We start from the raw sequence: 57,671 nt of genomic DNA on the forward strand, positions 1-57,671 counted from the left end.
GACCGATGGCAAGATCCGCGATCATTCACTGGAGCGCGAAGTGGAAACCCTGGGCAACAGTGAGAAGTACCAAAGCCACGTCCAGGCGGTGGAAAACCATTCCACTGAGGAAGTGGGGGGCATCAAACGGATTAACGCCCTGGGCGCGCTCAAGCTCAACTCAGCCGGTACCGCCACGCTCGCCGCCGTCGACGACATGCACCAGGCGACCGGGCGCGACCTTAACCTGGTGGTGGGCAAGAAGCACAACGCTGCAGTGGGTAGCGACATGTTTGAGAAGATCGCTGGCCTACGCAAAAGCGTGGCTGGGGCCAGTCAGCGCTTGGTCGCACCGAAGAACCACGTCGGGTCTGAAAACGTGAACATCTTCAAGATCCTGTGTGACACGCTCGACCTGGTCCAGCAGATGGCCAGTGAGATCGCGGCTCACCAGCATGGGCCGACGCCAGTCCCGACCACAGCAGCGGCCTTCACTGCAGACGCCGCGAAAGCCGCTCTGTTATCGGCTGAGCTAGGATCAGTCACACTTTAATTCTTCGCATATTTAGATTAAGTTGTTTTCTCCATTTTACTGGGCAGGCTCATGGAGGGTTGCTTGTTGGTGTCTTCTGAGAATTATCTTGTATTTGCATGGTGGAACACTAGCTTAGCCCCTTCAGGTAAAAGTAGGTCAACATCAGCGCAAAGAGATCTGGCATGTCAAGTGATACTAAATTTAATTAATGTATTGCGAGCGGATTTTATCGCTTTAGGTGAAATGTCTGATGAAGATCTTGCCTATATGGCCGAGGCGTGCGGCCTGCTGGGCTATAGTTTTCACTCCGGAATAACTAAGGTTGGAAGGTCAAAATTCGATGTTTGCTATATCTGCAATGATCAGAAAATTGCTGTTCTTGTAGTTAAAGATATAATTTCACAGAAAGGAGATACGACCCTAAAAATTGCCAAGCGAATTGATGTGGGTGTCTTGCAAGATGGAACAGTATTTAACTTATTCATTTCCCATTGGCCTAGTAGGCTCTGGTGCGAGCGACATCACGCTAATAGACAAACATTTGGTGTGAGACTCCGAGATTCATTTGAGAGCGTGTTAGAAGACTCTGATTGCAGCCCTTATGTAATCATGCTGGGCGATTATAATGATGAGCCTTTTGATGAATCTCTTAGCGAGCAAGTGATGGCTAGCCGGGATGTCGACCTTGTACGTCGAAAGAAACATTTGTTATATAACCCTTTTTGGAGGCACTTGTGCAAGCAGACATTGGGTCACCATGGGGCGGGCAGCTATTATTACAAAAAAGGCCAGACAACTAAGTGGCACACGTTTGATCAGTTGATGTTTTCTCAAGCATTTCTTGCCTCGAGAGAGTGGCGATATAGTGACGGTAGTGATTTAATTGTGGAAATCCCGGAGTTGGTAGAGATGGTCAAAAATCCGGATTTCATATTCGATCATCTTCCTGTATATGGAATTGTCGAAAAGGTCGCGCAAAATGGTTAATTTTATAGATTCTTTCAATCAAGGTATGTCGGCAGCGCAAAAAGCAATTGCAAACAAAGACGAGATCGATAGTGTTATTGATGCGCTGAGTGAGCAATTACTTCAAGCTAGTGGAGGCAAGATTAAAATCAGCATTGCAGAGAAAGCTACTCCTCTGTTCGCGATGTTTGCCGCTTCTGCTGAAGATCTTCTCGCGAGAAGAAAGCGCTGGTCAGTTGTGGCATCCAACCCGCTAGCTTCTTATCAGCCTAAAGAACTCGCTGAGTGGAAATTCGACGAGAATGGTTATCCATGTCGTTTAATAACAACCGAAACGGAAATGTTCTGTGAGGACAGGGAAGCGTTGGAGGATGCTTTGAACAAACTGCTCTCGGCGCCCGGTACTGGCAAAAAATTGAAAGCTGTAATGGAGCAAAAACCTAAAGAGTAGATTTTGTTCTGCATGACTTACCACGGAGAATAGCTAACGTCGTGACTTAATACGGAGTTAGAAACCGCCTGTAGGGGCGGTTTTTTTACTTTCAGGGGCTGCGCTCACCGAGAGCGTCACTTTCGCAGCATTCTATAACGGAGAGTTAATCATCATCACTCGCTATGTGTTCCGCCATCAATTCTCGTATGGTTTCCTCTGATACGGCCGCAACTTGCCTTTTAGCTAGAAATGTTTGTTCGTCAATGGCTAGGTGACTTACTAGGAGCAGCGTGCCAAGAAATAAGGTCGTCTTAGGAGAATCATCAAGAGTTTCCGCTAGTGAGGTCTGTTGCGTGCCACCTTTGGCTGTCCACGCTATTGCGGTCCTCCAAGACTTTTTCTGTTCTCTATCAAGACCTGCAAAGTAGTCTTTGAGATTCACATCAAGGTTTTCGACTCTGTGGACCAAAGAATTACGTAACTCGGAAAACTTCCGAAGAAACGCAAACTGACTGCTTGTGATTAATCCAAGCGCTGTAGCGATACGTCCTTTCCCAGTCTGATTATCTGACAGAGGTAGCCGCTCGATCACCGATCTAAGGCTTTCCTGATTCGTGTGAGCCAGGATCACTTGCGTGATCATCGCCTCAATCGCTGCATGCAGTTTTATCACCATAGCCCAGTCAGTATCGTCAATGAACGGCATCAACTGTTCAGTGACTCTTTCCAGCGACTCATCCACCCCTTGTCCCATCTCCCGGACCAGACGTTCTACATCGCTCATGTAAACGTACATCCTTGCCCTCTCCTGTGCCTCGGTATGCAATCAGATCAGTATCTATCAGTCCACCAACGAAAAATCCCCGTCCGAATAAAAAAACGTCTGAAAAAGCACTTATCCCCCTCCCGCCGACGGGCTTTGTGTCCGTTTTTTGTGCAAACCCGGTGGGTAGTGCAATCAGTACGCTGGGCCAGGCTGGCAGCGGGTCTTAGCGGGGGTAGACTCATTGCACGGTGTGAAAGGTTTTGTAAGGTTGTGCAGTACCCCATGAGTTTACCGTCCAATCCCCGTCCAATTTGGTCGTAACTCTATTCGGCACATATGTACAAAAGCGTTATAAAACTACTGATTTTGCTGGTTTTCTGTAATGAACACGGTGTTTTAACTCGGGCTCATAATCCTTTGGTCCACGGTTCAAGTCCGTGTGGGCCCACCAAACAAGAAAGCCGCGCATTGCGCGGCTTTTGTGTGTCTGGAAGTCTGTAACATATAGCCCCATTGCCGCCTGCACTGGAGTGCCCACCTTGCCCGTCCTCGATGAAATCGACCGCCAACTGATTGCCGCCTTGCAGATCAACGCCCGCGAGAGCGTGGCCATGCTCGCCCGGCAGTTGGGCATCGCGCGCACTACCGTGACGTCGCGCCTGGCGCGCCTGGAGAAAACCCAGGTGATCACCGGTTATGGCGTGCGCCTCGGGCAGCGGGTGGTCGATGGTGGTTTGCAGGCTTATGTGGGCATCACCGTACAAGCGCGCTCGGGCAAAGAGGTGTTGCGCCGGTTGAGTGCCATGGCCCAGGTGCAGCAGTTGTGCGCGGTGAGTGGCGAGTTCGATTACGTCGCGTGGCTGCGCACCGATTCGCCGGAACAGTTGGACCAATTGCTCGATCAGATCGGCAGCGTCGACGGCGTGGAGAAAACCACCACTTCGATCATCCTCAGTAACAAATTGGATCGCGGACAACCAATCTGATCACTGATCTCGTCACTATGACTAAAAACAGATCAATTCGACGACACATTGCGTCTTAATAACGAGCGCAACGCTCCCTAAACTGACTGCCATCTTTTCCTATACTCAACGGGCCGCGTCCCGTCGAGTCGTCAGTAAGGTCAGCCATGAGCATTCCGTCCAGCACCATTAGCAAAACCAATCGCCACCCCGCCGACGGTAAAAAACCCATCACCATTTTCGGCCCGGACTTCCCGTTCGCCTTTGATGACTGGATTGAACACCCGGCCGGCCTCGGCAGCATTCCTGCTGCCAACCACGGCGCCGAAGTGGCGATCGTCGGCGCCGGGATCGCGGGCCTGGTGGCCGCTTACGAGCTGATGAAACTCGGCCTCAAGCCGGTGGTGTACGAAGCCTCGAAAATGGGCGGCCGCCTGCGCTCCCAGGCCTTTGAAGGCGCCGAAGGCATCATCGCTGAGCTTGGCGGCATGCGCTTCCCGGTGTCATCCACCGCCTTCTACCACTACGTGGACAAGCTCGGCCTGGAAACCAAACCTTTCCCCAACCCGTTGACGCCGGCCTCCGGCAGCACGGTCATCGACCTTGAGGGCCAGACCCACTACGCGCAAAAACTCTCCGACTTGCCGGTGCTGTTCCAGGAAGTGGCGGACGCCTGGGCTGATGCTCTGGAAGCCGGTTCGCAGTTCGGTGATATCCAGCAAGCCATCCGCGACCGTGACGTGCCGCGCCTCAAGGAGCTGTGGAACAAGCTCGTGCCGCTGTGGGATGACCGCACCTTCTACGACTTCGTCGCCACCTCCAAGGCATTTGCCAAATTATCCTTCCATCACCGCGAAGTGTTTGGCCAGGTCGGTTTCGGCACCGGCGGCTGGGACTCGGACTTCCCCAACTCAATGCTGGAAATCTTCCGCGTGGTGATGACCAACTGCGATGACCACCAGCATCTGGTGGTCGGCGGCGTGGCCCAGGTGCCGATGGGCATCTGGCGTCATGTGCCGGAGCGCTGCGCGCACTGGCCGGCGGGCACCAGCCTGAGTTCACTGCATCGCGGCGCGCCACGCGCGGGGGTAAAGCGCATTGCCCATGCCGCCGATGGCCGTTTCGCCGTCACCGACAACTATGGCGACACCCGCGAATACGCCGCGGTGCTGACCACCTGCCAAAGCTGGCTGCTGACCACCCAGATCGAATGCGACGAAACCCTGTTCTCGCAAAAGATGTGGATGGCCCTGGACCGCACGCGCTACATGCAATCGTCGAAAACCTTCGTGATGGTCGACCGTCCGTTCTGGAAGGATAAGGATCCGGAAACCGGCCGCGACCTGATGAGCATGACCCTCACCGATCGCCTGACCCGTGGCACCTACCTGTTCGATAACGGCGACGACAAGCCGGGAGTGATCTGCCTGTCGTACTCGTGGATGAGCGACGCGCTGAAAATGCTGCCGCAGCCCATCGACAAGCGTGTGAAGCTGGCCCTCGACGCCCTGAAGAAGATCTACCCGAAAGTCGATATCAAGGCGCGCATCATCGGCGACCCGATCACCGTGTCATGGGAAGCCGACCCGCATTTCCTCGGGGCCTTCAAAGGCGCGCTGCCCGGCCACTATCGCTACAACCAGCGCATGTATGCGCACTTTATGCAGAAGGACATGCCCGCCGAACAACGTGGGATTTTTATCGCCGGTGATGACGTGTCCTGGACGCCTGCTTGGGTCGAAGGCGCGGTGCAGACTTCGCTGAATGCGGTGTGGGGCATAATGACCCACTTCGGTGGCAGCACTCATCCGGAGAACCCAGGGCCAGGTGACGTATTCGATGAAATCGGGCCAATCGCCCTGGCCGATTAAGGAGTTGAACATGCGCGTCGCCCTGTACCAATGCCCACCGCTACCGTTGGATGTGGCCGGTAACCTCAAGCGCCTGCACGCTTTGGCGCATGAGGCCTCCAGTGCCGATGTGCTGGTGCTGCCGGAGATGTTCCTCACCGGCTACAACATCGGCGCCGAGGCCGTTGGCGCCTTGGCCGAGGCGCAGGATGGTCCGTCGGCACAAGCGATCGCCGAACTGGCCAAAAGCGCCGGGCTGGCGATTCTCTACGGTTACCCGGAACGGGCTGCGGATGGCCAGATCTACAACGCCGTGCAGCTGATCGACGCGCACGGCCAGCGCTTGTGCAACTACCGCAAGACGCACCTGTTTGGCGACCTGGACCACTCGATGTTCAGTGCCGGTGGCGATGACTTCCCGCTGGTGGAGCTGAACGGCTGGAAGCTGGGTTTCCTGATCTGTTACGACCTGGAGTTCCCGGAAAACACCCGACGCCTGGCCCTGACCGGTGCCGAACTGATCCTGGTGCCCACCGCCAACATGGTGCCATTTGACTTTGTCGCCGATGTCACCGTGAGGGCGCGGGCCTTCGAAAACCAGTGTTATGTGGTCTACGCCAACTACTGCGGGCACGAAGGCGAGATCCAGTACTGCGGGCAAAGCAGCATCGCCGCGCCGAATGGCCAGCGCATTGCCCAGGCGGGCCTGGATGAAGCCTTGATCGTCGGGGAGCTGGATCGTCAGTCGATCCTGGATGCCCGTGCCGCCAATCACTACCTGCAGGACCGTCGCCCCGAGCTGTATGGCGCGCTGCACAAGCCCTGATCCAGCCGGTTTGTTAGCATAGGCAGATTCTACGTTTCGGAACTGCCCATGCCTGCGCCGGCCTACCCTCAGCACCTTCACCTGACCCTTGCCAATGGCTTGCGGGTTTCTTTGCAGCATGCGCCACGTCTGAAACGTTGCGCCGCCGTTTTGCGCGTAGCCACAGGCAGCCATGACGTGCCGCTGGCTTGGCCGGGGTTGGCGCATTTCCTAGAGCATTTGCTGTTCCTGGGCACCGAGCGCTTTCCCACGAACGATGGGCTGATGGCCTACGTGCAACGTCATGGCGGCCAGGTCAATGCCAGCACCCGTGAGCGCACCACGGATTTTTTCTTTGAATTGCCGCATGCAACGTTTGCCGGTGGGTTGGAGCGCTTGGCTGACATGCTGACCCATCCACGCCTGGCGCTGGAGGACCAGATGCGTGAGCGCGAGGTGCTGCACGCCGAGTTCGTCGCCTGGTCCCAGGACGCCAAGGCGCAGCAGCAGGTCGCTTTGCTTGAAGGACTCGCGGCGGATCATCCGCTGCGGGGCTTCCACGCAGGCAACCCCGACAGCCTGCCGGTGGAGCGTGAGGCATTTCAGCAAGCGTTGCAGGAATTCCACACACAGTTCTATCAGAGCGGGCAGATGACCTTGAGCTTGGCGGGCCCGCAATCACTGGAAGTGCTGGAAGCCTTGGCACAGCAGTTCAGCGAGCAACTCACCTCAGGACCGTTACGCCCACAATCCGCTCCACCAGCATTGATGCAGGGCGATGCTTGGAGCTATCAGCACATCACCCACCATCACCTGCACCACGTCATCCCCTGCGATGCGCCACGGGAAGCACTGGCGTTTCTCTGCTCCTGGCTCAACGCCTCGGCACCCGGCGGATTGCTGGCTGAATTGAAGACGCAGCAACTGGCGAGTGCACTGCAGGCGTCAGTGATTTATCACTTCGCCGGGCAGGCTGTGTTGGATATCGACCTCGCCATCCAAGGTGAATCAGCCACGCAGATCGAGGCGTTGCTGCACGACTGGCTGAGCTTTTTCGCACACAGCGACTGGACTTCATTGCGTGAAGAGTTCGCGCTGCTGGCCGCTCGTCAACGGCAGGTCCAAGGCGCCCTTGCGTTGGCCCGGAACGACAGCCAAGACCTATCGGAACAGGACGTTGTCGCCCTCAAGTCCCTGCTTGATTCGTTGCACCTGCCACCCTCCACACACACTTGGCAGTTGCCGCCGAACAACCCATTCCTGCGCCCACCGGCGAAGGAAGAACGCGCCGGCCTGATTCGCGGCCAGACCAGCGCTCACCGTGGCTTGCGCACCTTTGCCCAGGATCGCTCCCGTGGACGTAGGGAAGTGTCGGCGTTGACATTCAGTCAGGCATTGGCAGGCGATGGCGATGGCGATGAAGGTGCGCTGTATCTGCAATGGCGATCAGCGCCTTCCGGCCTGGAAAACGCTTTGCAGCCGTTGCGCGAGCATGCCGGTCAGGCAGGCGTCGAATTGTCGTTCGAAAGCCTGGGCCAGGACTGGCAGGTGAAAATGATTGGGCTACTGGAGCCCATGCCAGCCGTGTTGGACGTGTTGGCGAAAGGCCTGAATGAACCGCAAGAGGCTCAACCCGACTCACCACAGATGATTGCCATCCGTGAATTGCTCAAGGCGCTCCCCGCTTGCTGCAACGGCCACAATCCCGAATCGGCATCCTGGTCCACTTCGCGCTGGCAAGGCCTGGGACTGGGTTTCTCCGCAGCGCATGAAGCCGCGATCAAGACCGCAACGGCTCGGCTGCCAGGGCAACCCGCGAATATTAATCACCGCGCGCCGTCCCCCAGCAATCAACGTATCTGGCACGCGATAAAAACCGACTCTGACGAAGCTGCACTGCTGCTGTTTTGCCCAACGCCAAGTCAGTCCCTGGCGGATGAAGCCGCCTGGCGACTGCTTGGCCATCTAATCCAAGGCCCGTTCTACCAGCGCCTGCGCGTCGAGCTGCAAATCGGCTACGCCGTGTTCAGCGGCATCCGACAGATCAATGGCCAGACCGGCCTGCTATTCGGCGTGCAATCCCCCAGCGTGTCGCGGGAAGTCATCGTTGATCACCTGCAAGTACTCCTGAAACAACTGCCGGCACTGATCGATAGCAGCGACGACATGGGCAACACGGCGTTGGCGCAGCAATTCTCAGCACAGACACTGCCCAACGCCCAAGCCGCCGAGCTGCTGTGGCATGCCCATTTGGCGGGCCACTCGTCGGAATACCTGACCGACCTTCAATCCCACATCCAAACCTGCACCCGCGAAGCAGTGCAGCTTGCCGCCCAGCAACTGAACGACGCTGCAGGCGGCTGGCGTTGCGTGGCCAACGGTCCGCACATCTCGGAAATCTGGCAAGCGGCAGACTGATCATTGCCGCCCCTGCAAAAGGCTTTTTCCACCAAGACAGCGCTAACTTGAAAAGAATTGCGTAACATTCATACGCACACATCTGAACATCTCCGATTGGAGGTGGACTATATGTATTCCTTGGTAGTAAACGTCCCATCCCTTCGTAGGAGTAAGAATATGACTTGGTCCAAACCTGCTTACACTGATCTGCGCATCGGCTTCGAAGTCACCATGTACTTCGCCAGCCGTTAATCCGCTGGGTAATACAACGCCTCGGTTCGCCCGGGGCGTTTTTGTTTTGAGCTTGATGGAGCTGCCATGTTTGTCCAGATTCTAGGTTCCGCCGCCGGCGGTGGATTCCCGCAGTGGAACTGCAATTGCGTGAACTGCGCGGGTTTTCGTGATGGCAGCCTGCGGGCCCAGGCGCGCACCCAGTCGTCCATCGCGATCTCCGACGATGGTGTGAACTGGGTGCTGTGCAATGCCTCGCCAGATATCCGCGCGCAGCTCCAGGGTTTCGCACCGATGCAGCCCGGCCGCGCCCTGCGGGACACCGGCATCAGCGCAATCATCCTGATGGACAGCCAGATCGACCACACCACCGGCCTGTTGAGCCTGCGCGAAGGCTGCCCACACCAAGTGTGGTGCACCGACATGGTCCATGAAGACCTGAGCACCGGCTTCCCGCTGTTCACCATGCTCACCCACTGGAACGGCGGCCTGGCCTGGAACCGCATCGAGCTGGACGCCAGCTTCAGCATCCCGGCCTGCCCCAACCTGCGCTTTACCCCACTGCCGCTGCGCAGTGCCGCGCCGCCCTACTCGCCGCACCGCTTCGACCCGCACCCCGGCGATAACATCGGTCTGATCGTCGAAGACCTGCGCACCGGCGGCAAACTCTTCTACGCGCCAGGCCTGGGCAAGGTCGACGCGCCGTTGCTGGAGATTATGGCCGGCAGCGACTGCCTGTTGGTGGATGGCACGATGTGGGACGACGACGAAATGCAGCGCCGTGGCGTCGGCACCCGCACTGGCCGCGAGATGGGCCACCTGGCGCAAAACGGCCCCGGCGGCATGCTGGAAGTGCTGGAGCAATTGCCCAAGCAGCGCAAAGTACTTATCCACATCAACAACACCAACCCGATCCTCGATGAAGACTCTGCCGAGCGAGCGGAACTGGTACGGCGCAATGTCGAAGTGGCTTACGACGGCATGAGCATTGAATTGTAGGAGCGATCGAAATGACTGACACGCCGTTGACCACCGTTGAATTCGAAGCCGCCCTGCGGGCCAAGGGCGCCTTCTACCATATCCATCACCCGTACCACGTGGCGATGTACGAAGGCAGTGCGACCCGCGAGCAGATCCAGGGCTGGGTCGCCAACCGTTTCTACTATCAGGTCAACATTCCCCTGAAAGACGCTGCGATCCTGGCCAACTGCCCGGACCGCGAGATCCGCCGCGAGTGGATCCAGCGCCTGCTCGACCACGACGGTGCACCGGGTGAAGACGGCGGCATCGAAGCCTGGCTGCGCCTGGGCCAGGCGGTTGGCCTCGACCCGGACCAACTGCGCTCGCAGGAATTGGTACTGCCCGGCGTACGATTTGCGGTAGACGCCTACGTCAACTTCGCCCGTCGCGCCAGTTGGCAGGAAGCCGCCAGCAGTTCGCTGACTGAGCTGTTCGCGCCGCAAATCCACCAGTCGCGCCTCGACAGCTGGCCGCAGCATTACCCGTGGATCGACCCTGCCGGTTATGAATATTTCCGCACCCGCCTCGGCCAGGCCCGTCGCGATGTGGAACATGGTTTGGCGATCACCCTGCAGCACTACACCACCCGTGAAGGCCAAGAGCGCATGCTGGAAATTCTCCAGTTCAAACTGGATATTTTGTGGAGCATGCTGGATGCCATGAGCATGGCCTACGAACTCAAGCGTCCGCCGTATCACAGCGTGACCGACCAACGGGTGTGGCATAAAGGGATCACCCTATGAGCTTTGATCGCAGCAAGAAACCCACCTGGCGCCAGGGCTATCGCTATCAGTACGAGCCTGCGCAAAAGGGCCATGTGTTGCTCTACCCCGAAGGCATGATCAAGCTCAACGACAGCGCCGCGCTGATCGGAGGCTTGATCGACGGTGAGCGCGACGTAGCGGCGATCATCGCCGAGCTGGATAAACAGTTCCCCGGCGTGCCAGAACTCGATAAAGACATCGAGGATTTCATGGAGGTCGCCCGTGCAGAGCACTGGATTACCCTTGCCTGAAAAACCGCCGGTTGGCTTGCCGCTGTGGTTACTGGCCGAGCTGACCTACCGCTGCCCGTTGCAGTGCCCGTACTGTTCCAACCCGCTGGACTTTGCCGAGCAGGGCAAGGAACTGAGTACCGAGCAATGGTTCAAGGTGTTTCGCGAAGCCCGCGAGATGGGCGCGGCACAACTGGGGTTTTCCGGTGGCGAGCCGTTGGTACGTCAAGACTTGGCCGAGCTGATCGCCGAAGCACGCAGACTGGGGTTCTACACCAACCTGATCACCTCCGGCATCGGCTTGACCGAACAGAAGATCAGCGACTTCAAGAAAGCCGGCCTGGACCATATCCAGATCAGCTTCCAGGCCAGCGACGAACAGGTGAACAACCTGCTGGCCGGCTCGAAAAAAGCCTTCGCGCAAAAACTGGAAATGGCCCGCGCGGTAAAAGCCCACGGCTACCCGATGGTGCTGAACTTCGTCACCCATCGGCACAATATCGACAAGATCGACCGCATCATCGAGCTGTGTATTGCGCTGGAAGCGGACTTCGTCGAGCTCGCCACCTGCCAGTTCTACGGCTGGGCCCAACTCAATCGTGTCGGGCTGTTGCCGACCCAGGCACAACTGGTGCGCGCCGAGCGCATCACCAACGAATACCGCGCCAAGCTGGAAGCCGAAGGTCACCCGTGCAAGCTGATCTTCGTCACACCGGATTACTACGAAGAACGCCCGAAAGCCTGCATGAACGGCTGGGGCAGTATCTTTCTGACCGTGACACCGGACGGCACCGCCCTGCCCTGTCACGGCGCCCGACAGATGCCAGTGCAATTTCCCAATGTGCGCGACCACAGCATGCAGCACATCTGGTACGACTCGTTCGGCTTCAACCGCTTTCGCGGCTACGACTGGATGCCCGAGCCATGCCGGTCATGCGATGAAAAGGAAAAAGATTTCGGCGGCTGCCGATGCCAGGCCTTCATGCTCACGGGGGACGCGAGCAATGCCGACCCGGTGTGCAGCAAGTCCGAGCAGCACGGCATCATCCTGCAAGCGCGCGAAGATGCCGAACACGCTACCCAGACCATCGAGCAGCTGGCCTTTCGCAACGAGCGCAACTCACGGCTCATCGCAAAAGGCTGACGGCCTCAGCGCTTGGCGATGATGTACACCGCATGCACGATGCCAGGGATGTAGCCGCACAGGGTCAGCAGGATATTCAGCCAGAACGCGCCAGCGAAACCCACTTGCAGGAACACACCCAGTGGCGGCAACAGAATGGCGATGATGATACGAATGAAATCCATGGGGTCAGCTCCAGAAAATCGGCTCGTGTGAGCCGTGTAGCTAATCGACCTTGGGCGTTCGTGAGGGTTCAGTGGGATCTGGCGTTGGGCCACTGTCAGGCAAGAATCTCCAAACCGTGCTTCTTCACAATGCTCAGCAGTTTGAGCGCCATGCCGCTGGGTTGCTTCTCGCCTGATTCCCACTTTTTCACGGTGGACGCGCTGGTGTTCAGGTAGCGGGCGAACACAGGCTGGCTCACATGGCTGCTTTCACGAAGCTGCTTGATTTGTTCGGCCGGAATTTGCTCAGGGACCGCAGATAAGCAGGCCTCGTCATATTCGCGAAGCGTGGTTTTGCTGATGGCGCCAATTGCGTACAGTGCTAGGGCTGACTGGTGAACAGACTCAAGTACTTCGCTTTCATATTTTTTGGTCATGATTTATCTCCACAAAATCCTTGGCATCCAGAAGGTATCGGAGCTGTGCTTCGCTTAAGTTTTCATAGACCTTAGCCAGCGCACGAAGCCGACCCAATTCCTTAGGGCTGATATTGCTCTGTCTCTGCTTATCAAAAAGAGATTGATAAACCCAGTAATGCCGGCCCTTTGCCAACACAATGGAGCGGTGCCGGTTTTCCTTGAGGCGCTTCTTCCAAACACCACCACCCAAATTATCCGCTTGGCCCTTGAGCAATTCGCCAAACGCTTCTCTTAGCTCAGAATCATAGATCCAGGCCCTGCTCGCTGCATCAGCAAAGTTACGGGTTTTGAACAACCTAAGCCTCATGGATATCCCTTCCCACAAACATACCACCCAGTGGTATAGATTGAAAACGAAGCACTCTAAAACGCTCCGCGCCCCATCGGCAGTCCTTGCCGACGCCCGCTAAAAAGCCATTGTTTTCACAAACGCTCAATCAACATTTTCAATCCAAAAATGACACACCCAAAAAAACGCCCCCAGCCAAAAGAATCAGGCCGGAGGCGCCGCGTAGACCGCGAGACGGTTCAGGAGTAGGGGGTTAAACGGCGATGCCCTTGCGGCATTGCAGTTGGGCGGTACGCACGCGGGAGAAGGCGCGGGCCAGGCGCAGGAGCATTTCGTCGATGTTGCTTTTGCTCACAGTCAGGGCCGGGGTGAAGCGCAGGCAGTTGGGTTGCGGAGCTTGGAGGATCAGACCTTCGTGCAGCGCCGCTTTTACAACAGCATCCGCAGAATCATCCGACAACGTCAGGCCCCACATCAGGCCATGGCCACGCAATTGACCATGGTCGTAGCGGTAGGCCAGGCGGGCAAGACCTTCGCCCAGGTAAAAGCCGGTCTCACGCACGTGATCCATAAAGCCGTGCTCCAGCACGGAGTCGAGTACAGCCAGTCCGGCCGACGCCATCAGCGCGTTGCCATGGTGGGTGCCTTCCAGCTCGCCCACTTCGAAGCAACAGGCTTTGCCCCGTGCCAGCAGCGCTGCGAGGGGCACCCCGCCGCCCAGGCCTTTGCCGAGGGTGGTGATGTCGGCACGTACGCCGTATTGCTGCTCGGCGAGCAAGCTGCCGCAGCGGCCCATGCCGGTTTGTACTTCGTCGAGGATCAGCAGGATCCCCAGTTCACGGCACAAACGCTCGACGCCTTTGAGGTAATGCTCGGTCGCAGGGATGACGCCCGCTTCGCCCTGGATCGGTTCGAGCAGGATGGCGACGGTTTGCGCATCGACTGCCGCATGCAGCGCCGGCAGGTCGTTGAAGGGCACATGGCTGAAGCCGGGCAATTGCGGTTCAAAACGATTTTCCGGGCCTCCCGCCGAAGCCGACATCGCGGCAAAACTGCGGCCATGGCAACCGGCGCTGGCACTGAGGATGCGATACGCTCCCCCGCGATGCAGCTGGCCCCATTTGCGCGCCAGCTTGATCGCCGCTTCAACGGCTTCCGCGCCGGTGTTGAGCAGGTAAGCCTGATCGCTGCCGGTGCGATGGCACAGACGCTCAGCGAGGTTGAGTTGAGCGCGGTTATGCAGGCCGCTGCCGGGGTTGATCAGCGCCTGGGTCTGGTCGGCCAGTGCCTTGATCAGCACCTGCGGGCTGTGGCCGAGGCTGTTGGCCGCGTTGCCCTGGCTGAAATCCAGGTAGGCATGGTCGTCGCTGTCCCACAGCCAGGAACCCTGGCCGCGTACGAAAACTTGCGGCGGGCGAGCGACGGAGGGCATCAGGGAGTCGCAAGAAGAAGTATCGCTGGGCGCTTCGAAAATCAAATCGTCCAGGCTCGGTGCGGGGCGACGGAACAGATTCATAGCTCACCCCCAATAGCAACCGGACCTTGGTCGGTGCGACACGCCAATACTGCCTTGAGGTTTTTTGCCTTTCCTATGCAAACGTCATCAACATAAACGCTGTTCATTGCCCGATCCGGCCCTGTAAGCCCTGCGAATAGGCGCTAGACTAGGCTCCTCGGGGGCCAACAGCCATTTCGTTTTTCCAGCTTTTTCGATAAGTAAGTCTTATGGATTTCAAGCAACTGCGTTATTTCGTCGCGGTGTATGAGGAAGGCCACGTAGGCCGTGCCGCCGAGCGCCTGTCGATCTCCCAGCCGGCGCTGTCCCAGCAGATTCGCCAGTTGGAGCAGAACCTGGATGTGAGTCTGTTCGAGCGCAGCAGCAAGCGGCTGCTGCCGACGCTGGCGGCGCACACGCTGTACAACCATGCCTTGCCGCTGATCGATGGCATGCAACAGGCGGTTGAAGCCCTGCGCAACTTCAAGGGCCAGGCGATGCGCACCCTGGCCATCGGCGTGCTGCAAACCGTGCACACCAGCCTGGTGCCGCAAATGCTCGAGCGCGTGCGCAAGGCCCAGCCACATCTGGTGGTGCAGATCTACGAATTGACCGGACTTGAGATCGAGCGACGACTGCTCAACGGCTCGCTGGATATCGGCATAAGCTACTTGCCGCCACGCCAGCCGGGGCTGCACGGCGTGTTGCTGTACGAAGATGAGCTGAAAGTCGTCATCCCCGAAGACCATCCCCTGCGGGAATTCAAGAAAGTCTCGCTGAAGCAGGCGGCGGAGCTGCCGATGTTGCTGCTGGGGGAAGAGTTCCAGGTCCGGCAGATCTGGCAAGGACAGCTGTCCAACCTCGGAAGACGCCCGCAAGTTCAGGCAGAGTTGAACACCATGGTGGGGATTCTCGACAGTCTGCCGCACACAAAACTGGCGACGGTGCTGCCGGGGCGCTCGCAGGACGAACACAACAGTCAGTCGCTGCTATGGAAACCCTTGAGTGAACCCAGGGTGCCGCTGAAAGTCGGCCTGGTGTGCCGCGATGTCCAACGCCAGCAGGCAACGGTGGCGTTACTGCGCACCCTGCTAGAAGACGTGATGAACGCGCCACAGGCGCCCGCCTGAGTTTTTCGCGGGCAAAAGAAAACCCCGCCGAAGCGGGGCTTTGCAGACTGTTTCCCTGACATCCATTTCACTCCGCCGTCCTGGCAGAATCCTACGTGTCCGTGTTGTTGCTTTGCGCTTCCTGCGCGACGTCCATGTGAAGTAGATTATCCGTGGATCCAATATGGCGATAGAGGACGATTAGCAGCACGTCATGTAAGAGAATGCTTACACGCCCTCCAAGCCCTTAGAACAGTGCCTCATCCAGCAAAAACAGCGATTCGCTACCGGATTTTACCGACGCACTCAGCGAGTGGATGCGTGGCAACAAGCGGGCGAAATAGAAACGTGCAGTGCCCAGCTTGCTGGCGTAAAAATCTTCTTCAGACTCCTTGCCCAACGCGGCCTTGGCCATGCGTGCCCACATATAGGCGTAGGCCATGTAGCCGAAGGCGTGCAGGTACTCCACCGACGCCGCGCCGATTTCATTCGGGTTGGTCTTGGCGCGGTCCAGCACCCAGGCGGTCAGCTCATCCAGGTTATCCACCGCTGCGCCCAGCGGTTTGGTGAACTCACTCAGCTCGGCACCCGCCGAGGTAATGAACGCGCGGATCTCATCGGCAAACAGGGTGTAGAACGCCCCGCCGCTGCCGACGATCTTGCGCCCCATCAAGTCCAGGGCCTGGATGCCGTTGGTGCCTTCGTAGATCTGGGTGATGCGCACGTCCCGCACCAATTGCTCCTGGCCCCACTCGCGAATGTAGCCATGGCCGCCGAACACTTGTTGGCCGAGCACGGTGGTTTCCAGGCCCAGGTCGCTCAAGAACGCCTTGGCTACCGGGGTCAGCAGCGCAACCAGGTTATCGGCGCGCTCACGCGCAACGGCATCGTCGCTGAACTTGGCGATGTCCAGTTGCGTCGCCACATAGGTGGAGAACGCCCGGCCGCCTTCGTTCGCGGCCTTCATGGTCAACAGCATGCGCCGTACGTCGGGGTGCACGATGATCGGGTCGGCCACTTTGTCTTTATGCTGTGCGCCGGTCGGTGCACGGCTTTGCACGCGGTCGCGCGCATAGTCGATGGCGTTCTGGTAGGAACGCTCGCCGGACGCCAGGCCCTGGATGCCCACACCCAGACGCTCGTAGTTCATCATGGTGAACATCGCCGCCAAGCCACGGTTCGGCTCACCCACCAGGTAGCCCACGGCCTCGTCGAAGTTCATCACGCAGGTCGCCGACGCCTGGATCCCCATCTTGTGCTCGATGGAACCACAACTCACGGTGTTACGTGCGCCCAGGCTGCCGTCGGCATTGACCATGAACTTCGGCACCAGGAACAGCGAGATGCCCTTGGGACCGGCCGGTGCGTCCGGCAGCTTGGCCAGCACCAGGTGGATGATGTTGTCGGTGAGGTCGTGTTCGCCACCGGTGATAAAGATCTTGGTGCCGCTGACTGTGTAGGAACCGTCCGCCTGTGGTTCGGCCTTGGTGCGGATAATCCCCAGGTCAGTACCGGCATGGGCTTCGGTCAGGCACATGGAGCCGGCCCATTCACCGGAATACATCTTCGGCAGATAAGCGGCTTTCAGTGCTTCGCTGGCGTGGGTGTTGATCGACACGCAGGCGCCGGAGGTCAGCATCGGGTACAAACCGAACGCCAGGCTCGACGAGTTGATCATCTCTTCAACCTGGGCCGACACCGCCTTGGGCATACCCATGCCGCCGAACATCGGGTCACCACCTACCCCAACCCAGCCGCCTTCGGCATAGGTTTTGTAGGCCTGTGGAAAACCGTCCGGCGTGAACACCGCGGTGTTGTCCCAGCGGCAACCCTGCTCATCGCCACCGCGGCTGAGCGGGGCGATGGATTTAGCGGTGACCTTGCCGGCTTCTTCGAGGATGGCCTCTACGGTTTCGGCGTCAACGGTGTCTGCCAATGCCGGCAATTGGGCCCAAGTGGTGGCGACCTCAAAGACTTCGTTGAGGACGAAGCGCATATCACGCAGCGGCGCTTTGTAATCAGCCATGGCAAACCTCGTGAGAACGTGAAAAGTAATTCGGTAAGAGTCGGTTTTACAGGCTCAGAGTGTACCCGAACAACTTTTCAGACACATAGGGTCCACTTGTGACTGATCGGTATTTTTAAGTCACTACGGCGCAAATGCCTCCGCAGGCAGACTCATCAGGCATTCGCTGCCCGCTTCCACCGCAGCACGGTGGGTGGCGGTACGCGGTAGCAGGCGCTTGAAATAGAAGTCGCAGGTCGCGAGCTTGGCCTTGGAGAAATCCGAGTCCGGTTGCTCAAGGGCAGCCATCGCCATACGCAGCCACAGGTAGGCAAGGATCACGTAGCCGCTGTACATCAAGTAATCCACGGCCGCCGCACCGACTTCATCGGGATTCTTCATCGCGGCCATGCCGACTTTAGTGGTCAGTTCGCCCCACTCTCCATTCAGCTGGCTAAGCTGCGCCACATAGGCCTTGAGCTGCGGGTGCTCGGCATTCGCCGCGCAGAACTTATGCACAATCTTGGTAAAGCCACGCAGCAACTTACCCTGGCTGCCCAGCACCTTGCGCCCCAACAGGTCGAGGGCCTAAATGCCGTTGGTGCCTTCATAGATCGGCGCAATCCGTGCGTCGCGGGCCAGTTGTTCCATGCCCCATTCGCGGATGTAGCCGTGGCCGCCGAAGATCTGCATGCCGTGGTTGGTCACCTCAAGGCCGGTGTCGGTCATGAAGGCTTTGCAGATCGGCGTGAGGAACGCCAGCAGGTCTTCGGCGTCCTGACGCTGGGTGGCGTCGCGGCTCAGGTGCGCGGTGTCGAGCAACTGTGCGGTGAAGTAGGTCAGAGCGCGGTTGCCTTCGTTGAAGGCCTTCATGGTCAGCAGCATGCGGCGCACATCGGGGTGCACGATGATCGGGTCGGCGGCTTTATCCGGAGCCTTGGCGCCGGTCAACGAGCGCATCTGCAGGCGGTCGTTGGCGTATTTGATCGCGCCCTGGAAGCTCGCCTCGCCATTGCACAAGCCCTGCATGCCGGTGCCCAGGCGCGCGTGATTCATCATGGTGAACATGCAGTTGAGGCCTTTGTTCGCCTCATCGATCAGAAAGCCCTTCGCGCCGTCGAAGTTCAACACGCAGGTGGCCGAACCCTTGATGCCCATCTTGTGTTCGATGGAGCCGCAGTGCACCGCGTTGCGCTCGCCCGAATCCGCATGGAACTTGGGCACGATAAACAGCGAGATGCCCTTGGTGCCCGCCGGCGCGTCCGGCAGTTTGGCCAGTACCAGGTGGATGATGTTGGCGCTCATGTCATGTTCGCCGGCCGAGATGAAGATCTTGCTGTCGGTGACCGCATAGCTGCCGTCCGCCTGGGGCACGGCGCGGGTCTTGATCAGGCCCAGGTCGGTGCCGCAATGGGCTTCGGTGAGGCACATGGTGCCGGTCCATTCGCCGGCGGTGAGTTTGGTGAGGAACGTGTCTTTCTGCTCGGCGGTGCCGTGGGCGTGGATCGCCGACATCGCGCCGTGGGTCAGACCTGGGTACATACCCCAAGAGGTATTGCTGGAGCCGATCATCTCGCTGAGTACTAGGCCCAGCGACGACGGCAAGCCCTGGCCGCCGTAGGCCGGGTCTGCCGCCAGGCCGTGCCAGCCGCCTTCCACATACTGGGCGAAGGCTTCCTTGAAACCCTTGGGCGTAGTGACCACGCCGTTGTCGAAATGACAGCCTTCTTCGTCGCCGCTGCGGTTGAGCGGTGCGAGCACGTTTTCGCAGAATTTGGCGCCTTCTTCGAGAATCGCGCTGATCATGTCCGGGCTGGCGTCGGTCGCGCCCAAGGCGGCGTAATGGCCGTGGAAATCAAACACGTTGTCGATCAGAAAACGCATGTCACGAAGGGGAGCTTTGTAGTCAGGCATGGCAATGTCTCCGTCAGCAGATGGTTTCAACCTACTGCCGGGCATTGCCTCGGACAATCACTGTAGCGCTGCTGAATACAGCGCCATCACTCAACCGGCAGCGCCCTCTGTGCGCACCGCGCCACGACGGGTTTGCCCGGCTGCAACCACGCAGTTACGTCCGGCCCCCTTGGCGGCGTACAGCGCCTGGTCGGCGGATTTGAGCACCTCTTCGGGCGTGCGCTGCTCGGCCTGGCGCTCGGCCACGCCGATGCTGATGGTCACCGAAACGCTCGATGCACCGCTGCCCGCACGGCGTTGACGGCCCTGGTGGTCGTCCTGAGGGCGGTCGGCATTGCGCAGCTTGATATCGTAATCCGCGATGATCTCGCGGATCTCCTCCAGGTGCGGCAAGCACTCCTCGACCGTCTTGCCGGCGAACACCACGGCGAACTCTTCACCACCGTAGCGATAAGCCCGCCCGCCGCCGTTGACCTTGGACAACTTGCTCGCCACCAGTCGCAGCACCTGGTCACCGACATCATGGCCGTGGGTGTCGTTGAAGCGCTTGAAGTGATCGACGTCGCTCATCGCCAACACATAGTTGCGCCCCAGCCTCTGCATGCGCTCGTTCAGCGCGCGGCGCCCCGGCAAGCCGGTGAGCTCATCGCGGAAGGCCATTTGATAAGCCTCGTGGGCCACGCCGGCAGCAATCATCAGCATCACCTGGCTGCACATGATGTTCAGGGTAAACGGCAAGATGAAAGTCTGCGGCAACATCCAGAATAGGCCCAGCAGGCCCACCAGTTGCGCCGCGTGCAGCGGGCGCGGCTGGTACCAGTACTGTGCCGCAAGGGTCAGGAAACCGATCAGAAACATCGGATACGACAGCTGGATCAGGCTCATCCAACTGCCATGCAGCGCCGGCCAGCGAATTTCCGCCAACCAGTTCAGCACGGCTTGGGGATAACTCTGCTCCAGCGCCAGCGCCACGCTACCCACCGCCAGCAGCACCGCGCCACGGGCGACGAAGTCGCGGAACAGGTGGGTCTTCTCCTGCCACAGGGCATAGATGCTGAACAACAACGGCAACAGCAAGCAGCACAGGTGAAACACCACGGCCGCGTCTTCGCGCACGCGACCGTTGTCGCGGTAGAAATCGGTCTGGGTATCCAGCAGGAAGTAGGCGATGTACACCGTGATCATCAGGAACAGTTCGCGCTGACGGCGATACACCGCGCAATACGAACCGCCGAGCAACAGCACCAGGGTCGGCAACACATTGAAGAGCGACGTGAAGAAGACGTTGAGGTCCTTGACGTACGCAGCCGAGAGCCCGGCCAGCAAGAGCAGCAACGAAGGTAAAAAATGACTGAAACGTACAGCGGACACGCGCGACAAGGGTAAAACTCCGACCCGCAAAAAGATGATGGCACTGTGCCTTTACGCCGACAGTTAAGCACAACCTGGCACGCATGTATCACATTGCCATCACTGTAACGGCAGCCACTGGCATTCCCTGAGTTTTTTGTTGCAACGCTTTCTGTAGGAGCGGGCTTGCCCGCGAAGGTCGTCAACGATGATGGGGGGCGTCTGAATAAACGCGGTGCTTGTGGTTTTTTCGCGAGCAAGCTCGCTCCTACAAAGAAACGAAAAAGCCGCCGCTCCCGTGAAGGAGCGGCGGCTCTTGAAGTGAACCCGGTAAGGCTTAGTAAGCCAGGCCGAAGTCTTCTTCTTTCATGTCCATCAGGTTGTTTGCGCCCGACAGCATGGTGGCTTTATGGGCCAGGGTACGCGGCAGAATGCGCTGGAAGTAGAAGCGCGCAGTCTGCAGCTTGGCGGTGTAGAACGCCTCTTCGGTGGTGCCGGCAGCCAGTTTTTCGGCAGCCAGGCGCGCCATGTCAGCCCAGAAGTAAGCCAGGCACGCGTAACCGGAGTACATCAGGTAGTCCACCGAGGCGGCACCCACTTCTTCGCGGTCTTTCATCGCGGCCATGCCGACCTTCATGGTCAACTCGCCCCACTCTTTGTTCAGTGCAGCCAGCGGAGCAACGAACTCTTTGACGGCTTCGTTACCTTCGTTGGCCTGGCAGAACTTGTGCACGATCTTGGTGAAGCCCTTGAGCGCTTCGCCTTGGGTCATCAGCACTTTACGGCCCAGCAGGTCGAGGGCCTGGATACCGGTGGTGCCTTCGTACAGCATCGAAATACGGCTGTCGCGAACGTTCTGCTCCATGCCCCACTCGGCGATGAAGCCGTGGCCACCGTAGATCTGTACGCCGTGGTTGGCAGACTCGAAGCCGACTTCGGTCATGAACGCCTTGGCGATCGGAGTCATGAAGGCCAGCAGGCCGTCGGCCTGTTTCTTGGCTTCGTCGTCGGTGCCGTATTTGACGATGTCCACTTGCTTGGCGGTGAAGTACACCATCGCACGGTTGCCTTCGGCGAAGGCTTTCATGGTCAGCAGCATGCGGCGCACGTCAGGGTGCACGATGATCGGGTCGGCGGCTTTGTCCGGCGCCTTCGGGCCAGTCAGGGAGCGCATTTGCAGGCGATCGCGAGCGTACTTCAGGCCGCCCTGGAAGCCGATCTCGGCGTGGGACAAGCCTTGCAGCGCGGTTCCCAGGCGAGCGGTGTTCATAAAGGTGAACATGCAGTTCAGGCCTTTGTTCGCCGGGCCGATCAGGAAACCGGTGGCCGCGTCGAAGTTCATCACGCAGGTGGCGTTGCCGTGGATGCCCATCTTGTGTTCCAGGGATCCACAGGTCACGGCGTTGCGCGCGCCGATCGAACCGTCGGCGTTCGGCAGGAACTTCGGCACGATGAACAGCGAGATACCTTTGGTGCCAGCCGGTGCGTCCGGCAGGCGGGCCAGTACGATGTGGACGATGTTGTCGGCCATGTCGTGTTCACCGGCCGAGATGAAGATCTTGGTACCGGAGACTTTGTAGGAACCGTCAGCCTGAGGCTCGGCCTTGGTGCGCAGCATGCCCAGGTCGGTGCCGCAGTGTGGCTCGGTCAGGCACATGGTGCCGGTCCACTCGCCCGACACCAGTTTGGTCAGGTAAGCCTCTTGCTGCTCGGGAGTACCGTGCTCGGAGATGGTGTTCATCGCACCGTGGGACAGGCCCGGGTACATGCCCCACGACCAGTTGGCGGCGCCGACCATTTCACTGACTGCCAGACCCAGGGATTCCGGCAGGCCTTGGCCGCCGTGCTCCACGTCGTGGGCCAAGCTTGGCCAGCCGCCTTCGACGAATTGTTTGTAGGCTTCTTTGAAACCGGTTGGGGTTTTAACGCCCGACTCACTCCAGGTGCAGCCTTCGATGTCGCCCACGCGGTTCAGCGGTGCCAGTACTTGCTCACAAAACTTGGCGCCCTCTTCAAGGATGGCGTCAACCATGTCTGGGGTAGCGTCCTGGCAAGCCGGCAGGCTCTGATAGTGCGCTTCATAGCCAAGCAGTTCGTCACGAACGAAGCGAATATCACGCAAGGGGGCCTTGTAGTCAGGCATAGCGATAAACCTCTGCTGATGTATCTGGAATGAACAACCGCGTGGAATTGTTGTGGCGGTCAAACAGGTGTTTGAAACATACGTTTACCACCTGGGGATGTCAAGCGTCGTCCGGATGCCGTTTGTCATGACGTGAATCAACGGCGCGCACGGCGACGCCTGCGGCGGGGTGCCACATGACTTTAGGAGAGATAGAGGATTTTTGTAGGAGCGAGCTTGCTCGCGAAAAACGTCAACGATGACGGGTGCGGTCTGGATGCACGCGGTGCTTGGGATTTCTTCGCGAGCAAGCTCGCTCCTACAAGGACCGCGTAGGACGGATGGGATTAAGCGTAGGTGTCGATCAGGGTGCCGAGCATTTCATCCGAAGCCTTGGCGACTTTGGCGCCGAGCTCCACCTGAAACTTGCCTTGGGCCATTTCGACCATGTTGCTGGCCGAGTTGGACGGCTGGGCGCGGTCATTGGCTTGCAGTCGGTCGCTTTGCGCATCCGAGGGCTGGGTCGTCGCGGCGCTGGCAATTTTACCGGCGGCCTGGTCGACACGGTTCTGCCCGGTCTGAATGCTGCTCAGGCCCGAATAAAACGCGCTGCTTCCAGAGATTTCCATGGCGTAAGCCTGCCTTTAGAGAATCGTGAACCGTGATTGAAGCAGAGTCGCCCGCAAAACGCCCGTCAAAAACACTAATGGCATAATGCCTTAGCGATAGCCAAAATCAGTCAAGCAGGTCCAGCTGCAAGTATTCCGCCACCGCTTCAGCCCCCGCCTGCTTGAGTTTCGGCACGCGGCCCAGGCACGGTGCAGGCAGCCGCTCGGCCAGGGTGGCGAGGTTTTCTTCCAGACGAGAGGTCTTGGGGTCGATGATATTCGCCACCCACCCGGCCAGTTGCAAACCGTCACGGGCGATGGCTTCGGCGGTGAGCAGGGCATGGCTGATGCATCCCAGGCGCACGCCCACCACCAGGATCACCGGCAGCTTGAGCGCCATGGCCAAATCCGACAGGTTCGCCTGATCAGCCAGAGGCACCCGCCAACCGCCTGCGCCTTCGATCAAGGTGAAATCCGCTTCTCGCGCCAGTATCTGCTGCATGGGTTTGAGCAAGGATTGCACAGTCAGCGATACGCCCGCCTCCCGCGCCGCCAGATGCGGCGCGATGGCCGGCTCGAACGCCACCGGGTTGACCTCGGCGTACGTCAGGGGCAACGAGCATTCGGCCAACAACGCCAGTGCATCGGCGTTGCGCAAGCCTTTGGGCGTGACCTGGCAGCCGGAAGCCACGGGTTTGCCGGCGGCAGTGCTTCTGCCAGCTTGTCGCGCCGCGTGCAGCAGGCCAGCAGCGACGGTGGTCTTGCCGACATCGGTGTCGGTGCCGGTGATGAAGTAGGCGGCGTTCATAGAGGTTTCTCCAGTACGGCATACACCACTTGGTAAGTCGCCGGCAGGCCCTGGGCCTGGCGGAACCGCTCATACGCCTGCACCAGTGCAACAATCCGCGCGCGCCCCGTCAACCCTCCCGGCCGGCCAGGGTTGAGGTTATGCGCACCCAGGGCTTTCAATTCATGGGTGAGGCTGCGCACGTCCGGGTAATGCAGCACATGGGCGCGGCGCTCCAGGCTCACCACCCGCAGGCCGCTGGCCGCGCACAGTTGTTGATAAGCCTCGAACGTACGGAAGCGGTTGACGTGAACCAGGCCATCCGCCGCGCGCCAGCTTTCGCGCAGCTCTTCCAGGGTGCCCACACACAGGCTGGCAAAAGCGAGCGTGCCTCCCGGTTGCAACACGCGAGAGGCCTCACTGAGCACGGCTTCGAAGTTCGCGCACCACTGCACCGCGAGGGAGGAGAAGATCAGCTCCAAGCTGTCAGTTTTAAGCGGCAAGCGCTCGGCATCGCCGGCGATGAAGTGCTGGGCACCACCCAATGGGCGTGCGTGATTGAGCATGCCTTCGGCGATGTCCAGTGCAATGCCTTGGCTGGCGGGCAAACGTTCGGCCAGCACGCGGCTGAAATAACCAGTGCCGCAGCCCATATCCAGCCAGCGTTGTGGCGCAATGTCGGCCGGCAAGCGCGCCAGCAATTGGCTGCCCACCGACCGCTGCAACTCGGCAACGCTGTCGTAACTGGCGGCTGCACGGGAAAAGGACGCCGCCACCTGGCGTTTGTCGGGTAACGCGCCTGGCAGCGGGGCGTGGGATAAATCAGTCATCGACACACTCATGCAAAAAAGCCTGGATGGCCCCCGCAACACCGTGAGGGTCTTCCAGAAGAAAAGCGTGGCCGGCCTGTTCAATCAGGCCGATTTCAACATCAGGCAGCAGTGCCAGCAGGTCGCTGGCGGCTTCGGCGGGCACCAATCCGTCCAGCCCGGCGAACAGGTGCAACTGCGGGCCGCGATACGCCAGCAAGGCTTCACGGGTGTCGAGTTGAGCGAGCAGTTCGAGGCCGGGCATCAGCACCGTTGATGGGGTATTGGGTGCGCCGCTGACCAGCAAGCGCGACAACCCACGTGGGTCTTCGGCGCCTTTGGCGCACAGCAAACCGAAGCGCTTGAGGGTAACTTGGGAGTCGGCATGGCAACCGGCGAGAAACGCATCGAAGGTCTCGGCGGGCATCGCGCTGGGCCAACCTTCATGGGCGACGAAACACGGATTGCTCGCCAGCGTCAGCAGGCCGCAACAACGTTCGCCACGCCGCGCCGCCAGCTCCGAAGCCAGCATGCCGCCCAAGGACCAGCCACCCAGCCAGGCGTTGTCCGGCAGCGTGGCATCAAGTTCGTCGAGCCACTCATCCAGGTCGCTGGAACCCAACGCGGGCAAGGGCTCGATCTGCACCTGCAGGTGTTCGTCCAGACCTTGCAATGCAGCGGCCAACGGCTCCAGCGGTGATACACCGAGGCCCCAGCCGGGCAGCAATATCAGTCGATTACGCATGGTCGGGCTCCGAACGGCTTAAAACGCGGAAACACGCTTCCAATGCGTTTAACAATAGCTGCACCTGCGCCTCGGTGTGGGCCGCCGTCAACGTCACGCGCAAACGCGCACTGCCGGCCGGCACGGTCGGTGGGCGGATCGCCGTCACCATCAGGCCGCGCTCGCGCAGCATTTGCGACAGGCGCACGGCCTTGGCGCTGTCGCCGATCAGAATCGGCTGGATCGGAGTGAAGCTGTCCATCAAGTCCAGACCGAGCTGCTCGGCACCCTGGCGGAACTGACGGATCAGGCCGTTGAGGTGCTCACGCCGCCAATGTTCGGTGCGCAGCAGCTCCAGGCTTTTCAAGGTGGCGCAGGCCAGGGCCGGCGGTTGGCTGGTGGTGTAGATGTACGGGCGCGCGAACTGGATCAGGCTTTCGATCAGCTCTTCACTGCCCGCCACAAAAGCGCCGGCTGTGCCGAACGCCTTGCCGAGGGTGCCAACCAGTACCGGCACGTCCTCCTGGCTCAGACCGAAGTGCTCGACGATACCGCCGCCGTTGGCGCCCAATGGGCCAAAACCATGGGCATCATCCACCATCAACCAGGCGCCTTTGGCCTTGGTTTCACGGGCCAGCGCGGGTAGGTCGGCCAGGTCACCGTCCATGCTGAACACGCCATCGGTGACCACCAGGGTATTGCCGGTGGCTTTCTCCAGGCGCTTAGCCAAGCTTGCGGCGTCGTTATGCAGGTAGCGATTGAAACGCGCCCCCGAGAGCAGGCCCGCATCCAGCAGCGAGGCATGGTTGAGTCGGTCTTCCAGCACCGTATCGCCCTGCCCCACCAACGCCGTGACCGCACCGAGGTTGGCCATGTAGCCGGTGGTAAACAGCAGCGCACGCGGGCGACCGGTGAGATCGGCCAAGGCTTCTTCCAGCTCATGGTGCGGCGTCGCATGCCCGACCACCAGGTGCGAAGCACCGCCGCCCACGCCCCAGCGGGATGCACCGGCGCGCCAAGCCTCGATCACTTGCGGGTGATTGGCCAGGCCCAAGTAATCGTTATTGCAGAACGCCAGCAACGGCTTGCCGTCCACCACCACTTCCGGGCCTTGGGGGCTGTCGAGCAGCGGGCGTTGGCGGTAAAGATGTTCGGCACGGCGGGCAGCGAGGCGCGCGGCGAGATCGAAGGACATCTCTCACACCACAGCGTTATAGAACTGCTCGCTGCTCTTCTGCTCCACCAGCGCCTGCTCGATCGCCGCCTGATGCACTTCATCCGCGTGTTCTTCACGGGCTTCCGGCAGGATGCCCAGGCGCGAGAACAGTTGCATGTCCTTGTCCGCCTGTGGGTTGGCGGTGGTCAGCAGTTTGTCGCCGTAGAAAATAGAGTTGGCGCCGGCGAAGAACGCCAGGGCCTGCATCTGCTCATTCATTGCTTCACGACCAGCGGACAGCCGCACATGGGACTGCGGCATCAGGATGCGCGCCACGGCGAGCATGCGGATGAAGTCGAACGGGTCGATGTCTTCGGCGTTTTCCAGCGGCGTACCGGCCACCTTCACCAGCATGTTGATCGGCACCGACTCCGGATGCTCCGGCAGGTTGGCCAGTTGGATCAGCAAGTTGGCGCGGTCATCGAGGGACTCGCCCATGCCGAGGATGCCACCGGAGCAGATCTTCATCCCCGAATCCCGCACGTAGGCCAGGGTTTGCAGGCGTTCGCTGTAGGTGCGGGTGGTGATGATGCTGCCGTAGAACTCCGGCGAGGTATCGAGGTTGTGGTTGTAGTAGTCCAGGCCGGCCTGGGCCAGGGCTTCGGTCTGGTCCTGATCGAGGCGGCCGAGGGTCATGCAGGTTTCCAGGCCCATGGCCTTCACGCCTTTGACCATCTGCAGCACGTAGGGCATGTCTTTGGCCGACGGGTGCTTCCAGGCGGCGCCCATGCAGAAGCGGGTCGAGCCGATGGCTTTGGCGCGGGCAGCCTCTTCGAGGACCTTCTGCACTTCCATCAGCTTCTCTTTTTCCAGGCCAGTGTTGTAGTGGCCAGACTGCGGACAATATTTGCAATCTTCCGGGCAGGCGCCGGTCTTGATCGACAGCAGCGTCGACACTTGTACACGGTTGGCGTCGAAATGCGCGCGGTGCACGGTCTGCGCCTGGAACAGCAGGTCATTGAACGGCTGCACGAACAGCGCTTTGACTTCGGCGAGGGACCAATCGTGACGCAAGGTGGCGGTGGTGCTGGCGCTCATGGGCGATTCCTTGATTATGCTTTGGCAAGCGCTGCGGGAAGGGCAATACCCACAGGCACGACACGGATGCTCGGCATATTTAAGGAAGATTCATGCACTGTCAACCTGACTACAAACACAAGGTTTACATCTGGTTAAAAAACACCCAGACATGTTTAATCTGCGATGAGGCAACGGAATCAGCCGACTCTGTGTGCAACGTCTGCGAAACCGAGCTGCCGTGGCTGATAGAACACTGCACCCTGTGCGCCCTACCCCTGCCGATGGAGGGCTTGATCTGCGGCCAATGCCAGAAACATCCGCCGGCCTTTAAACAGGTGATCGCGCCCTGGACCTACAGCTTTCCGATCGACAGCCTGATCAGCCGCTTCAAGCACCAAGCGCGCTGGCCTCTGGGGCAGATGCTGGCTCGGCTGTTGACCCAGCACCTGCAACATCGCTTCGACAACACCGAACTCACTCGCCCCGACTGCCTGCTGCCGGTACCGATGGCGCGCAAGCGCCTGCGGGAACGCGGCTATAACCAGGCGTTGATGCTGGCGCGCTGGCTCAGCAGCGACCTGAACATCCCCTACGATGAACACCTGTTATTACGCCCTCATGAAACCGTCGCCCAACAGGCCCTCGATGCCAAGACCCGACAACGCAACCTGCTCGGCGCTTTCGCCCTGGCGCCCGACGCACAGGTGCAAGGCCGTCACTTTGCACTGGTGGACGACGTGCTCACCACAGGCGCCACCGCCCACAGCCTGGCGCGGTTGTTGATGAATACCGGGGCGCTGCAGGTCGATGTGTACTGCCTGGCCCGCACGCCCAAACCGGGCAGTTGACTTGACTCCGTCCCACCTTGGCCGCAACGTTCAGTCCATCACATCGAAGCGTATCCCCATGTCTCTGCCAACGTCCCTCAGCCAACACATCATCCGCCGTCCCCAGCGCATTGCCTTGCTGGCGCATATCGCCGAGCAGGGCTCCATCACCCGCGCCGCAAAAAGTGCCGGCTTGAGTTACAAGGCGGCGTGGGATGCCATCGACGAGTTGAACAACCTGGCGCAAAAACCGCTGGTGGAACGCAGCGTCGGCGGCAAGGGCGGCGGCGGCGCCAAGTTGACGGCGGAAGGTGAGCGCGTGCTGCGTCTTTATCAACGCCTGCAAGTACTGCAGGCCGAAGTGCTGGGCTCGGACGAAGCCGCCAGCGATTTCAACCTGCTCGGCCGTTTGATGCTGCGCACCAGCGCGCGTAATCAATTGCATGGTCAGGTCGTCGCCATCGAGCAGCATGGCCGCAATGATCTGATCCGCCTGCAACTGGCCGGCGGGCTGACCCTGGCTGCACAGATCACCCATGACAGCACGCAGCGGCTGGAGCTGGAAACCGGGGTAGAAGTGGTCGCATTGATCAAGGCCGGCTGGCTGGAATTGCTGGCACTCGAGGCTCCCGCAACAACTGGACACAATTGCATGAGCGGCATCGTCGACGCCGTTCTCGACGCCGAGGACGGGCCCAGCGAAGTGCGCGTCACCCTGCCCAACGGCCAGGTTTTATGCGCCCTGGCGCAGCCCGCCACGCTCAAGGCGCTGCGCGTGACCGAAGGCAAAGCGATCCAGGTGCAATTTGCGCCGAGCAATGTGCTGCTCGGCACGCCGGTGTAAGCGGCCCGCTATTTAAACTGCAACAATTTCGTCACGCCCGCTCCTTATGGTGTCTGCAAAAACCGCAGGGAGCCTGAGATGAGCCTATTAGAAGAAAACCAAGCCACCGACCTTGAACAGATGATCGGCCTCACCCGTCGCCGCTTTATCGGCGCTGGTGCCCTGTGTGGCGCCGCGATGTTCCTGGGTGGCAACCTGCTGACCCGCAGCGCCCTCGCCGTCAACGCCGCCAGCGCCAGCCCGTTGCTGGGGTTCACCAGCATCGCCGCCGCCACCAGCGACGCCATTACTTTGCCGCCGGGCTATAGCGCTTCGGTGCTGATCAGTTGGGGCCAGCCGTTGAGCAAGAGCGCGCCGGCCTTCGACCCGTCCGGTAACGGCACGGCCAAGGCCCAGGAACAGCAGTTCGGCGACAACAATGACGGCATGAGCCTGTTTGCCTTCCCCGGCGACGAGAATCGCGCGCTGATGGCGATCAACAACGAATACACCAACTACCGCTACCTCTTCGCCCACGGCGGCGCGCCGCAGTCGGCCGAAGACGTGCACAAGGCCCAGGCCAGCGAAGGCGTGTCGGTGATCGAAGTGCGGCGCAAGGGCGACACCTGGCAGTTCGTGCAGGACTCGCGCTACAACCGCCGCATCCACGGCAATTCGCCGATCCGCCTCAGCGGCCCGGCCGCCGGTCACGACTGGCTCAAAACCAGCGCCGACAAATCTGGCAAAAAGGCCCTGGGCACCTTCCAGAACTGCGCCAACGGCAAGACGCCGTGGGGCACTTATCTGACGTGTGAAGAGAATTTCACCGACTGCTTCGGCAGCAGCAACCCACAACAGACCTTCGATGCCGGGCAGAAACGTTATGGCGTTGTCGCCGCCAGCAAGGACATCAACTGGCACCAGCACGACCCGCGTTTCGATATGGCGAAGAACCCCAACGAACTCAACCGTCACGGCTGGGTCGTGGAAATCGACCCGTTCGACCCGCAATCCACCCCGGCCAAACGCACTGCCCTGGGCCGCTTCAAGCATGAAAACGCTGCCCTGGCGGAAACCCGCGACGGCCGCGCCGTGGTGTACATGGGCGACGATGAGCGCGGCGAGTTCATCTACAAGTTCGTCAGCCGCGACAAGATCAACCACAAGAACCCCAAGGCCAACAAAGACCTGCTCGACCACGGCACCTTGTATGTGGCGATCTTCGACGCGGGCGACGGCAACGCCGACCACCCCAAGGGCAAGGGCCAATGGGTCGAGCTGACCCACGGCAAAAACGGCATCGACGCCAGCACCGGCTTCGCCAACCAGGCCGAAGTGCTGATCCACGCGCGCCTCGCCGCCAGCGTGGTGAAAGCCACACGCATGGACCGCCCCGAATGGATCGTGGTCAGCCCCACCGACGGCCAGGTCTATTGCACCCTGACAAACAACGCGAAGCGCGGTGAAGACGGCCAGCCGGTGGGCGGTCCCAACCCGCGCGAGAAGAACGTCTACGGCCAAATCCTGCGCTGGAAGGCCGACGCCAATAACCACGGCGCCACCGAATTCAGCTGGGACCTGTTTGTGGTAGCCGGCAACCCGGGCGTGCACGCCGGTACGCCCAAAGGTGGCTCGTCGAATATCAACCCGCAGAACATGTTCAACAGTCCAGACGGGTTGGGCTTCGACAAGGCCGGGCGCCTGTGGATTCTTACGGATGGGGACTACAGCAACGCGGGTGACTTCGCCGGCATGGGCAATAACCAGATGCTGTGTGCCGACCCTTCCACCGGGGAAATTCGCCGCTTCATGGTAGGACCGGTGGCCTGTGAAGTGACGGGCATCAGCTTCTCGCCGGATCAGAAGACGCTGTTCGTGGGGATCCAGCACCCAGGCGAAACCGGCGGCTCGACCTGGCCGGAGCATCTGCCGAATGGCAAGCCGCGCTCGTCGGTGATGGCGATTCGGCGGGATGATGGCGGCATCGTCGGCGCCTGATAGACCACAGTCCCTGTAGGAGCGGGCTTGCCCGCGAAAAACGTCAACGATAACGCGCAAAGCCTGATGCCCCGAGGCGCGCTCAGGTTTTTCGCGAGCAAGCTCGCTCCTACAGGGTTACCATACCCGGCCGGACGCGGCGCCCTGCTGCGCGCAGGAGTTCGCATGGCCCACCCGTTTGAAACACTCACACCCGACCTGGTGCTCGACGCTGTCGAAAGCATCGGTTTCCTCAGCGATGCTCGCGTCCTGGCGCTCAACAGCTACGAAAACCGCGTCTATCAAGTGGGCATCGAAGACTCGGAACCGCTGATCGCCAAGTTCTATCGGCCGCAGCGCTGGACCAACGAGGCGATCCTCGAAGAACACCGCTTCACCTTCGAACTGGCCGAATGCGAAGTCCCGGTGGTCGCGCCACTGATCCACAACGGCGAAAGCCTGTTCGAGCACGCCGGTTTCCGCTTCACCCTGTTCCCCCGCCGTGGCGGCCGTGCGCCGGAGCCGGGCAATCTCGATCAGCTGTATCGCCTTGGGCAATTGCTCGGCCGTTTGCATGCGGTGGGCTCCACCCGCCCGTTCGAACACCGCGAAGCCTTGGGTGTGAAGAACTTCGGTCACGACTCACTCACCACCTTGCTTGAAGGCAATTTCATCCCCAAGAGCCTGCTGCCGGCCTACGAGTCCGTGGCCCGCGACCTGCTCAAGCGTGTGGAAGAGGTGTACAAGGCCACGCCGCACAAAAACATCCGCATGCACGGCGATTGCCACCCCGGCAACATGATGTGCCGCGACGAGATGTTCCATATCGTCGACCTGGACGACTGCCGCATGGGCCCGGCGGTACAGGACCTGTGGATGATGCTCGCCGGTGATCGTCAGGAATGTCTGGGGCAGTTGTCGGAATTGATGGACGGCTACCAGGAATTCCATGACTTCGACCCGCGTGAACTGGCGCTGATCGAACCGCTGCGTGCCTTGCGCCTGATGCACTACAGCGCCTGGCTGGCACGGCGCTGGGACGACCCGGCGTTTCCCCACAGTTTTCCGTGGTTTGGCAGCGAGCGTTATTGGGGCGATCAGGTGTTGGCGTTGCGTGAGCAATTGGCCGCCTTGAATGAAGAGCCGTTGAAGCTGTTTTGACGGACAAATATCCTTACAATCGCGCTTTGTTAGCTGCCTAAGCAAGGATTCTGCAATGCAAGCCGCCAACCCCCGCAAGGGGTACATCCTGGGCCTGAGTGCCTACGTCATCTGGGGTCTGTTCCCGCTCTACTTCAAAGCCATCGCCAGCGTGCCCGCCGCCGAGATCATCGTGCACCGCGTGTTGTGGTCGGCACTGTTCGGCGGTTTGCTGTTGATGGTGTGGAAGCACCCCGGTTGGTTCCGCGAATTGCGCGACAACCCCAAGCGCCTGGCGATCCTGGCCCTCAGTGGCTCACTGATCGCGGGTAACTGGCTGACGTATGTGTGGTCGGTGAACACCGGGCGCATGCTGGAAGCGAGCCTGGGTTACTACATCAACCCGTTGGTGAATGTGGTGCTGGGTATGCTGATCCTGGGTGAACGCCTGCGCCGCTTGCAGTGGGTCGCCGTCGGGCTGGCGGCCGTGGGTGTGGCGCAACAGGTATGGCAGGTCGGCAGCTTGCCGTGGGTGTCGCTGGTGCTGGCGTTGACCTTCGGTTTCTACGGGCTGATTCGCAAGCAGGCGCCGGTCAAGGCGCTACCGGGGCTGGTGGTGGAAACCTGGATGCTGGTGCCGATTGCGATTGCCTGGCTGCTGTTCAACCCGACCGCCCATAGCGCGCAGATGGCATTCTGGAGTACGTCCGAAGCCTGGTGGCTGGTGGCGGCCGGCCCGGTGACGCTGATCCCGCTGGTGTGTTTCAACGCCGCCGCACGGCATTTGCCCTACACCGCGCTGGGCTTTTTGCAGTACGTCGCACCGACCCTGGTGTTGCTGGAAGCCGTGCTGCTGTTCGGCGAACACCTGGCACCGAGCACCCTGACCGCCTTCGCCTTCATCTGGGCGGGCCTGGTGGTGTACAGCGTGGATATCTGGCTTAGCGCGCGCAAACGCTGATCAAATAACGTACAAACCCCTGCAAGCCACAGCGGGCGTGGCTTGCAGACATCCACCCCAAGGTTATCCACAACCTGATCCCCGCCATTTGTGCACAAGCTTTTGAAATTGCTCATTTTTTGCTCAATCAGCGAAGAGCCCCGGCCGGTGTGGGCTGGCGAGGGGTCTCTACAGGTTATCCACAGGCCCATGCAAGATTTCCATGCATAACCCTGTGGGCAGATTATTCCTCGTGGTGCAGTTCCACCATCAAGTCATCGGCCAGGGTTTCCAGGGACAGCTGCAAGGTGTCCAGGGATAACGCGGTCGGCACCTGCAACAGCGCCTCGGCGGTAAACAACGGATCACCGCTCATGGGTGCCGGGCGCACATCGGTGCTCAGGCTCTCCAGGTTCACGCCTTGCTTGCTCAGCAGCGCGGTGATCTCGCGCACAATGCCCGCACGGTCATTGCCCACCAGCGTCATCATGATCGACTTGGACGCCGAGGCCTGCCCGCTGCTGCCCTCGCCCACCAGCACGCGAATGCCATGGGTCGATAAATCCTCCAGCGCCCCAACCAACGCCTGACGGTTCTCTGTAGGCACGCCAACCCGCAGGATCCCGGCAAACTGCCCGGCCATGTGCGCCATGCGGCTTTCCAGCCAGTTGCCACCGTGGGCAGCGATGTTCTGCGCGATGCGCTCGACGAGGCCGGGTTTGTCGGCGGCGATAATTGTGAGTACAAGATGGTCCATGGCAACGCCCTCTGGAATTCAATCTACAAGGTGGACCCGAAGGCCCTCGATAACAAATCGTGTACCATTTTTATATTTATCTGGAACAATCCAATAGTTTTTTGAGAACATCCGATTCTCCGCTGTGACCGTACGACCAAAGTGGGTCGCTAAACGACGTATTTAGTCTAATTTTCACAACCGCAAGTCATCATGTAGTATGCGCAACCTGGCACTACATAATGAAAATCTAAAAAGCGCTTAAGCTGTGCAGAGTGAGGCAAGCAATGACTGAACACGTTCAAGTCGGTGGCCTGCAGGTCGCCAAAGTCCTGTTCGACTTCGTGAACAACGAAGCCATTCCCGGCACCGGCATTACTGCCGACCAGTTCTGGGCCGGTGCCGACAAGGTCATCCATGACCTGGCCCCGAAGAACAAAGCCCTACTCGCCAAACGCGACGATTTCCAAGCGCGGATCGATACCTGGCACCAGACTCATGCCGGCCAGGCGCACGACCCGGTGGCCTACAAAGCCTTCCTGCAAGACATTGGATACCTGCTGCCAGAAGCCGCGGATTTCCAGGCCACGACCCAAAACGTCGATGACGAGATCGCCCGCATGGCCGGCCCGCAGCTGGTAGTGCCGGTGATGAACGCCCGCTTTGCCCTCAACGCCTCGAATGCGCGCTGGGGCTCGCTGTACGACGCGCTGTATGGCACCGACGCCATCAGCGAAGCCGACGGCGCCGAAAAGGGCCAGGGCTACAACAAGGTACGTGGCGACAAGGTCATCGCCTTCGCCCGCACCTTCCTCGATGAGGCCGCACCGCTCAGCGCCGGCAGCCATGTCGATTCCACCGGTTACAAGATTGTCGACGGCACGCTGATCGTCAGCCTCAAGGGCGGCAGCAACAGCGGCCTGCGCGACGACGCACAGTTGATCGGTTTCCAGGGCCCTGCGGCTGAGCCGATTGCGATCCTGCTGAAACATAATGGCCTGCACTTCGAAATCCAGATCGACGCCAGCACCCCGGTCGGCCAGACCGACGCCGCCGGCGTCAACGATGTGCTGATGGAAGCCGCGCTGACCACCATCATGGACTGCGAAGACTCCGTCGCCGCCGTCGATGCCGACGACAAAGTGGTGATCTACCGCAACTGGCTCGGCCTGATGAAGGGTGACCTGACGGAAGAAGTCGCCAAGGGCGGCAAGACCTTCACCCGCACGATGAACGCCGACCGCGTTTATACCGGCGTGGATGGCCAGGACGTGACGCTGCACGGCCGCTCGCTGTTGTTCGTGCGCAACGTGGGTCACCTGATGACCATCGATGCGATCCTCGACAAAGACGGCAACGAAGTGCCGGAAGGCATCCTCGACGGCCTGGTCACCAGCCTCGCCGCGACCCACAGCCTCAACGGCAACAACAGCCGCAAGAACAGCCGCACCGGTTCGGTGTACATCGTTAAGCCGAAGATGCACGGCCCGGAAGAAGCCGCGTTCACCAACGAGCTGTTCGGCCGCATCGAAGACGTACTGAGCCTGCCGCGCAACACGCTGAAAGTCGGGATCATGGACGAGGAGCGCCGTACTACGGTTAATCTCAAGGCCTGTATCAAGGCAGCCAGCGAGCGCGTGGTGTTTATCAACACTGGCTTCCTCGACCGTACCGGCGACGAGATCCACACCTCCATGGAAGCCGGCGCGATGGTGCGCAAGGCGGCGATGAAGGCAGAAAAATGGATCGGCGCCTACGAAAACTGGAACGTCGATATCGGTTTGAGCACTGGCCTGCAAGGTCGCGCGCAGATCGGTAAAGGCATGTGGGCCATGCCCGACCTGATGGCGGCGATGCTCGAACAGAAAATTGCCCACCCATTGGCCGGCGCCAACACCGCTTGGGTACCGTCGCCAACGGCGGCTGCGCTGCACGCGTTGCACTACCACAAGGTTGATGTATTCGCCCGCCAGGCCGAGCTTGCCAAGCGTGAGCGTGCGTCGGTGGACGACATCCTGACCATTCCTCTGGCCAGCAACACCGATTGGTCCGACGAAGAGATCCGCAACGAACTGGACAACAACGCCCAGGGCATCCTGGGTTATGTGGTCCGTTGGATCGACCAGGGCGTCGGTTGCTCGAAAGTGCCGGACATCAACGATGTGGGCCTGATGGAAGACCGCGCCACCCTGCGTATCTCCAGCCAGCACATCGCCAACTGGCTGCGCCACGGCATCGTCAACCAAGACCAGGTGATGGAAAGCCTCAAGCGCATGGCGCCGGTGGTGGACCGTCAGAACGCGGGGGATAAGTTGTACCGTCCACTGGCACCGGATTTCGACAGCAACATCGCGTTCCAGGCAGCGGTGGAGTTGGTGATTGAAGGGACGAAGCAGCCGAATGGCTATACCGAGCCGGTGTTGCACCGTCGGCGTCGGGAGTTCAAGGCTAAGAACGGCCTGTAAATGAAAAAGCCCTGATCACACGATCAGGGCTTTTTTTATGCACCGGAGTTTTACTGCGCCATCCCCAACTCCCGCTTCACCATCTTTGCCAACTTCACGCTATCAATCGGCTTCAGCAAAAAATCCACCACACTCAAATGCATCGCATCAATCACGTCCGGCGCTTCCGCGTCCCCCGACATGATGATGATCGGCAGCGCCGCACGCGTAGATTCACGCACTTGTCGGATCAGTTCCAGGCCATTGCTGGGCGCCATGCGCAGGTCGGTGATCAGCAAACCGATGGAACTGCTCGACTTCAACAAATCCCACGCCGCCTCACCACTGTCGGCGGTCATGCAGCGAATACCGTCCAGCCCCAGGATTTCCGCCAGCAGTTCGCGTGCGTCCTTGTCGTCGTCAACAATCAACACGCGTTGTGGCGGTAAATCAGGCTCCAGCATCACGGCGCTCAGCGCCTCGCGCTCGGCATCACTCAAAATATCGTGGTCGGACATACGGTTCTCAGCAGTTCTCATCAATCTCCCAGCACACTCGTCAGACATCTGCAGAAGGGCGATCAATGTGCACTTCGTCGGAAAGTTTGCCTAGTGGGCGTTCTACGGGTTTTGGACGATATTCATGTAAGGTTTTTCCCTAGGTTTGTACCCTTTGTATCGACCTAGACTTACGTCCAATGGGCACCCGCCGCGCAGGAGTCGACCATGAGGGACGATAACGACAAAAAATCTGCGGTCATTGTTATGAGTAAAGCTGATGCCTTCGCCCAGGCGGGGAAAACTGCTGTGTTGCAAAATATCCACGGCACCCTGCAGTTCCTGCAACGCTTCCCGCCGTTCAACCAGATGGAAAACGCCCACTTGGCGTTTTTGGTGGAACAGTGCCAGTTACGCTTCTATGGACCCGGCGACAGCATCCTCAAACCGTCGGGCGGGCCGGTCGAGCACTTTTATATCGTCAAGCAGGGCCGTGTGGTCGGCGAACGGCCGGACAGCGCCGAAACCACGTTTGAAATCACCACAGGCGAATGCTTCCCCCTCGCCGCGTTATTGGGCGAACGGGCAACCCGCACCGAGCACAAGGCCGCCGAAGACACCTTCTGCCTGCAACTGAACAAACCGGCGTTCATCAAGCTGTTCGCACTCTCCAGCCCGTTTCGCGATTTTGCCCTGCGGGGCGTCAGCAGCCTGTTGGACCAGGTGAATCAGCAGGTGCAGCAAAAAGCGGTGGAAACCCTCGGCACTCAATACTCCCTGAACACGCGGCTCGGCGAGTTGGCGATGCGCCATCCTGTTACGTGCAGCCCCGCCACGCCGCTGCGCGAAGCCGTCACGCTGATGCATGAGCAACAGGTCGGCAGCATCGTGATCGTGGATGAACACAAAGCGCCCCTGGGGATTTTCACCCTGCGCGACCTGCGCCAGGTGGTGGCCGATGGCACCAGCGATTTCAGTCAGGGCATCGAAGGGCATATGACCCAGGCGCCTTTCTTCCTGACGCCGGACCACAGCGCTTTCGACGCGGCAATCGCCATGACCGAGCGGCATATCGCCCATGTGTGTCTGGTCAAGGACCAGCGCCTGTGCGGCGTGGTGTCCGAGCGCGACCTGTTTTCCCTGCAACGTGTTGATCTGGTGCACTTGGCGCGCACCATCCGCAATGCACCGCGTGTGGACAACCTGGTAGCGATTCGCGGCGAGATCGGCCAGTTGGTGGAGCGCATGCTGGCCCATGGCGCGTCGTCGACCCAGATCACCCACATTATTACGCTGCTCAACGATCACACTGTTTGCCGGGTGATCGAGTTGACGCTCGCTGAAAAAGGCGACCCTGGCGTGCCCTTCAGTTGGTTGTGCTTTGGCAGCGAAGGCCGCCGCGAGCAGACGCTGTACACCGATCAGGACAACGGCATTCTGTTTGACGCCAAGGACGCGGCCGAAGCCGCGGCGATCCGAGGCCGGTTGTTGCCGCTGGCGCAGCAGATCAACCAGAGCCTGGCCTTGTGTGGGTTCAGCCTGTGCAAAGGCAACATCATGGCCGGCAACCCGGAGCTGTGTTTGTCGCGAGCGGAATGGGCGCGGCGGTTTGCGGCGTTCATCCGCGAGGCGACGCCAGAGAATCTGCTGGGCTCCAGCATCTATTTCGATCTGCGGGTGGTGTGGGGCGATGAACGTGGCTGCGAGCAATTGCGCCAAGGCATTCTCGACCAAGTGGCGGACAACCGCTTGTTCCAACGCATGCTGGCCGAAAACGCGTTGCGCCAGCGGCCACCCGTAGGACGTTTCCGCGAATTTGTACTCACGCGTAAAGGCGGCGAAAAAGCCACGCTCGACCTCAAGGTGCAGGGCCTGAGCCCTTTTGTCGACGGCGCGCGCCTGCTGGCCCTGGCCAACGGCATCCACGCCAACAACACTTTGGAGCGCCTGCGCCAACTGGTGATCAAGGAGGTGATTGAGCCCCTGGACGGCGCGGCGTATGAAGAGGCCTACCACTTTATCCAGCAAACCCGCATGCAGCAGCACCAACTGCAAACCCGCGAGAATCAGCCGTACTCCAACCGTGTCGACCCTGACAGCCTCAATCATCTGGACCGGCGCATCCTGCGTGAATCACTGCGCCAGGCCCAGCGCCTGCAAAGCAGCCTGACATTGCGGTATCAGCTGTGAGCTTGTTCAACTGGCTGCGCAAGAAAACGCCGGGGCTCGACAGCGCGCAACAGCAGCGCCTGGCGCAACTGCGCAAACCCACGCCGCTGGGGGAAGACACCCTGCGCAGCCAGCGCTGGGTGGTGGTGGACCTGGAAACCAGCGGCCTCAACCTCAACCGTGACCAGGTGTTGTCCATCGGCGCGGTGGTGATCGAAGACGGCGCGGTGGATTTCTCGCAACTGTTCGAACGCACCTTGCAACGGGCTGAAACCAAACTCAGCCCCAGTGTGTTGATCCACGGCCTCGGCCCCAGTGCGATTGCCGCCGGCAGCGATCCGGTCGACGCGTTACTGGACTTCATGGACTTTGTGGGCGACAGCCCATTGCTCGCCTTCCATGCGCCATTCGATCAACACATGCTGTGCCGGGCGCTCAAGGACAGCCTGGGTTACCGCCTGGCCCATCCGTTTCTCGATGTTGCAGACATCGCCCCGCTGCTGTGCCCGGATGCGCATATCCGTGAAGCCGGGTTGGACGATTGGATCAACCACTTCCATCTGCATGTGGGTGAACGTCATCACGCCAGCGCCGACGCCCTGGCCACGGCGGAGCTGATGCTGATCCTGTTCAGCCGCGCGCGCCAGCAGCACATCGACACGCCTCAGGGGCTGCAAGAGCGTTTGAGCCAATGGAAACGGCGTCAACACGCGCCATCGTTTTAATGTCATCTCCCGACAGACGCCAATTGCGCCCACTCCACGGCTCTGACACAATCGCGAATAATTCTCGTTAGTTTAAACATCGCGTTTACCAGGTGATGCCTTGTCGTCGATCCAGAACCCACACAGTGAGCTTGTTGGCGCGTTGTATCGCGACCATCGTGGCTGGCTGCTGGCCTGGCTTCGACGCAACGTGGCCTGCCCGAGCCGCGCCGAAGACCTGAGCCAGGACACCTTCATGCGCCTGCTCGGCCGTGATGAGCTGCGCGAACCCCGCGAACCCCGGGCGTTTCTGGTGGCAATCGCCAAGGGCTTGTTGTTCGACTATTTCCGTCGCGCCGCCCTGGAGCAGGCTTACCTCACCGAACTGATGCTGATCCCGGAAAGCGAACACCCGTCGCCGGAAGAACAGCAACTGATCCTCGAAGACCTCAAAGCCATCGACCGCCTGCTCGGCAAGCTGTCGAGCAAGGCCCGCGCCGCCTTCCTCTATAACCGCCTCGACGGCATGGGCCACGCCGAAATCGCCCAGCGCCTCGGCGTGTCGGTACCCCGCGTGCGGCAGTACCTGGCCCAGGGCATTCGCCAGTGCTACGTCGCGCTGTATGGCGAGCCGCTGTGACGGTGATCAGTTCCAAACCGGTCTCGGCCCGCGTGCTGGATGCGGCGATTGCCTGGCAGCTGTCCCTCGATTCGGGCGATGGCAGCGCAATTGAGCGTGAAGAATTCAATAAATGGCTGGCCGGCGACGAAGAACACGCCCGCGCCTGGCGCCAGTTGGGCATGCTCGACCAGCGTTTCAGCGTGGCCTCGGGCCCGGCGCGGGCGGCGTTGCTGCAATCGCGTGAAGGCATTCGCCAACGTGTGCGCAAGCTGGGCAGTGGCCTTGCAAGTATCGCGCTGGTGATTGGCCTGGCGCTGTTTGCCGGTGAACGCTATGTACCGATCCACTATTGGCTGGCCGACCAACGCACCGCCACTGGCGAGCAGCGCACGTTGAAGCTGGCGGACGGCACGCTGATCAACCTCAACACCCACAGCGCCATCGACGTGCGTTTTGATGAAAAACGCCGGCTGATCGTGTTGCAGGAGGGCGAAATCCTGGTCGAGACCGGCCACAACGACGCGCGCCCATTCTATGTGCAAACCCGCGACGGCAGCCTGCGGGCGCTGGGCACGCGGTTTATCGTCAAGCGCGAAGACGACGCCACGCGCTTGAGCGTGCTGCAATCGGCCGTGGCCGCCCAGCCCGAGGCGCTGCAGCAGGAACAGATCTTCAAGGAAGGCCAGCAAGTGCTGATGCGCAGCGATGGCCTTGGCCCTGCGCTTGCCGTTACCCCCGCCACCGACGCCTGGACCCGCGGCATGCTGGTGGTCGACAACGCGCGCCTGGGTGATGTGGTTGCGGAACTCAGCCGTTACCGCACCGGTTACCTGGGTGTGGATAAAAACGTGGCTGACCTGCGCATCACCGGCAGCTTCCCGTTGCACGACACCACGCTGGCGCTCAATGCACTGCTGCCGACATTGCCGGTGCAGATCGAGCAGCATACGCCGTGGTGGGTCACGGTGAACGCCAAGGCGAAAAACACCGAATCACTTAGTGGGAAATGAATAGACCGTCATTTCGAACGTGTCTAAAAAACTGTAATCCCTCACAGGTTTCATCCGTACCGTAACGTCCTTCAATAGACATCCCTAGTTGTTCTATGAGGATGAAACCATGTCGACGCTCCCACACATCACCCGGCACACTTTTGCCTTCTGCTTCCCCGGCCAAGGCAACGACCCCTGCGGTGCCTTGGCTGACCTGCACCAACACGCCGAGGAATTGCGTACCTCGATAGATGCCATACTGGCGCTCATCGAACACGAAGCGGCGCAGCACGAACCCGGCCTGCAGCCCGGCTTGGTCACCCAAGTGTTACTGACCCATCAGCATGCCTTGCCGCTGCCTTCCGGAGTCACGCAACTGGCCCTGTATGGTGCGGCCGTGGTGCTCAACCAACTGCTCCACGACGCAGGCGTGCGACCGGCACTGATTGTCGCACAGAGTTTTGGTGAGATTGCTGCGCGAGTGTGCGCCGGTGTACTGAGCATTGAGCAGGGCGTGCGTGCGGTCTGCGCCCTCAATGCGGCCTACCGTAGTGAAGAAGGCCGCGGCGGCATGTTGCTGGTCAACTTGTCGCCGGAGATGACGCAAGCGCTGCTCGACAGGTGGCCTGAACTGAAGCTGGAGTTGGGATCGGTCAATGCCCCTGAGCAATGCATCATCAGCGGAAAAATGGACGCATTGCACGCTCTGCTTGAACGTTACGGCGACAGCACCCCGCCGTTGCGCTGGGTGTCGATCGCCTACGCTTCCCATTACTCGGCGCATCGGCATGTCGCAGAACTCATGAACGCACTGCTCCAACCCCTGGAGCAACAGCCGTTCAGGATCCCCATCTATTCGACCGTTTTGGAGGGCTGTTACCAGCAAGGGGATGACCTGCACAAGCTGTTCACGTTGGGCGTGACCGACCCCACCGACCTGCCCAAAACACTGGCCGCGTTGCCACTCGACAAATGCTGCGTGTTTATCGACATGGGTGTAAACCGAGGTATGTCGATGTGCATCCTCAAAAGCCTGCGCGATGCCAAGACCTACACGCCCCTCGCCGCACCACCTAATGAACTTCGCCAACTACTGGCCGACTCACATACCCTGGACACTCTGCGCCAGCTGGTCAACGGGCCCGTCACCGCCCAGGCCCATGCGCACATGGCTCACACGTTCAACGACCCTGAGTTGCATCCGCAAACCAACCTGACCTTCCACGACGGCCACCGCCAGACCTATCGGCGCTTGCAGCATCTGCTCAAGCAATTGCCCGACGGTATCCACGGGTTCAAACAACCGGAGTGGTTGATGGCCCTGGCTACCCACGCGGCGATCAATGATCCGTCACTGTTCATGGGGTGCGTGATTCAGCAGGGTTTGTGCATCGGCACACTCCTGGCGTTCGAACAGGACCACCCGCATGCCGCCAGGTGGCGGCGCGAGCTGGAGAAGGGCGAAAGTCTGGGGGTCTACGCGCTGACTGAAATCGGCCGTAGCAACTCACACATGGGCCCCTGCCTGGAGGCGGTATTCGACACCGACACGCGCACGTTTGTGTTGAACACACCCAACAACGCTGCGCTGAAATTTGCCAATGTCGGTATCAATGACCTCAACAAGTTGGGCGTGGTGTTTGCCGAGTTGAAGGTTCAGGACCAGCGCTGCGGTGTCTTCGCCTTTGTCTTGCCATTAAGCGACACACAGGGTCCATGCCCTGGCATTGAAATGTCTTCACCAGCAGAAATTCGCGCCGTACCGTTGGATTACGGCTTGTTGCGTTTTAATCAGGTCCGCGTCTCTTTTGACGCGTGGCTGTGTGACGGAGCGAACATTGATCAGTCCAACCGCTTTCAAGACCCACTGGGCAGCACTGACCGCCGTCTGATCCGCTCACTGTTCGCCCCCAAGAACGTGTGGGCGATGGTCGGCACCGGCTTGAGCTCCGTCATGCTGGCCTGTGCAACCCTGGCCCTGACTCACGCCAACCGGCGCACCACCCAGGCGAGAATCGGCAACGGCACAGGCTTGCTGGACTTTCGCACACAGCGCCGGGCGTTATTCGGCTGCCTGGCGACAGCGTACGTCATGAAATGCTTTGCCAATGACTCCGCCCGCCTATGGATCGAAGGCACCGCCACCCAGGCCTCCCTGCAAACAACCGGCACGGGCGATGTGACATGGACACCCTGGGCCGCCATCAGCCAGACCCTGGCGCTGACCAAGGCCCTGTGTGCGCCCGCCGCTGAGGCCGTGGCCACTGAATGCCGATTGCGCTGCGGCGTGGCCGGGGCGCTCAACCTCAATCGTTTCGCCGACTATGAAGGCATGGCCAAGATCTACCAGGACGCCGGTGGCAACAACCGCATGATCCTGCTGGATGCCGCTAAGGTCCTGATTGGCCAACCCTTGACCGAGCCCGCCCATCCGGACCCGCACGCTAACCTGGACGACGTTGACTACGGGCTGAGCATGGTCCGCACCCTGGAATACCGTTTGCTCATGGAGGTGGCCCACCATGTCGCCGCACACCGGGCTCAGGGAGAGGACGACATGCAGGTCTGGAACTCAAAACTGATGGTGGTTGCACGCGCTGGCGAGGTGCATGCCCAGCGCCTTGCCATCGAGAGTGCGCTAAAGGCCGGCAACTCACTGCCGCCTGGGCTTGCAAAAGATCTGGTGAGCGCGTTGTACGACCTGTACGTACTCGACTACCTGAACAAACACGCGGCCTGGTTTCTCAGCGAAGGATTCATGGACGGCAAGCGCTACCGGGCACTGGAGGAACACCTCAATCAACGCAGCGACTTCCTGGCCACCCACGTCACGCTGTTGATCGAGGCCTTCGGCCAGGGTGATGCGACGCGTGCGGCAATCGCCAGTGCAGAAACTTACCCGGACGCCTTGGCCGCTAAACTGCGATGGGTGCAGGGCTAAACCTCACAACACACCTGAACCTTCAGGGCCATGCAGTGCGAAGAGTTGTGACCACTCACAGATTTATTTTCATTTGGCCCTATCACTTTTCGATTCTCGTTCGGCACCTAGGCAATTGAGAAATATTTCCATTCAGGAGCCACCCCATGTCCCGCACGCTAGACACCTTGTTGCGCCCCAGCCTGTTAGCCGTGGCCATTGCCCTCAGTGCCCCGCTGGCCAGCACTTCGCTGATCGCCGCGGAGCAGGCGTCTAGCGTGCGTACCTACAATCTGCCGGCGGCCCCCCTGGCCACCACCCTGAACCAGATCGCCAGCCAGGGCGGCCTGGCGCTGACCCTCAGCCCGGCCTTGGCGTCGGGCAAGACCTCGGCGCCGGTCCAGGGCCAGTTCGATGCGCCGGGTGCGCTGCGTGAAGCGTTGCGGGGGACAGGGCTGCAATTGGAGCAAAGCACTGCCGGGACTTATACCCTAGTGGCGGTTCCGGAGGGCGTAGTAGCGCTTCCAGAAACCAACATCACCGGGCAGGGCAGCTATGAAAGTGCGTGGGGCCCTGTGGACGGTTATGTAGCGACGCGTACCGCTGCGGGCACTAAAACTGATACCCCAATTGCAGAGTTACCCCGTTCGGTGACCGTGATCACTCGCCAACAAATGGAAGACCGCTCCGTACTCAACCTCAATGACGCTTTGCGCTACACCGCTGGCGTGCAGAGTTCCGGCTATGGCTCGGACTCCCGCAGCGACTGGTTGCTGGTACGCGGTTTTGTTCCAACTCAGTTCCTCGACGGCCTGCCATTGCCCAAAGGCAACTACGCTACGCCAAAAATCGATACATGGAACCTGGAACGCATTGCAGTCCTGCGCGGTCCGGCATCATCGATTTACGGGCAAACCCCACCAGGCGGCTTGCTGGACATGGTCAGCCGCCGCCCTCAGGCCGAACGTTCGAATGAAGTCGAAGTGCAGGCCGGCAGCAACAACCACAAGCAGATCAACTTCGACAGCACCGGCAAGATCGATGACGAAGGTCAATTTCTCTACCGCATCAGCGGCGTGGTGCGCGACAGCAATACCGCCGTGGACCACATCCCGGACAAGCGCTACAACGTTGCCCCCAGCCTGACTTGGAACATCAACGATGACACCAAGCTAACGCTGCTCACCCAGTTCACCCGCGACGATACCGGGATCACCGGGCAATTCCTGCCGCTGCAAGGCACCAAGCTTAGCTCGCCGGCCGGTAAAATTTCCCACCACAAGAACCTGGGTGACCCGGACTGGGAATTCTACGACCGTACGTACTACGCGCTGGGATACGCCTTTGAAACGCGCCTGAACGATACCTGGCAGTTCCACCAGAACTTGCGCTACACCAAGAATGACTTGTCGTTCCAGGGAATCACCGCTGGGGGTGCGTTCTATCCAAATGGCCCGGAAGTCGCGGTCGATGCAGACGGCAACGTGAGTCGCTCCGCCGGCAAGGTCGATGAAAACATCGGTCAGTTCGCCCTAGACAACAACTTCCAGGCCGACTTCCAGACGGGCGCCGTCAGTCATACGCTGTTGCTCGGGCTCGACCATCAAAGATCCACCAGCGATGCTCGTTGGCTGTGGGGTTCTGCAGGTGTGCCCACCATTAACTTCAATCGTCCGGTATATGGGCAGGACTTTTCCAAAGTCCAGTACTTCACCATGTACGACTACACCCAAAAGACCCAACAAACCGGCTTGTACGTCCAGGACCAAATGGCCCTCGACAACTGGCGTCTGACCCTTGGTGGCCGTGAAGACTGGGTGCATACCGGCACCACCTTCCATAACCTGAATGACGCCACCAACACTCAGCGTGACAAGCACTTCAGCGGCAACGCGGCGCTGAGCTACGTGTTTGACAACGGCCTCACGCCTTATCTGTCGTACGCCGAATCGTTCCAGGCCGGCTCAGGCACACAAGTGGGCAGCACCGGAGCATTCAAACCCACCGAAGGCAAACAATACGAAGCGGGTATCAAATATCAGCCTCCGGGCACCAAGGCCCTGTTTACAGCGGCTGTATTCGACCTGACCCAGCAGAACTCCTCCGTGACCGAAGGCAGTATCACCCGGCAAATCGGTGAAGTGCGTGTTCGGGGCCTGGAACTGGAAGCCAGCGCCGACGTCACCGAAAACCTCAAGCTGGTAGGTTCCTATACCTACAACGACAGCGAAATCACCAAAGGCGCGACCGGCGAAGAAGGTAATCGCATGAATCAGCTGCCACGCAACCAGGCTACTGGTTGGGCTGACTACACCTGGCACAGCGGGCTGATGGACGGCTTTGGTGTTGGCGCAGGCGTACGCTATGTCGGTGACACCTACGGCAACGCGACCAATACAGACCTGGGCCACGTCGGCTCCTACACCGTTTATGACGCCTCGGTACACTATGACCTGGGCCGCTTGAATAGCACCATGAAGGGTGTGACCGTGGCGGTCGACGCCAAGAACATCTTCAACAAGGACTACCTGTCCACCTGCGATGGTTTCTACTGCTACTACGGCGACCAGCGTAACGTGGTCGCCAGCGTAAACTACAAATTCTAAGACGGTAAAAACCGCCAATGAAGGGCCGCCTGAACCGCGGCCCTTTTGCCTTTGGAGCCGTGATGAAAAGCAAAACCATCCGCCGCTGGTCCTTCATCCACACCTGGACCAGCCTGATCTGCACGGTGTTCCTGCTGCTGCTCGCGCTCACTGGCCTGCCGCTGGTGTTTCACCATGAGATCGACCATCTGCTGGGCAACGAGCCGGAACTGGCGCAGATGCCCGCCGACACGCCGCAGCTCAACCTCGAACAACTCGTCAGCGCCGCCCAGGCCCATCGCCCCGGCGATGCCCTGCAATACCTGGCCTGGGACGAAGATGACAAGAACGGCGTGATCGCGATCATGGCCGCCACCGCTGGTACCGAGCCCAACTCGTCCCACACCTTCATGCTTGATGCGCGCACCGGTGAAACCGTGGAAACCCCGGCGGCCAACGGTGGGCTCACCTTATTCCTGCTGCGCTTGCATGTGGACATGTTCCCCGGCCTGCCGGGCAAGTTGCTGCTGGCGTTCATGGGCATTCTGTTTGTCGTGGCGATCATCTCGGGCACGGTGCTGTACCTGCCGTTCATGCGCCGCTTGAAGTTCGCCACCGTGCGCCAGGACAAATCCACGCGCCTGCGCTGGCTCGACCTGCATAACCTGATCGGCGTGGTCACCCTGACCTGGGCCTTGGTGGTGGGCGTGACCGGCGTAATCAGCGCCTGCGCCGACCTGATCATCGCCGCCTGGCGCCAAGACAGCCTCAGCGCCATGATCGAACCCTACAAAAACGCACCGCCACTGACCCTGCGCGCCCCCGCTACCGAACTGCTTGCCATCGCCGCCAAGGCCGCACCCGGCATGGAGCCGGACTTCATCGCCTTCCCCGGCACACGCTTTTCCAGTGAGCACCATTATGCCGTGTTCATGAAGGGCAGCACCCACCTCACCTCGCACCTGCTCACGCCCGTGCTGATCGACGCCAGCACCCTGGCCGTCACCGCCATCGCCGAGCGGCCGTGGTACATGGACGCCATGGGCATGTCCCAGCCGCTGCATTTCGGTGACTACGGCGGCATGCCGATGAAAATCCTCTGGGCGGCGCTGGATGTACTGACCATCATCGTGCTGGTCAGTGGGATTTACTTGTGGGTCGTGCGGCGTAAGGCGGGCAAGGCATGAAGCCGCGTCAGTCGAGTTTCTGGAAAGTGTTTGGTATTCCACTGGGGATTGGCTTGCTCAGCGCCGCCGGTTTGTTTGCGGCGCTGCTCGGGGACGGGCTGTGGGATTCGCTCAGTTGGGTCGGGTTGGGGGTTCCGGCAGTCATTGCGCTATGGGGACTGGTGCGCCGCTGAGGCCGGCGCGATGTCGAGATAACCCCCCATTGCAATAATTAGACATTAATAACAATTTATACGCTTTGTTTAAACTCAATTAATCTTTGCCCCAGTCCACACATCCAGTGTCGTCAGCCTGCGGGGCAACACCCAATGACGTTTCCCATCTATAGCCTTCCCGATCTGCGCGCAGTGCTAAAGCGCAGTGACATGCTGCGTGTGACACGCGACGCCTGTATTCAACATTCCCAAAACAACATCGTCAGTACCATGCCCGGCGAATTGCTGTTTCAGGCGCCTCCCGGGGATTGCCATGTCAGGCTCGGCTATTTACGAGGCGGTGAGACCTTCGTGGTCAAACTGGCCATGGGCTTCTATGAAAACCCATCCAGGGGGCTGGAAACCAATAACGGGCTGATGCTGGTCTTCAGCTCACACACCGGCAAGCTCGTCGCCATCCTCAATGACGAGGGCTGGTTGACCAGTTGGCGGACAGCCGCAGCCGGGGCCTTGGCTGCAAAGGCTGGCGCGCCCTCACAGGTCTCCGCGCTGGGTATTCTCGGTACCGGGCACCAGGCCGAACAACAGGCCCACTGGGCTGCACAGCTCCTCGGGAAGCCGCGTGTATTCATCTGGGGGCGGGACCCGAACAAAGCCACCCGCCTGGTTGAGAAGCTGGTGCATCAGGGCTTGACCGCCCAAACGGCCGCAAAGGTGGAGGACGTATTCGAACACTGCAATGTCGTAATTACCTGCACACCGTCGACTCAGGCAATCGTTCCGGTGTCCGCTGTAAAACCCGGAACCCATATCGTCGCCATGGGCGCAGACAGCCAGGGAAAACAGGAGCTTGACCCTCAAATACTCGCGTTGGCCCGGGTCATCATGACCGACGACCACCAGCAATGTGCCGAACGCGGAGAACTTGCCCACGCCCTTCGCGCCGGGTTGATCACCCACACCGCCGACATCTCGCTGGGGCACGTGCTGGCCGGCAACCTCCCTGGGCGCATAAGCGCTGACGACGTGACCGTCGCTGACTTGACCGGCCTTGCAGCCCAGGACATTGCCATCGCCAGCCTCGCGCTTGGTCTGATCCAGGCCACGCCGTCTCCCTGATCCTCCCCCATATGACACCTGAACCAACAATAACAATAAGGTAGGTATTCACATGAAAAAGCTGATGAGCACGATGACCGCAGCCACCGCCTGGCTGCTCTGCACCGCCGCGGGTGTTGCACAGGCAGAAACACTGCGCATTGCCAGTGAAGGGGCTTATCCACCGTTCAACTACGTGGACTCAACCAATACACTGCATGGCTTCGATATCGACATTGCCAACGCGTTGTGTGAGCGAATGAAGGTGCAGTGCACCTTTGTCACCCAGGACTGGGAGGGCATGATTCCCGGCCTGCTGGCGAAAAAATACGATGCGATCGTTGCCTCGATGAATGTCACCGAGGAGCGCAAAAAGACGGTCGCCTTCACCGACCGTTATTACCGCACACCGCTGTCGATCGCCGTGCCCAAAGACTCGGACATCAGCAACGCCCAGTCCAATTTCAAAGGCCTGACGGTGGGAACCCAGTCGTATTCGACACAAAGTATCTACGCCGAAGAACACTATGCCGCGGCCGGTGCCACCGTGAAGCTCTACCCCTCCCAGGACGAAGCCGCCAGCGACCTGGCAGCCGGGCGCCTGGACGCCGTCATCGCCGACAAATACCCGTTGCTGGCCTGGATAGAAGGCGCGGGCAAAGCGTGCTGCAAATTCCTCGGGGACGTCGACGGTACCAATACCGACGCTGCAATTGTTGTACGCCAGGGCGATGTGGCACTGCGTGAGCGACTGAACAATGCACTGGACGAAATCGTCACCGATGGCACCTATAAAAAGATTTCCAGCCGTTACTTCGCCTTCGATATCTATTGATCTGCGGGGGCTCGCATGCTCGAACAATTGTCACTGTTATCGTTCGCCAGCGGCGGCTGGGGCTGGGCGCTGCTCGTCGGTGCCTTGGTCACCCTCGCGCTGGCCCTCGCCTGCGTGCCGCTCGGCTTACCCTTGGGCCTCGGAGTGGCCTTGGCGGCGCGCTCCAAACGACGCTGGTTGCGGACGGGAGCCACGGTATTTTCCACGGTATTCCGTGGGCTGCCCGAGCTATTGACACTGCTGCTCATTTATTACGGCTGCCAAATAGCTGCACAACACGTGCTCGCCGCCGTGGGCTATCAAGGCGAGGTGATGATAAACACCTTTGTCGCGGCCATGATTGCCTTCAGCCTGGTGTTTGCCGCGTTTTCCAGCGAGATCTGGTTGAGCGCTTTCAAGACCGTGGACAAAGGTCAATTCGAGGCCGCAGCGGTGTTGGGCCTGTCCACAGCCACAACCTTTCGCACCGTGGTCCTGCCACAACTGACGCGCACTGCCTTGCCCGGTCTGTCGAACAATTGGCTGTCCCTGCTCAAGGACACCTCGCTGGTGTCGACCATCTCCCTGGTCGACCTGATGCGCCAGACCAGCCTGGCGGTCAGCGTGACCAAAGAGCCCATGCTGTTCTACACAGTGGCCTGCTTGGCATATCTGCTTTTTTCGGCGCTGTCCGGCCGCGTGTTCCATGTTCTGGAGCGACATTTCAGCCGCCATCAGCGGAGTACTCTGTCATGACCATCGAGCATTGGCTGAGCAGGCTTCTCAACCTGGAACTGCTTGAGCGTTACGCCCCCCGTTTTATCGACGGCCTGCTGGTCACCGCTAAACTCGTGGCGATTTCTTTCAGTCTCGGCGCACTGCTGGGCCTGCTGATTGCGCTGGGCCGTTTGTCGAGCCATCGCTGGCTGCGCGGCTTCACTGGCGTCTATGTGTATTGCTTTCGCGGCTCTCCGCTGCTCGCCCAATTATTCCTGCTGTATTACGGCCTGGGGTCATTCAAACACTTCTGGCAAGACGTCGGCCTCTGGTGGTTCTTCCGGGATGCCTGGCTGTGCACCCTGCTGGCCTTCACCCTGAACACCGCGGCCTATCAAGCCGAGATCATGCGCGGGGCCCTGACCGCTGTCGCACCGGGCCAGCGCGAAGCCGCGCAAACCCTGGGCCTGTCGCGCTGGACCACCTTGAGAAAAGTCATCCTGCCGCAGTCGCTGCTGGTGGCCATAGGGCCGCTGGGTAACGAATTGATCCTGATGATCAAGGCCAGCGCCATTGCCTCACTGGTCACGCTTTATGACCTGATGGGCGTGACCAAATTGGTGTTCTCACGCAGCTTTGATTTCCAGGTCTACCTGTGGGCAGCAGCGCTGTACCTGGCAATCGTCGAACTGGTCAGACGAGCGCTCAAGCACCTTGAGCGGTCACTGAGCAAGCACATCGGGTAATCCGATTTCAACACCCCCACCCTTACGGTCCAGAGGGCAAGCCATGAATTCGTACACCATCGCGCCAGACGGTCTTCACCCTTCAACCAAGGCACCGCCAGAACCCGCGGTGCACATCAGCGGGTTGAACAAGTGGTATGGCAACTTCCAGGTCTTGCACGCCATTGATCTGACCGTCCGCCAGGGTGAGCGCATTGTCCTGTGCGGGCCTTCCGGCTCGGGAAAGTCGACCTTGATTCGCTGCATCAGCCGCCTTGAAGTTGCCCAAAGTGGTGTTATTCGAGCCTTGGGAACCGACCTCGGCAAACCTACGCCAGCCAGGCATAAAACGCTGCAAGAGATAGGAATGGTCTTCCAGAACTTCAACCTGTTTCCCCACATGACCGTCCTGCAGAACTGCACACTGGCCCCCATGTCGGTGCGCGGCCTGACACGCAGGACCGCCGAAGAACTCGCCCGGCATTACCTTGGCAAGGTCGGTATCGCCAACCAGGCGGACAAGTATCCCAGCCAACTGTCAGGCGGCCAGCAACAGCGGGTGGCGATTGCCCGGGCATTGTGCATGGAGCCGAAAATCATGCTGTTCGACGAACCCACCTCGGCACTCGACCCGGAAATGGTCAACGAAGTGCTGGAGGTCATCGTCACATTGGCCGGCACCGGCATGACGATGCTGTGCGTCACCCACGAAATGGGCTTTGCCCGCCAAGTGGCCGAGCGGGTGCTATTCCTTGACGCAGGACGCATTGTCGAAGACCTGCCCCCGGAGGAGTTTTTTAACGCCCCCAGGAGCGACAGGGCTCAAGCATTCCTGGCGCAGATCCACCACTGAGAGCCGCGCCAACGCACCTGTCAAAGGTATGGACGACTCCGTACAATCACTCCCTCCACCTCCTGTGCTTGGATCGCCATGGCCAGTATCGCCTTCATGAATGCAGCGGCAGACGGCATCGCTGCTTTGCTTTTCCCCGACCTGGAAGCGGTGGTTCACGATGTCCGCAGCGGTTTGATCGTGCACATTGCCAACGGGTTCTCCAAGCGCAAAGTCGGTGATGCATCGCTGATTTGTGATCTTCCGGACCTGGCCCCTGGGCTGGATGTGCTAGGACCGTATGAGAAGGCAGGCCCCAACAATCGCACGCTACGCTCGATTTCTATCGTTGCCCGCTCGGAGAGCGGCGATATCGTCGCGCTCCTGTGTCTGAACTTCGATGTCACGGCGTTATCGCAGGTGCAGAAGCTGTTGAGTGGTTTTGCCGTGGGCCTGCAACCCCAAGCCCGCCCCGCCCCTTTGTTCAGCGCTGACTGGCGGGAAACACTCAACGACATCGTCGAAAAGATATCCGTCGAACACTGCGTGCGGCGAAGTGACTTCGGGCGCAGCGAAATCATGCTCGTCCTCGCACAAGCGCAAGCCAATGGGCTGCTGGACATACGCAACTTCGTCGATTATTTCGGCGAGTACTTCGAGATCTCCCGAGCGACGGTTTACAACTACTTGAAAGCCATTGCGCAAGAAAGCAATTGAACACAGGCCCCACTGCCCTTACCGAGGAATGCCCATGTCCACACCCAGCATGACCTTGTTCCACAACCCCGCATCACCCTTCGTGCGTAAGGTTCGCGTGTTGCTGGCTGAAACCGGCCAACAGGACCGCGTTGCGCTGCGCGGCTGCATGCCGACCCCGGTCAACCCGGATGCGCAGGTGGTGCAAGGCAACCCCGTGGGCAAGATCCCGGCCCTGCGCCTGGCTGACGGCACGGTATTGCACGACAGCCGGGTGATCCTTGATTACTTCGACCACCAGCACGTCGGCAACCCACTGATTCCTCGCGACGGCTCGGCCCGCTGGCGCCGCCTGACCCTGGCCTCGATGGCCGACGGCATCATGGATGCCGCCGTGCTGGTGCGTTACGAAACCGCCCTGCGCCCAGCGGAAAAGCACTGGGACCAGTGGCTCGATGAGCAGCGCAACAAAATCCGCCGCAGCCTCTCTGAGTTGGAGGCTGATGCGATTGCCGAACTGACCAGCCACTTCGACATTGCCGCCATCAGCGTGGCCTGCGCCTTGGGTTACCTCGACTTCCGTCATCCGGACATGCAATGGCGCCTGGATAACCCGCAGCTTGCAGCCTGGTATGCCGAGGTCAGCCAGCGGCCTTCGATGCAGCAGACCCAACCACCGGTTTAACCAGCCCCCTGTAGGAGCGAGCTTGCTCGCGAAAGTCGTCAACGATAACGCAGTCAACCTGGCTAAACGCGGTGTCTTTGCGTTCTTCGCGAGCAAGCTCGCTCCTACAATGAGCAGCGGCGTGATTAAGAAAATCGACCATCCGCGCCTTCATATACTGATCCTCCCGTAACCCGATCATTGCACAGCCTCCAAATCAAATTCCAAAGGCTGTGCCGCCTTACGCTTGCCCACGCCATACCAATCCAACTTACGCGTCAGCACCATCACCGTGCCCAGCAGGCCGAACAGCAGCAACGAGCCCATCAGCAACGCATAATCCTCGGCACTCAGCAGCCCGTACAACAAGCCATACAACGCCGCCAGCCCCGCTGAAAACCCCAGGCCGTGAGCGACGCTGCGCAGCACATGGCACACATAGAAGCCAATCAACAACACGCAGGCGCTGGCAGAGATGAGATAAGCCAGCGCGAACCCAATGTGCTCGGACAACGACAGCAACAAAAGGTAGAAAAACGCCAGCGCAAACCCCACCAACGCGTACTGCACCGGATGCACCGCCAGGTTCTTGAGTACTTCGAACAGGAAAAAGCCGGCGAAGGTCAGGGCGATGAACAGCAGCGCGTATTTGATCGCACGGTCGCTCTTGAGGTACTGGTCCACCGGATCGATGAAGTTCACGCCGAAGCTGCGGTTGTTGAAGTCTTCACAGCCCTGCTTGTCCAGGCAGGTTTGCAGCGCTTGCTCAAGGTTGGTGGAGAAGAACGAGGTCTGCCAGTTGGCGGTAAAGCCCTTGTCGGTAATCTCGCGTTGTGCCGGCAGGAAATTGCCGATGAAACTGGGATGTGGCCAGTTGGAAGCGAGTGATACCTGGCTGATCTTGCCCACCGGCACCACTTGCAGTTGCTCGGTGCCTTGCAGGCGCAGGTCAAAAGCAAAGTCCACGACATTGGGCTTTTTGCTGTCGTGCTCCGGCAGTGTCACGTGCACGCCTTCGCCCAGCCAGTCCACCTGGGAGCCCGGTTCGAACTCCAATTGCTGGCTGCCCAGCTCCAGCTTCAGCGCGTTTTCGATACCGCGAATATCGCTGATGCCCACCGCCAGAAACGCCGGCTCAAAGCGGTAATCGGCGAAGTCTTCGGTGATACCCAACTGCGCAGGCAATTCGAAACGCCCGCTGATGCGGTTGTCGGCATGGAACAACCGCGCCTGGTAGATGCCCCGTGCGCGCAGTTCGGTCTGCACCTTGCCGTCGAGTTCAAATCGATCCGGCAGGAAATACAGACGACCACGCTCTTCACGGGTGACTTCATAACGTTTGTTGAGCTTTTCATTGAGCTTCCACTCACGCACGGTCTTGCGATAGGGCACTACCATCACCGGGCCGGTGAGGCGCTGGCTGTAGCTGGAGCTGCGGGCAATGTCATCCAACACCTGATCACGCGTGAACTGGCGATCAGCAATGATGCCGTTGATCATCAACAACGGAATCAGCAATAACAGCATCAGCAGCGCAATCGCGCCAAGTTTGAAAAGCAGGCTGCGGTTCATGGGTCTCTCCCTGTTTTGATGGGGAGAGTCTGGGCAGACTGTGTGGGGGATTTATGTGGGCAATGTGGAGACTGTGTGGAGATGCAGCACCACCTGCACGCCGCCGTCGACATTGCCGATCTGCAACGCGCCGCCGTGCAGCTTCACTACTTCCTCGACAAAGTTGAGACCCAGGCCCGTGCTTTTGCGCCCACTGGCCGGGCGTGGCAGCGAGTAGAAACGCTCACTCAGGCGCGGCAGGGCGTAGTCGGGAATCGGTGCGGCGTGGTTGAACAGGCTGACTTGCACATCGTTGTGTCGCGTCTGTGCGCTGAACTTCAACAAGCCGCCGGGCGGCGTGAAGTCCAGGGCGTTGTCCAGTAAATTGCCCAGGGCCTGACGCAACAAGAAAGGTTCGCCGTACACCCTCACATCCACCGCAATTGTCTGCTCGACCTGCAACCCGGCGCCTTCAATCCGCGCGCACTGGGCCTTGAGTACTTCATCGACCATCGCCGCCAACGGAATACGCGCCTGCTCTTCCAGGCCCTGGCGCTGCTCGACCTGCGCCAGGTTCAGCAGGCGCTCGATCAACTGCTGCAGGCGCGCGCTTTCGCTGTCGATATTGCCGACGAAGCGCTGCTGTTGTTCGCGGGTCATATCACCCTGCAACAACTCCGCCGCGCCGCGAATCGCGGCCAAGGGGCTTTTCAATTCGTGGGTCAGGGTGTGTACGTAATGTTCGACGTAGGCCTTGCCTTCCAACTGCGTGCGCATGTGCTCGACGGCGGTGGACAGTTGCTTGAGCTCACCGCCACGGTAATGGGGCAGCTCGGCACGCCGCCCCTCGCTGACGGCTTCGGCGTAGGCAGTCAGACGGCGCAACGCGACGCTCAGCCACCACGACAGCAGCGCGCCCAGCAGCAGGCCCAGGACAACCAAGCCCGCGCCGTACCACAGCAGACGACGCTCGGTGCGGTCGACATAAGGCTGCAATGAACTGTTTGGCTTAGCCACGGTAACCACGCCAATGATCTGGCCGTTATCACGAATCGGCGCGCCCACGTGCATCACCGACGAGGCAGGGTCATCCAGTTCGCTGCGGGTGGAGCGCGCGCCGTACTCGCCACGCAGGGTCAGGTACACGTCGTTCCACTTGGAATAGTCTTGCCCCACCGCTTCGCCCGTGGAGTCGAGCAACACGGTGCCCTTGGCATCGGTCACGTAGATGCGATGATTGACCTGGTTCTTCGGCAAGCCCCAAATGGTCGCCCCCGGCTGGCGGTTGCCATACGCCTTGAGCAGCTCCGGCCAGTGGCTTTGGCCGAGGGTGCCGTTCTTCACGTCATTACGCACGATCTCGGCCAGCAGGTTGGCGGTGTCCACCAGGGTTTCTTCGGTGGACTGGCGCACGCCGGGGCGGATTTCCTTCATCACGGTGCTGAGCACGAAGTAGCCGGTCAGGCCGATAAACAGTGCATACACCAGGAAGATCCGCAGCCCCAGGCGCATCAGCTATTGCTCGGGCTGTAGCTGTAGCCGAGGCCGCGATGGGTCTGGATCGGCTCGGCATCGGCGGCCACGCTGCGCAACTTGCTGCGCAGGCTTTTGATATGGCTGTCGATATTGCGCTCGTAGCCGGCATCCGCCGCCACGCCCACCGCGTCCAACAGTTGCTCGCGGCTGAACACACGCTCG

General features: G+C 60.0%; 52 protein-coding genes and 2 pseudogenes (1 of these 54 only partly in view). 34 read left to right on the top strand and 20 right to left on the bottom strand.

The genetic code is table 11. The features are described from left to right. The 3 genes and pseudogenes from CI807_RS03570 to CI807_RS03580 form a co-directional block, all read left to right on the top strand. A pseudogene (locus CI807_RS03570) lies at nt 1-532 on the top strand (hypothetical protein); the annotation flags it as partial. 69 nt (nt 533-601) lie between these two features. After that, nucleotides 602-1,501, top strand: a complete 900-nt coding sequence (locus tag CI807_RS03575) for an endonuclease/exonuclease/phosphatase family protein (protein WP_256578779.1) — start codon at nt 602-604, stop codon at nt 1,499-1,501. Next, nucleotides 1,494-1,931 (top strand): hypothetical protein, encoded by a 438-nt coding sequence (locus CI807_RS03580; protein WP_095013752.1) that lies wholly within the window; start codon nt 1,494-1,496, stop codon nt 1,929-1,931. The genes CI807_RS03575 and CI807_RS03580 overlap by 8 nt, the downstream gene beginning before the upstream one ends. Before the next feature lie 145 nt (nt 1,932-2,076). Here CI807_RS03580 and CI807_RS03585 read toward each other — a convergent pair whose 3' ends face one another. Further along, nucleotides 2,077-2,697 carry a hypothetical protein gene (locus tag CI807_RS03585; protein ID WP_157741993.1) on the bottom strand — a complete coding sequence of 207 codons (621 nt, stop codon included), beginning with the start codon at nt 2,695-2,697 and terminating at the stop codon, nt 2,077-2,079. A gap of 521 nt (nt 2,698-3,218) precedes the next feature. Here CI807_RS03585 and CI807_RS03590 point away from each other — a divergent pair. From CI807_RS03590 to pqqE, 9 genes are all read left to right on the top strand, one after another. Continuing rightward, nucleotides 3,219-3,665, top strand: a complete 447-nt coding sequence (locus CI807_RS03590; protein WP_078734923.1) for an Lrp/AsnC family transcriptional regulator — start codon at nt 3,219-3,221, stop codon at nt 3,663-3,665. Between the two features lie 167 nt (nt 3,666-3,832). Beyond that, complete coding sequence (locus CI807_RS03595) at nt 3,833-5,515, top strand: NAD(P)/FAD-dependent oxidoreductase (protein WP_095017491.1); 1,683 nt, start codon at nt 3,833-3,835, stop codon at nt 5,513-5,515. A 10-nt stretch (nt 5,516-5,525) separates the two neighbouring features. Then, on the top strand, nt 5,526-6,320 hold the full coding sequence (locus tag CI807_RS03600; protein ID WP_095013754.1) for a carbon-nitrogen hydrolase family protein: 795 nt from the start codon (nt 5,526-5,528) through the stop codon (nt 6,318-6,320). A gap of 48 nt (nt 6,321-6,368) precedes the next feature. Beyond that, nucleotides 6,369-8,717, top strand: a complete 2,349-nt coding sequence (pqqF, locus tag CI807_RS03605; RefSeq protein WP_095013755.1) for a pyrroloquinoline quinone biosynthesis protein PqqF — start codon at nt 6,369-6,371, stop codon at nt 8,715-8,717. Between the two features lie 159 nt (nt 8,718-8,876). Next, entirely contained in the window at nt 8,877-8,951 is a 75-nt protein-coding gene (pqqA, locus tag CI807_RS03610) for a pyrroloquinoline quinone precursor peptide PqqA (protein WP_003194766.1), read from the top strand. A 66-nt stretch (nt 8,952-9,017) separates the two neighbouring features. Then, nucleotides 9,018-9,929, top strand: coding sequence for a pyrroloquinoline quinone biosynthesis protein PqqB (gene pqqB, locus CI807_RS03615; protein ID WP_028618179.1), 912 nt, complete (start codon nt 9,018-9,020; stop codon nt 9,927-9,929). 11 nt (nt 9,930-9,940) lie between these two features. Further along, complete coding sequence (gene pqqC, locus CI807_RS03620; protein ID WP_095013756.1) at nt 9,941-10,693, top strand: pyrroloquinoline-quinone synthase PqqC; 753 nt, start codon at nt 9,941-9,943, stop codon at nt 10,691-10,693. Further along, nucleotides 10,690-10,965 (top strand): pyrroloquinoline quinone biosynthesis peptide chaperone PqqD, encoded by a 276-nt coding sequence (gene pqqD, locus CI807_RS03625; protein WP_095013757.1) that lies wholly within the window; start codon nt 10,690-10,692, stop codon nt 10,963-10,965. Before pqqC ends, pqqD begins: the two co-directional genes overlap by 4 nt. Further along, nucleotides 10,958-12,088 (top strand): pyrroloquinoline quinone biosynthesis protein PqqE, encoded by a 1,131-nt coding sequence (gene pqqE, locus CI807_RS03630; RefSeq protein WP_095013758.1) that lies wholly within the window; start codon nt 10,958-10,960, stop codon nt 12,086-12,088. The genes pqqD and pqqE overlap by 8 nt, the downstream gene beginning before the upstream one ends. Before the next feature lie 5 nt (nt 12,089-12,093). On the opposite strand, the gene CI807_RS03635 is transcribed toward pqqE, so the two are convergent. From CI807_RS03635 to CI807_RS03650, 4 genes are all read right to left on the bottom strand, one after another. Continuing rightward, nucleotides 12,094-12,252 carry a YqaE/Pmp3 family membrane protein gene (locus CI807_RS03635; protein WP_007904205.1) on the bottom strand — a complete coding sequence of 53 codons (159 nt, stop codon included), beginning with the start codon at nt 12,250-12,252 and terminating at the stop codon, nt 12,094-12,096. Nucleotides 12,253-12,347: 95 nt separating this feature from the next. Further along, nucleotides 12,348-12,668, bottom strand: coding sequence for a DNA-binding transcriptional regulator (locus tag CI807_RS03640; protein WP_095013759.1), 321 nt, complete (start codon nt 12,666-12,668; stop codon nt 12,348-12,350). Continuing rightward, nucleotides 12,652-13,017: a type II toxin-antitoxin system RelE/ParE family toxin gene (locus CI807_RS03645; protein ID WP_095013760.1), complete on the bottom strand. Its 366-nt coding sequence runs from the start codon at nt 13,015-13,017 to the stop codon at nt 12,652-12,654. Before CI807_RS03645 ends, CI807_RS03640 begins: the two co-directional genes overlap by 17 nt. 235 nt (nt 13,018-13,252) lie before the next feature. Then, nucleotides 13,253-14,515 carry an aspartate aminotransferase family protein gene (locus CI807_RS03650; RefSeq protein WP_095013761.1) on the bottom strand — a complete coding sequence of 421 codons (1,263 nt, stop codon included), beginning with the start codon at nt 14,513-14,515 and terminating at the stop codon, nt 13,253-13,255. A gap of 209 nt (nt 14,516-14,724) precedes the next feature. Here CI807_RS03650 and CI807_RS03655 point away from each other — a divergent pair, with 209 nt between their 5' ends. Then, entirely contained in the window at nt 14,725-15,624 is a 900-nt protein-coding gene (locus CI807_RS03655) for a LysR family transcriptional regulator (protein WP_095013762.1), read from the top strand. Nucleotides 15,625-15,850: 226 nt separating this feature from the next. Here the strand turns inward: CI807_RS03655 and CI807_RS03660 are convergent, their stop codons facing one another. The 10 genes and pseudogenes from CI807_RS03660 to bioB all read right to left on the bottom strand — a co-directional run bounded on the left by CI807_RS03660 (nt 15,851) and on the right by bioB (nt 28,176). Continuing rightward, the gene (locus tag CI807_RS03660; protein ID WP_095013763.1) at nt 15,851-17,629 is read right to left on the bottom strand and encodes an acyl-CoA dehydrogenase C-terminal domain-containing protein; all 1,779 of its coding nucleotides are present in this window, start codon (nt 17,627-17,629) and stop codon (nt 15,851-15,853) included. Between the two features lie 123 nt (nt 17,630-17,752). Next, nucleotides 17,753-19,522, bottom strand: a pseudogene (locus tag CI807_RS03665) (acyl-CoA dehydrogenase C-terminal domain-containing protein). 90 nt (nt 19,523-19,612) lie between these two features. Next, complete coding sequence (locus CI807_RS03670) at nt 19,613-20,902, bottom strand: diguanylate cyclase (protein ID WP_095013764.1); 1,290 nt, start codon at nt 20,900-20,902, stop codon at nt 19,613-19,615. A gap of 307 nt (nt 20,903-21,209) precedes the next feature. Further along, a complete protein-coding gene (locus CI807_RS03675; protein WP_016977848.1) occupies nt 21,210-23,015 on the bottom strand; it encodes a phenylacyl-CoA dehydrogenase in 1,806 nt (601 codons plus the stop codon). 326 nt (nt 23,016-23,341) lie between these two features. Beyond that, nucleotides 23,342-23,623, bottom strand: coding sequence for a hypothetical protein (locus CI807_RS03680; protein WP_016977847.1), 282 nt, complete (start codon nt 23,621-23,623; stop codon nt 23,342-23,344). 106 nt (nt 23,624-23,729) lie between these two features. After that, a complete protein-coding gene (gene bioD, locus CI807_RS03685; protein ID WP_095013765.1) occupies nt 23,730-24,410 on the bottom strand; it encodes a dethiobiotin synthase in 681 nt (226 codons plus the stop codon). Continuing rightward, nucleotides 24,407-25,219 (bottom strand): malonyl-ACP O-methyltransferase BioC, encoded by an 813-nt coding sequence (gene bioC, locus CI807_RS03690; protein WP_095013766.1) that lies wholly within the window; start codon nt 25,217-25,219, stop codon nt 24,407-24,409. The genes bioD and bioC overlap by 4 nt, the downstream gene beginning before the upstream one ends. After that, nucleotides 25,212-25,943, bottom strand: coding sequence for an alpha/beta fold hydrolase (locus CI807_RS03695; RefSeq protein WP_095013767.1), 732 nt, complete (start codon nt 25,941-25,943; stop codon nt 25,212-25,214). The genes bioC and CI807_RS03695 overlap by 8 nt, the downstream gene beginning before the upstream one ends. After that, entirely contained in the window at nt 25,936-27,117 is a 1,182-nt protein-coding gene (gene bioF, locus CI807_RS03700) for an 8-amino-7-oxononanoate synthase (protein WP_095013768.1), read from the bottom strand. Before bioF ends, CI807_RS03695 begins: the two co-directional genes overlap by 8 nt. 3 nt (nt 27,118-27,120) lie before the next feature. Further along, entirely contained in the window at nt 27,121-28,176 is a 1,056-nt protein-coding gene (bioB, locus tag CI807_RS03705; RefSeq protein WP_016977842.1) for a biotin synthase BioB, read from the bottom strand. 92 nt (nt 28,177-28,268) lie between these two features. Between bioB and CI807_RS03710 the strand changes: the two genes are divergently transcribed. From CI807_RS03710 to rarD, 5 genes are all read left to right on the top strand, one after another. Next, complete coding sequence (locus CI807_RS03710) at nt 28,269-29,006, top strand: ComF family protein (RefSeq protein WP_095013769.1); 738 nt, start codon at nt 28,269-28,271, stop codon at nt 29,004-29,006. Between the two features lie 58 nt (nt 29,007-29,064). Then, complete coding sequence (locus CI807_RS03715) at nt 29,065-29,829, top strand: TOBE domain-containing protein (protein WP_095013770.1); 765 nt, start codon at nt 29,065-29,067, stop codon at nt 29,827-29,829. Between the two features lie 78 nt (nt 29,830-29,907). Further along, complete coding sequence (locus tag CI807_RS03720; RefSeq protein ID WP_095013771.1) at nt 29,908-31,806, top strand: PhoX family phosphatase; 1,899 nt, start codon at nt 29,908-29,910, stop codon at nt 31,804-31,806. A 165-nt stretch (nt 31,807-31,971) separates the two neighbouring features. After that, complete coding sequence (locus CI807_RS03725) at nt 31,972-32,946, top strand: serine/threonine protein kinase (protein WP_016977838.1); 975 nt, start codon at nt 31,972-31,974, stop codon at nt 32,944-32,946. Nucleotides 32,947-33,001: 55 nt separating this feature from the next. Beyond that, nucleotides 33,002-33,886 carry an EamA family transporter RarD gene (rarD, locus tag CI807_RS03730; RefSeq protein WP_016977837.1) on the top strand — a complete coding sequence of 295 codons (885 nt, stop codon included), beginning with the start codon at nt 33,002-33,004 and terminating at the stop codon, nt 33,884-33,886. Between the two features lie 223 nt (nt 33,887-34,109). Here the strand turns inward: rarD and CI807_RS03735 are convergent, their stop codons facing one another. After that, a complete protein-coding gene (locus CI807_RS03735; protein ID WP_095013772.1) occupies nt 34,110-34,622 on the bottom strand; it encodes a glycine cleavage system protein R in 513 nt (170 codons plus the stop codon). A 266-nt stretch (nt 34,623-34,888) separates the two neighbouring features. Between CI807_RS03735 and CI807_RS03740 the strand changes: the two genes are divergently transcribed. Next, nucleotides 34,889-37,066, top strand: a complete 2,178-nt coding sequence (locus tag CI807_RS03740) for a malate synthase G (RefSeq protein ID WP_095013773.1) — start codon at nt 34,889-34,891, stop codon at nt 37,064-37,066. A gap of 50 nt (nt 37,067-37,116) precedes the next feature. Here the strand turns inward: CI807_RS03740 and CI807_RS03745 are convergent, their stop codons facing one another. Next, nucleotides 37,117-37,563: a response regulator gene (locus CI807_RS03745; RefSeq protein ID WP_025857000.1), complete on the bottom strand. Its 447-nt coding sequence runs from the start codon at nt 37,561-37,563 to the stop codon at nt 37,117-37,119. Nucleotides 37,564-37,809: 246 nt separating this feature from the next. Here CI807_RS03745 and CI807_RS03750 point away from each other — a divergent pair, with 246 nt between their 5' ends. From CI807_RS03750 to CI807_RS03820, 15 genes are all read left to right on the top strand, one after another. Then, entirely contained in the window at nt 37,810-39,732 is a 1,923-nt protein-coding gene (locus CI807_RS03750; RefSeq protein WP_177409560.1) for a putative nucleotidyltransferase substrate binding domain-containing protein, read from the top strand. Then, entirely contained in the window at nt 39,729-40,436 is a 708-nt protein-coding gene (locus CI807_RS03755) for a PolC-type DNA polymerase III (protein ID WP_095013775.1), read from the top strand. The genes CI807_RS03750 and CI807_RS03755 overlap by 4 nt, the downstream gene beginning before the upstream one ends. Before the next feature lie 100 nt (nt 40,437-40,536). Continuing rightward, nucleotides 40,537-41,055, top strand: a complete 519-nt coding sequence (locus CI807_RS03760; protein ID WP_095013776.1) for an RNA polymerase sigma factor — start codon at nt 40,537-40,539, stop codon at nt 41,053-41,055. Then, nucleotides 41,052-42,047, top strand: coding sequence for a FecR domain-containing protein (locus CI807_RS03765; RefSeq protein WP_095013777.1), 996 nt, complete (start codon nt 41,052-41,054; stop codon nt 42,045-42,047). Before CI807_RS03760 ends, CI807_RS03765 begins: the two co-directional genes overlap by 4 nt. Before the next feature lie 109 nt (nt 42,048-42,156). Beyond that, the gene (locus CI807_RS03770; protein ID WP_095013778.1) at nt 42,157-44,970 is read left to right on the top strand and encodes an acyltransferase domain-containing protein; all 2,814 of its coding nucleotides are present in this window, start codon (nt 42,157-42,159) and stop codon (nt 44,968-44,970) included. 146 nt (nt 44,971-45,116) lie between these two features. Then, nucleotides 45,117-47,555: a TonB-dependent siderophore receptor gene (locus CI807_RS03775; protein WP_095013779.1), complete on the top strand. Its 2,439-nt coding sequence runs from the start codon at nt 45,117-45,119 to the stop codon at nt 47,553-47,555. Between the two features lie 62 nt (nt 47,556-47,617). Beyond that, nucleotides 47,618-48,721, top strand: coding sequence for a PepSY domain-containing protein (locus CI807_RS03780; RefSeq protein WP_095017492.1), 1,104 nt, complete (start codon nt 47,618-47,620; stop codon nt 48,719-48,721). Further along, nucleotides 48,718-48,894, top strand: coding sequence for a hypothetical protein (locus CI807_RS31400; RefSeq protein ID WP_095013780.1), 177 nt, complete (start codon nt 48,718-48,720; stop codon nt 48,892-48,894). The genes CI807_RS03780 and CI807_RS31400 overlap by 4 nt, the downstream gene beginning before the upstream one ends. Nucleotides 48,895-49,029: 135 nt before the next feature. Then, nucleotides 49,030-49,995, top strand: coding sequence for an ornithine cyclodeaminase (locus CI807_RS03790; RefSeq protein WP_095013781.1), 966 nt, complete (start codon nt 49,030-49,032; stop codon nt 49,993-49,995). Between the two features lie 52 nt (nt 49,996-50,047). Then, nucleotides 50,048-50,809, top strand: coding sequence for a transporter substrate-binding domain-containing protein (locus CI807_RS03795; protein WP_177409561.1), 762 nt, complete (start codon nt 50,048-50,050; stop codon nt 50,807-50,809). Nucleotides 50,810-50,824: 15 nt separating this feature from the next. Then, on the top strand, nt 50,825-51,544 hold the full coding sequence (locus CI807_RS03800) for an ABC transporter permease (RefSeq protein ID WP_095013782.1): 720 nt from the start codon (nt 50,825-50,827) through the stop codon (nt 51,542-51,544). Continuing rightward, nucleotides 51,541-52,251, top strand: coding sequence for an ABC transporter permease (locus tag CI807_RS03805; protein WP_095013783.1), 711 nt, complete (start codon nt 51,541-51,543; stop codon nt 52,249-52,251). Before CI807_RS03800 ends, CI807_RS03805 begins: the two co-directional genes overlap by 4 nt. A 43-nt stretch (nt 52,252-52,294) precedes the next feature. Beyond that, nucleotides 52,295-53,083, top strand: a complete 789-nt coding sequence (locus CI807_RS03810; RefSeq protein WP_095013784.1) for an amino acid ABC transporter ATP-binding protein — start codon at nt 52,295-52,297, stop codon at nt 53,081-53,083. A 78-nt stretch (nt 53,084-53,161) separates the two neighbouring features. Next, nucleotides 53,162-53,779: a transcriptional regulator gene (locus tag CI807_RS03815; RefSeq protein WP_095013785.1), complete on the top strand. Its 618-nt coding sequence runs from the start codon at nt 53,162-53,164 to the stop codon at nt 53,777-53,779. A gap of 34 nt (nt 53,780-53,813) precedes the next feature. Continuing rightward, nucleotides 53,814-54,443 (top strand): glutathione S-transferase N-terminal domain-containing protein, encoded by a 630-nt coding sequence (locus tag CI807_RS03820; RefSeq protein ID WP_095013786.1) that lies wholly within the window; start codon nt 53,814-53,816, stop codon nt 54,441-54,443. Between the two features lie 177 nt (nt 54,444-54,620). Here the strand turns inward: CI807_RS03820 and creD are convergent, their stop codons facing one another. The 3 genes in view from creD to creB are tightly spaced (at most 51 nt apart) and all read right to left on the bottom strand, a layout consistent with a single transcriptional unit that may run on beyond the window. Continuing rightward, nucleotides 54,621-55,994, bottom strand: coding sequence for a cell envelope integrity protein CreD (gene creD, locus CI807_RS03830; protein WP_095013788.1), 1,374 nt, complete (start codon nt 55,992-55,994; stop codon nt 54,621-54,623). A 51-nt stretch (nt 55,995-56,045) separates the two neighbouring features. Beyond that, the gene (creC, locus tag CI807_RS03835; RefSeq protein ID WP_095013789.1) at nt 56,046-57,485 is read right to left on the bottom strand and encodes a two-component system sensor histidine kinase CreC; all 1,440 of its coding nucleotides are present in this window, start codon (nt 57,483-57,485) and stop codon (nt 56,046-56,048) included. Continuing rightward, nucleotides 57,485-57,671, bottom strand: partial view of a two-component system response regulator CreB gene (gene creB / locus CI807_RS03840; RefSeq protein ID WP_028618212.1) — the end only. 482 nt of this gene lie beyond the right edge of the window; the window shows 187 of its 669 coding nt (coding positions 483-669); its start codon lies beyond the right edge, outside the window — the gene reads right to left on this strand; it ends in the stop codon at nt 57,485-57,487. The genes creC and creB overlap by 1 nt, the downstream gene beginning before the upstream one ends.

Source organism: Pseudomonas sp. NS1(2017) (assembly GCF_002269425.1).
Classification (GTDB): domain Bacteria; phylum Pseudomonadota; class Gammaproteobacteria; order Pseudomonadales; family Pseudomonadaceae; genus Aquipseudomonas; species Aquipseudomonas reactans.

Excerpts from the sequence above, each read along its gene's own strand:
- CI807_RS03580 (WP_095013752.1), top strand. The coding sequence starts at position 1,494 with ATGGTTAATTTTATAGATTCTTTCAATCAAGGTATGTCGGCAGCGCAA.
- CI807_RS03585 (WP_157741993.1), bottom strand. The coding sequence starts at position 2,697 with ATGAGCGATGTAGAACGTCTGGTCCGGGAGATGGGACAAGGGGTGGAT.
- CI807_RS03600 (WP_095013754.1), top strand. The coding sequence starts at position 5,526 with ATGCGCGTCGCCCTGTACCAATGCCCACCGCTACCGTTGGATGTGGCC.
- pqqF (WP_095013755.1), top strand. The coding sequence starts at position 6,369 with ATGCCTGCGCCGGCCTACCCTCAGCACCTTCACCTGACCCTTGCCAAT.
- pqqB (WP_028618179.1), top strand. The coding sequence starts at position 9,018 with ATGTTTGTCCAGATTCTAGGTTCCGCCGCCGGCGGTGGATTCCCGCAG.
- pqqC (WP_095013756.1), top strand. The coding sequence starts at position 9,941 with ATGACTGACACGCCGTTGACCACCGTTGAATTCGAAGCCGCCCTGCGG.
- pqqD (WP_095013757.1), top strand. The coding sequence starts at position 10,690 with ATGAGCTTTGATCGCAGCAAGAAACCCACCTGGCGCCAGGGCTATCGC.
- CI807_RS03635 (WP_007904205.1), bottom strand. The coding sequence starts at position 12,252 with ATGGATTTCATTCGTATCATCATCGCCATTCTGTTGCCGCCACTGGGT.
- CI807_RS03640 (WP_095013759.1), bottom strand. The coding sequence starts at position 12,668 with ATGACCAAAAAATATGAAAGCGAAGTACTTGAGTCTGTTCACCAGTCA.
- CI807_RS03645 (WP_095013760.1), bottom strand. The coding sequence starts at position 13,017 with ATGAGGCTTAGGTTGTTCAAAACCCGTAACTTTGCTGATGCAGCGAGC.
- CI807_RS03650 (WP_095013761.1), bottom strand. The coding sequence starts at position 14,515 with ATGAATCTGTTCCGTCGCCCCGCACCGAGCCTGGACGATTTGATTTTC.
- CI807_RS03655 (WP_095013762.1), top strand. The coding sequence starts at position 14,725 with ATGGATTTCAAGCAACTGCGTTATTTCGTCGCGGTGTATGAGGAAGGC.
- CI807_RS03660 (WP_095013763.1), bottom strand. The coding sequence starts at position 17,629 with ATGGCTGATTACAAAGCGCCGCTGCGTGATATGCGCTTCGTCCTCAAC.
- CI807_RS03675 (WP_016977848.1), bottom strand. The coding sequence starts at position 23,015 with ATGCCTGACTACAAGGCCCCCTTGCGTGATATTCGCTTCGTTCGTGAC.
- CI807_RS03680 (WP_016977847.1), bottom strand. The coding sequence starts at position 23,623 with ATGGAAATCTCTGGAAGCAGCGCGTTTTATTCGGGCCTGAGCAGCATT.
- bioD (WP_095013765.1), bottom strand. The coding sequence starts at position 24,410 with ATGAACGCCGCCTACTTCATCACCGGCACCGACACCGATGTCGGCAAG.
- bioC (WP_095013766.1), bottom strand. The coding sequence starts at position 25,219 with ATGACTGATTTATCCCACGCCCCGCTGCCAGGCGCGTTACCCGACAAA.
- CI807_RS03695 (WP_095013767.1), bottom strand. The coding sequence starts at position 25,943 with ATGCGTAATCGACTGATATTGCTGCCCGGCTGGGGCCTCGGTGTATCA.
- bioF (WP_095013768.1), bottom strand. The coding sequence starts at position 27,117 with ATGTCCTTCGATCTCGCCGCGCGCCTCGCTGCCCGCCGTGCCGAACAT.
- bioB (WP_016977842.1), bottom strand. The coding sequence starts at position 28,176 with ATGAGCGCCAGCACCACCGCCACCTTGCGTCACGATTGGTCCCTCGCC.
- CI807_RS03710 (WP_095013769.1), top strand. The coding sequence starts at position 28,269 with ATGCACTGTCAACCTGACTACAAACACAAGGTTTACATCTGGTTAAAA.
- CI807_RS03715 (WP_095013770.1), top strand. The coding sequence starts at position 29,065 with ATGTCTCTGCCAACGTCCCTCAGCCAACACATCATCCGCCGTCCCCAG.
- CI807_RS03720 (WP_095013771.1), top strand. The coding sequence starts at position 29,908 with ATGAGCCTATTAGAAGAAAACCAAGCCACCGACCTTGAACAGATGATC.
- CI807_RS03725 (WP_016977838.1), top strand. The coding sequence starts at position 31,972 with ATGGCCCACCCGTTTGAAACACTCACACCCGACCTGGTGCTCGACGCT.
- rarD (WP_016977837.1), top strand. The coding sequence starts at position 33,002 with ATGCAAGCCGCCAACCCCCGCAAGGGGTACATCCTGGGCCTGAGTGCC.
- CI807_RS03735 (WP_095013772.1), bottom strand. The coding sequence starts at position 34,622 with ATGGACCATCTTGTACTCACAATTATCGCCGCCGACAAACCCGGCCTC.
- CI807_RS03740 (WP_095013773.1), top strand. The coding sequence starts at position 34,889 with ATGACTGAACACGTTCAAGTCGGTGGCCTGCAGGTCGCCAAAGTCCTG.
- CI807_RS03745 (WP_025857000.1), bottom strand. The coding sequence starts at position 37,563 with ATGTCCGACCACGATATTTTGAGTGATGCCGAGCGCGAGGCGCTGAGC.
- CI807_RS03750 (WP_177409560.1), top strand. The coding sequence starts at position 37,810 with ATGAGTAAAGCTGATGCCTTCGCCCAGGCGGGGAAAACTGCTGTGTTG.
- CI807_RS03770 (WP_095013778.1), top strand. The coding sequence starts at position 42,157 with ATGTCGACGCTCCCACACATCACCCGGCACACTTTTGCCTTCTGCTTC.
- CI807_RS03775 (WP_095013779.1), top strand. The coding sequence starts at position 45,117 with ATGTCCCGCACGCTAGACACCTTGTTGCGCCCCAGCCTGTTAGCCGTG.
- CI807_RS03780 (WP_095017492.1), top strand. The coding sequence starts at position 47,618 with ATGAAAAGCAAAACCATCCGCCGCTGGTCCTTCATCCACACCTGGACC.
- CI807_RS31400 (WP_095013780.1), top strand. The coding sequence starts at position 48,718 with ATGAAGCCGCGTCAGTCGAGTTTCTGGAAAGTGTTTGGTATTCCACTG.
- CI807_RS03790 (WP_095013781.1), top strand. The coding sequence starts at position 49,030 with ATGACGTTTCCCATCTATAGCCTTCCCGATCTGCGCGCAGTGCTAAAG.
- CI807_RS03795 (WP_177409561.1), top strand. The coding sequence starts at position 50,048 with ATGAAAAAGCTGATGAGCACGATGACCGCAGCCACCGCCTGGCTGCTC.
- CI807_RS03800 (WP_095013782.1), top strand. The coding sequence starts at position 50,825 with ATGCTCGAACAATTGTCACTGTTATCGTTCGCCAGCGGCGGCTGGGGC.
- CI807_RS03805 (WP_095013783.1), top strand. The coding sequence starts at position 51,541 with ATGACCATCGAGCATTGGCTGAGCAGGCTTCTCAACCTGGAACTGCTT.
- CI807_RS03810 (WP_095013784.1), top strand. The coding sequence starts at position 52,295 with ATGAATTCGTACACCATCGCGCCAGACGGTCTTCACCCTTCAACCAAG.
- CI807_RS03815 (WP_095013785.1), top strand. The coding sequence starts at position 53,162 with ATGGCCAGTATCGCCTTCATGAATGCAGCGGCAGACGGCATCGCTGCT.
- CI807_RS03820 (WP_095013786.1), top strand. The coding sequence starts at position 53,814 with ATGTCCACACCCAGCATGACCTTGTTCCACAACCCCGCATCACCCTTC.
- creD (WP_095013788.1), bottom strand. The coding sequence starts at position 55,994 with ATGAACCGCAGCCTGCTTTTCAAACTTGGCGCGATTGCGCTGCTGATG.
- creC (WP_095013789.1), bottom strand. The coding sequence starts at position 57,485 with ATGCGCCTGGGGCTGCGGATCTTCCTGGTGTATGCACTGTTTATCGGC.